This window comes from Streptomyces sp. NPDC001450 (assembly GCF_053597295.1).
The window spans coordinates 1-56,610 of sequence record NZ_JBSFHY010000028.1 but is presented as its reverse complement, the minus strand read 5'-3'; the positions used below and the strand labels follow the sequence as shown (position 1 = coordinate 56,610).

At 71.3% G+C, this 56,610-nt stretch carries 49 protein-coding genes and 3 pseudogenes (1 of these 52 only partly in view); 28 read left to right on the top strand and 24 right to left on the bottom strand.

Annotated elements, in window-relative coordinates; genetic code table 11:
• From ACWC5O_RS27955 to argH, 7 genes are all read right to left on the bottom strand, one after another.
• Positions 1–1,060 carry the 5' portion of a cation:proton antiporter gene (locus tag ACWC5O_RS27955; protein ID WP_450589956.1) on the bottom strand. It extends 236 nt beyond the left edge of the window, so 1,060 of the gene's 1,296 nt are visible here — the first part of the coding sequence; its start codon is at positions 1,058–1,060; the stop codon falls past the left edge of the window.
• 31 nt (positions 1,061–1,091) lie between these two features.
• Positions 1,092–1,856 (bottom strand): enoyl-CoA hydratase/isomerase family protein, encoded by a 765-nt coding sequence (locus tag ACWC5O_RS27950; RefSeq protein ID WP_450589957.1) that lies wholly within the window; start codon positions 1,854–1,856, stop codon positions 1,092–1,094.
• Positions 1,843–2,211 (bottom strand): hypothetical protein, encoded by a 369-nt coding sequence (locus tag ACWC5O_RS27945; protein ID WP_450589958.1) that lies wholly within the window; start codon positions 2,209–2,211, stop codon positions 1,843–1,845. The genes ACWC5O_RS27950 and ACWC5O_RS27945 overlap by 14 nt, the downstream gene beginning before the upstream one ends.
• A gap of 43 nt (positions 2,212–2,254) precedes the next feature.
• Entirely contained in the window at positions 2,255–3,103 is an 849-nt protein-coding gene (locus tag ACWC5O_RS27940; RefSeq protein WP_381779652.1) for an EamA family transporter, read from the bottom strand.
• 69 nt (positions 3,104–3,172) lie between these two features.
• Positions 3,173–4,120 (bottom strand): methionyl-tRNA formyltransferase, encoded by a 948-nt coding sequence (locus ACWC5O_RS27935; RefSeq protein ID WP_450589959.1) that lies wholly within the window; start codon positions 4,118–4,120, stop codon positions 3,173–3,175.
• A 23-nt stretch (positions 4,121–4,143) separates the two neighbouring features.
• The gene (locus ACWC5O_RS27930) at positions 4,144–5,316 is read right to left on the bottom strand and encodes an argininosuccinate synthase (protein ID WP_450589960.1); all 1,173 of its coding nucleotides are present in this window, start codon (positions 5,314–5,316) and stop codon (positions 4,144–4,146) included.
• A 44-nt stretch (positions 5,317–5,360) separates the two neighbouring features.
• The gene (argH, locus tag ACWC5O_RS27925) at positions 5,361–6,902 is read right to left on the bottom strand and encodes an argininosuccinate lyase (RefSeq protein WP_180360457.1); all 1,542 of its coding nucleotides are present in this window, start codon (positions 6,900–6,902) and stop codon (positions 5,361–5,363) included.
• Positions 6,903–7,353: 451 nt separating this feature from the next.
• On the opposite strand from argH, the gene ACWC5O_RS27920 reads away from it, so the two are divergent.
• The 14 genes from ACWC5O_RS27920 (at position 7,354) to ACWC5O_RS27855 (ending at position 25,469) form a co-directional block, all read left to right on the top strand.
• On the top strand, positions 7,354–7,518 hold the full coding sequence (locus ACWC5O_RS27920; protein ID WP_179851608.1) for a hypothetical protein: 165 nt from the start codon (positions 7,354–7,356) through the stop codon (positions 7,516–7,518).
• A gap of 155 nt (positions 7,519–7,673) precedes the next feature.
• On the top strand, positions 7,674–8,681 hold the full coding sequence (locus ACWC5O_RS27915) for a LuxR C-terminal-related transcriptional regulator (protein WP_450589997.1): 1,008 nt from the start codon (positions 7,674–7,676) through the stop codon (positions 8,679–8,681).
• Between the two features lie 508 nt (positions 8,682–9,189).
• Positions 9,190–10,446 carry a beta-ketoacyl-[acyl-carrier-protein] synthase family protein gene (locus ACWC5O_RS27910; protein WP_094218797.1) on the top strand — a complete coding sequence of 419 codons (1,257 nt, stop codon included), beginning with the start codon at positions 9,190–9,192 and terminating at the stop codon, positions 10,444–10,446.
• Between the two features lie 38 nt (positions 10,447–10,484).
• Positions 10,485–11,906 carry an NAD(P)/FAD-dependent oxidoreductase gene (locus tag ACWC5O_RS27905; protein WP_097253664.1) on the top strand — a complete coding sequence of 474 codons (1,422 nt, stop codon included), beginning with the start codon at positions 10,485–10,487 and terminating at the stop codon, positions 11,904–11,906.
• A gap of 154 nt (positions 11,907–12,060) precedes the next feature.
• Entirely contained in the window at positions 12,061–13,542 is a 1,482-nt protein-coding gene (locus ACWC5O_RS27900) for a class I adenylate-forming enzyme family protein (RefSeq protein WP_450589961.1), read from the top strand.
• Positions 13,539–14,684 carry a hypothetical protein gene (locus tag ACWC5O_RS27895; RefSeq protein WP_450589962.1) on the top strand — a complete coding sequence of 382 codons (1,146 nt, stop codon included), beginning with the start codon at positions 13,539–13,541 and terminating at the stop codon, positions 14,682–14,684. Before ACWC5O_RS27900 ends, ACWC5O_RS27895 begins: the two co-directional genes overlap by 4 nt.
• A 2-nt stretch (positions 14,685–14,686) precedes the next feature.
• Complete coding sequence (locus ACWC5O_RS27890; RefSeq protein ID WP_450589963.1) at positions 14,687–15,316, top strand: FMN-binding negative transcriptional regulator; 630 nt, start codon at positions 14,687–14,689, stop codon at positions 15,314–15,316.
• An 8-nt stretch (positions 15,317–15,324) separates the two neighbouring features.
• On the top strand, positions 15,325–18,363 hold the full coding sequence (locus tag ACWC5O_RS27885) for an AMP-binding protein (protein WP_450589964.1): 3,039 nt from the start codon (positions 15,325–15,327) through the stop codon (positions 18,361–18,363).
• Positions 18,353–19,552, top strand: coding sequence for an alanine racemase (locus ACWC5O_RS27880; protein ID WP_450589965.1), 1,200 nt, complete (start codon positions 18,353–18,355; stop codon positions 19,550–19,552). The genes ACWC5O_RS27885 and ACWC5O_RS27880 overlap by 11 nt, the downstream gene beginning before the upstream one ends.
• Positions 19,552–23,433 carry a non-ribosomal peptide synthetase gene (locus ACWC5O_RS27875; RefSeq protein WP_450589966.1) on the top strand — a complete coding sequence of 1,294 codons (3,882 nt, stop codon included), beginning with the start codon at positions 19,552–19,554 and terminating at the stop codon, positions 23,431–23,433. Before ACWC5O_RS27880 ends, ACWC5O_RS27875 begins: the two co-directional genes overlap by 1 nt.
• Positions 23,430–23,675, top strand: a complete 246-nt coding sequence (locus ACWC5O_RS27870) for an acyl carrier protein (protein ID WP_450589967.1) — start codon at positions 23,430–23,432, stop codon at positions 23,673–23,675. Before ACWC5O_RS27875 ends, ACWC5O_RS27870 begins: the two co-directional genes overlap by 4 nt.
• Before the next feature lie 38 nt (positions 23,676–23,713).
• The gene (locus ACWC5O_RS27865) at positions 23,714–24,553 is read left to right on the top strand and encodes a TauD/TfdA dioxygenase family protein (RefSeq protein ID WP_450589968.1); all 840 of its coding nucleotides are present in this window, start codon (positions 23,714–23,716) and stop codon (positions 24,551–24,553) included.
• Between the two features lie 47 nt (positions 24,554–24,600).
• On the top strand, positions 24,601–25,113 hold the full coding sequence (locus ACWC5O_RS27860; RefSeq protein WP_097253655.1) for a peroxiredoxin-like family protein: 513 nt from the start codon (positions 24,601–24,603) through the stop codon (positions 25,111–25,113).
• Positions 25,110–25,469 (top strand): rhodanese-like domain-containing protein, encoded by a 360-nt coding sequence (locus tag ACWC5O_RS27855; RefSeq protein ID WP_450589969.1) that lies wholly within the window; start codon positions 25,110–25,112, stop codon positions 25,467–25,469. The genes ACWC5O_RS27860 and ACWC5O_RS27855 overlap by 4 nt, the downstream gene beginning before the upstream one ends.
• A 50-nt stretch (positions 25,470–25,519) precedes the next feature.
• On the opposite strand, the gene argJ is transcribed toward ACWC5O_RS27855, so the two are convergent.
• Positions 25,520–26,674: a bifunctional glutamate N-acetyltransferase/amino-acid acetyltransferase ArgJ gene (gene argJ, locus ACWC5O_RS27850; RefSeq protein ID WP_450589970.1), complete on the bottom strand. Its 1,155-nt coding sequence runs from the start codon at positions 26,672–26,674 to the stop codon at positions 25,520–25,522.
• 120 nt (positions 26,675–26,794) lie between these two features.
• Here argJ and ACWC5O_RS27845 point away from each other — a divergent pair, with 120 nt between their 5' ends.
• From ACWC5O_RS27845 to ACWC5O_RS27830, 4 genes are all read left to right on the top strand, one after another.
• Complete coding sequence (locus ACWC5O_RS27845) at positions 26,795–27,574, top strand: enoyl-CoA hydratase/isomerase family protein (protein WP_450589971.1); 780 nt, start codon at positions 26,795–26,797, stop codon at positions 27,572–27,574.
• Positions 27,571–29,016 (top strand): asparagine synthase-related protein, encoded by a 1,446-nt coding sequence (locus tag ACWC5O_RS27840; protein WP_450589972.1) that lies wholly within the window; start codon positions 27,571–27,573, stop codon positions 29,014–29,016. Before ACWC5O_RS27845 ends, ACWC5O_RS27840 begins: the two co-directional genes overlap by 4 nt.
• Positions 29,017–29,048: 32 nt before the next feature.
• Positions 29,049–29,906 carry a catechol 1,2-dioxygenase gene (catA, locus tag ACWC5O_RS27835; protein ID WP_450589973.1) on the top strand — a complete coding sequence of 286 codons (858 nt, stop codon included), beginning with the start codon at positions 29,049–29,051 and terminating at the stop codon, positions 29,904–29,906.
• Between the two features lie 130 nt (positions 29,907–30,036).
• Positions 30,037–31,221: an FAD-dependent monooxygenase gene (locus ACWC5O_RS27830; protein WP_450589974.1), complete on the top strand. Its 1,185-nt coding sequence runs from the start codon at positions 30,037–30,039 to the stop codon at positions 31,219–31,221.
• Positions 31,222–31,573: 352 nt separating this feature from the next.
• Here the strand turns inward: ACWC5O_RS27830 and ACWC5O_RS27825 are convergent.
• Together ACWC5O_RS27825 and ACWC5O_RS27820 are read right to left on the bottom strand one after the other, a co-directional pair.
• Positions 31,574–32,200: pseudogene (locus ACWC5O_RS27825) on the bottom strand (FAD-dependent oxidoreductase); the annotation flags it as partial.
• Between the two features lie 39 nt (positions 32,201–32,239).
• Positions 32,240–32,513: pseudogene (locus tag ACWC5O_RS27820) on the bottom strand (flavodoxin family protein); the annotation flags it as partial.
• Here ACWC5O_RS27820 and ACWC5O_RS27815 point away from each other — a divergent pair.
• Complete coding sequence (locus ACWC5O_RS27815; protein ID WP_450589975.1) at positions 32,493–33,467, top strand: thiamine pyrophosphate-dependent enzyme; 975 nt, start codon at positions 32,493–32,495, stop codon at positions 33,465–33,467. The pseudogene ACWC5O_RS27820 and the gene ACWC5O_RS27815 sit on opposite strands and share 21 nt — an antisense overlap.
• 74 nt (positions 33,468–33,541) lie before the next feature.
• Here the strand turns inward: ACWC5O_RS27815 and ACWC5O_RS27810 are convergent, their stop codons facing one another.
• Positions 33,542–34,408 carry a potassium channel family protein gene (locus ACWC5O_RS27810; protein WP_450589976.1) on the bottom strand — a complete coding sequence of 289 codons (867 nt, stop codon included), beginning with the start codon at positions 34,406–34,408 and terminating at the stop codon, positions 33,542–33,544.
• Positions 34,409–35,183: 775 nt separating this feature from the next.
• On the opposite strand from ACWC5O_RS27810, the gene ACWC5O_RS27805 reads away from it, so the two are divergent.
• Positions 35,184–35,519, top strand: coding sequence for a helix-turn-helix domain-containing protein (locus tag ACWC5O_RS27805; RefSeq protein WP_450589977.1), 336 nt, complete (start codon positions 35,184–35,186; stop codon positions 35,517–35,519).
• A 57-nt stretch (positions 35,520–35,576) separates the two neighbouring features.
• Here ACWC5O_RS27805 and ACWC5O_RS27800 read toward each other — a convergent pair whose 3' ends face one another.
• The 8 genes from ACWC5O_RS27800 to ACWC5O_RS27765 form a co-directional block, all read right to left on the bottom strand.
• A complete protein-coding gene (locus ACWC5O_RS27800) occupies positions 35,577–36,374 on the bottom strand; it encodes a hypothetical protein (RefSeq protein WP_450589978.1) in 798 nt (265 codons plus the stop codon).
• A 335-nt stretch (positions 36,375–36,709) separates the two neighbouring features.
• Positions 36,710–38,095 carry a sensor histidine kinase gene (locus ACWC5O_RS27795; RefSeq protein WP_450589979.1) on the bottom strand — a complete coding sequence of 462 codons (1,386 nt, stop codon included), beginning with the start codon at positions 38,093–38,095 and terminating at the stop codon, positions 36,710–36,712.
• The gene (locus ACWC5O_RS27790) at positions 38,092–38,817 is read right to left on the bottom strand and encodes a response regulator transcription factor (RefSeq protein WP_450589980.1); all 726 of its coding nucleotides are present in this window, start codon (positions 38,815–38,817) and stop codon (positions 38,092–38,094) included. The genes ACWC5O_RS27795 and ACWC5O_RS27790 overlap by 4 nt, the downstream gene beginning before the upstream one ends.
• Positions 38,818–39,338: 521 nt before the next feature.
• On the bottom strand, positions 39,339–39,758 hold the full coding sequence (locus ACWC5O_RS27785; RefSeq protein WP_450589981.1) for a PepSY domain-containing protein: 420 nt from the start codon (positions 39,756–39,758) through the stop codon (positions 39,339–39,341).
• A 186-nt stretch (positions 39,759–39,944) separates the two neighbouring features.
• Positions 39,945–41,381 carry an MFS transporter gene (locus tag ACWC5O_RS27780; RefSeq protein ID WP_450589982.1) on the bottom strand — a complete coding sequence of 479 codons (1,437 nt, stop codon included), beginning with the start codon at positions 41,379–41,381 and terminating at the stop codon, positions 39,945–39,947.
• 6 nt (positions 41,382–41,387) lie between these two features.
• Complete coding sequence (locus ACWC5O_RS27775; RefSeq protein ID WP_450589983.1) at positions 41,388–42,584, bottom strand: type III PLP-dependent enzyme; 1,197 nt, start codon at positions 42,582–42,584, stop codon at positions 41,388–41,390.
• The gene (locus tag ACWC5O_RS27770) at positions 42,581–44,275 is read right to left on the bottom strand and encodes an IucA/IucC family protein (RefSeq protein ID WP_450589984.1); all 1,695 of its coding nucleotides are present in this window, start codon (positions 44,273–44,275) and stop codon (positions 42,581–42,583) included. The genes ACWC5O_RS27775 and ACWC5O_RS27770 overlap by 4 nt, the downstream gene beginning before the upstream one ends.
• A gap of 72 nt (positions 44,276–44,347) precedes the next feature.
• Positions 44,348–45,934 (bottom strand): IucA/IucC family protein, encoded by a 1,587-nt coding sequence (locus ACWC5O_RS27765; protein WP_450589985.1) that lies wholly within the window; start codon positions 45,932–45,934, stop codon positions 44,348–44,350.
• Between the two features lie 440 nt (positions 45,935–46,374).
• Between ACWC5O_RS27765 and ACWC5O_RS27760 the strand changes: the two genes are divergently transcribed.
• The 3 genes from ACWC5O_RS27760 to ACWC5O_RS27750 all read left to right on the top strand — a co-directional run bounded on the left by ACWC5O_RS27760 (position 46,375) and on the right by ACWC5O_RS27750 (position 49,506).
• Complete coding sequence (locus tag ACWC5O_RS27760) at positions 46,375–47,133, top strand: response regulator transcription factor (RefSeq protein ID WP_450589986.1); 759 nt, start codon at positions 46,375–46,377, stop codon at positions 47,131–47,133.
• Positions 47,130–48,620, top strand: a complete 1,491-nt coding sequence (locus tag ACWC5O_RS27755) for a sensor histidine kinase (protein ID WP_450589987.1) — start codon at positions 47,130–47,132, stop codon at positions 48,618–48,620. The genes ACWC5O_RS27760 and ACWC5O_RS27755 overlap by 4 nt, the downstream gene beginning before the upstream one ends.
• 139 nt (positions 48,621–48,759) lie before the next feature.
• Positions 48,760–49,506, top strand: a complete 747-nt coding sequence (locus tag ACWC5O_RS27750) for a response regulator transcription factor (RefSeq protein ID WP_450589998.1) — start codon at positions 48,760–48,762, stop codon at positions 49,504–49,506.
• Between the two features lie 177 nt (positions 49,507–49,683).
• Here ACWC5O_RS27750 and ACWC5O_RS27745 read toward each other — a convergent pair whose 3' ends face one another.
• On the bottom strand, positions 49,684–50,103 hold the full coding sequence (locus ACWC5O_RS27745; RefSeq protein WP_450589988.1) for an arsenate reductase ArsC: 420 nt from the start codon (positions 50,101–50,103) through the stop codon (positions 49,684–49,686).
• 47 nt (positions 50,104–50,150) lie between these two features.
• Entirely contained in the window at positions 50,151–50,327 is a 177-nt protein-coding gene (locus ACWC5O_RS27740) for a hypothetical protein (RefSeq protein WP_450589989.1), read from the bottom strand.
• Between the two features lie 102 nt (positions 50,328–50,429).
• On the opposite strand from ACWC5O_RS27740, the gene ACWC5O_RS27735 reads away from it, so the two are divergent.
• The 4 genes from ACWC5O_RS27735 (at position 50,430) to ACWC5O_RS27720 (ending at position 53,286) form a co-directional block, all read left to right on the top strand.
• Complete coding sequence (locus ACWC5O_RS27735) at positions 50,430–50,744, top strand: ArsR/SmtB family transcription factor (protein ID WP_450589990.1); 315 nt, start codon at positions 50,430–50,432, stop codon at positions 50,742–50,744.
• Positions 50,745–50,802: 58 nt separating this feature from the next.
• A complete protein-coding gene (locus ACWC5O_RS27730; protein WP_450589991.1) occupies positions 50,803–51,591 on the top strand; it encodes an aquaporin in 789 nt (262 codons plus the stop codon).
• Positions 51,588–52,643, top strand: a complete 1,056-nt coding sequence (locus ACWC5O_RS27725) for an ArsO family NAD(P)H-dependent flavin-containing monooxygenase (RefSeq protein ID WP_450589992.1) — start codon at positions 51,588–51,590, stop codon at positions 52,641–52,643. Before ACWC5O_RS27730 ends, ACWC5O_RS27725 begins: the two co-directional genes overlap by 4 nt.
• A gap of 100 nt (positions 52,644–52,743) precedes the next feature.
• A complete protein-coding gene (locus ACWC5O_RS27720) occupies positions 52,744–53,286 on the top strand; it encodes a DinB family protein (protein WP_450589993.1) in 543 nt (180 codons plus the stop codon).
• A 126-nt stretch (positions 53,287–53,412) separates the two neighbouring features.
• On the opposite strand, the gene ACWC5O_RS27715 is transcribed toward ACWC5O_RS27720, so the two are convergent.
• Complete coding sequence (locus tag ACWC5O_RS27715) at positions 53,413–53,787, bottom strand: ArsR/SmtB family transcription factor (RefSeq protein WP_450589999.1); 375 nt, start codon at positions 53,785–53,787, stop codon at positions 53,413–53,415.
• A 283-nt stretch (positions 53,788–54,070) separates the two neighbouring features.
• Between ACWC5O_RS27715 and ACWC5O_RS27710 the strand changes: the two genes are divergently transcribed.
• The gene (locus tag ACWC5O_RS27710; protein WP_450589994.1) at positions 54,071–55,483 is read left to right on the top strand and encodes an NAD(P)-binding domain-containing protein; all 1,413 of its coding nucleotides are present in this window, start codon (positions 54,071–54,073) and stop codon (positions 55,481–55,483) included.
• Between the two features lie 154 nt (positions 55,484–55,637).
• Here the strand turns inward: ACWC5O_RS27710 and ACWC5O_RS27705 are convergent, their stop codons facing one another.
• Positions 55,638–56,087 carry a MarR family winged helix-turn-helix transcriptional regulator gene (locus ACWC5O_RS27705; RefSeq protein ID WP_450589995.1) on the bottom strand — a complete coding sequence of 150 codons (450 nt, stop codon included), beginning with the start codon at positions 56,085–56,087 and terminating at the stop codon, positions 55,638–55,640.
• Positions 56,088–56,136: 49 nt separating this feature from the next.
• A pseudogene (locus tag ACWC5O_RS27700) lies at positions 56,137–56,504 on the bottom strand (hotdog fold thioesterase).
• Between the last annotated feature and the right edge of the window lie 106 nt (positions 56,505–56,610).

The window sequence follows — 56,610 nt, the reverse complement described above, 5'->3', positions numbered from 1 at the left end:
CGATAGCCAGGGCCTCCCGCCAGGGCCGGCCCATGGCCCGGGCCGCGCCCGTGCTTCCGCCCCATTTACCGACGACCGCGACGGCGAGGATCGCGAGGCCCCACAGCCACTGCACCGGATCACTGGCCAGCGATGACACGTCCGTGCGCAGGCCGGTGACAACGAAGAACAGGGGCAGCAGCACCGGCAGGGTGAAGGCACGCAGTTGCTCCGCGCAGCGTTCGACGGTCCGGGAGCCACGAGGTGTGATGACCCCGAAGATGAAAGCCCCGAACAGCGCATGGACACCGATCCGGTCGGTGATCAGCGCCGACAGGCACAGGCCGCTGAACAGTACGACCATGCCGATGCCGTCCGGGACCCGTCCCGCGCGGGAGGTCCAGCGGGCGAGCAGCGGGCGCCCGAGCCCGACCATGAGGGCGAGAAACCCGGCGGTGAGCAGAGCGGCGGTGACCGCCTCGGAGGGCGAGCCGCTGGTGCTCAGGGCGACGACCACGGTCAGTAGGCACCAGGCGGTGACGTCGTCGGTGGCCGCGCAGGCCATGGCGAGTGCGCCCAGTGGCGTCCTGTACAGGCCGCGGTCGGTGAGGATACGAGCGAGCACGGGGAACGCCGTGATGCTCATCGAGACGGCGATGAACAGGACGAAGTCCGCTCGGCCCACGCCATGGGGAGCGAAGGAGCCGTACATGCCGAGACCGAGCAGGGAGCCCAGGACAAGGGGCAGCGCGATGCTGGCCTGGCTCACCGTGATCGCTGTCCGGCTGTGCCCTCGCAGGGTGCCGAGGTCGAGTTCCAGGCCCACGAGGAACATGAAGGCGAGCAGGCCGAGGTTGCCGAGCAGACCGATGTACGGCAACACGGTGTCCGGGAACAGCCAGTGCAGACCGGCCGGCCAGATCCAGCCGAGCAGCGAAGGCCCGAGCACGATACCGGTGGCGATCTCGCCGACCACGGGAGGCTGGCCGAGCCTGCGCATCAGCCAGGACCCGGTCTGACAGGCCAGGATCACCGCCGGAACAGCGACCAGCACATCGGGCAGAGGATCCGCGGCGGGCAAGGCGGAACTCCTTCGGTAGGGATGGGGGAGGTCAGTCGTCGCCGAGGATCCGGCGCATGCGCCGTTGGGGCAGGCCGGTGGCGAAAGCAGCCCTGTGCGAGGAACGGGCGGTGCGTTGCACGTCGCGGAGCCCCAGGGCGTAGGACCGGTTGAGGTGGCGTTTGGTGACGCGGAACGCCGTGGCGTCGTACGCGGCGAAGCGTTCGGCGAGTTTCAGCGCGGTGGCGGCCAAGTCGATGTCGGGGACGACTCGTTGCAGCAGGCCGTCGCTCAGAGCGTCCTCGGACGACCACGGTTCGCCCGAGACCAGCATCTCCTGCATCAGCGACCGGCCGAGGGAACGCTCGAGGACGTACCCGGCGCAGATCCCGACGACGCCGAGCTCGAAGTGCGGCATGCGCAGGGAGCAGCTCTCGGACCCGACGCGGTAGTCGCAGGCGAGGGCGAGCAGCACGCCGACGCCCATGACATGGCCGTCCAGGGCCGCCACGATCGGCTTGGTGACCTCCAGCGCGGTGACGCACAGGTCGGTGATGTCGTCGCTCCACGCGTCGGCCTCGGCGCCGCCGACGAAGTGCCGCATCTCGTGGAAGTCGCCTCCCACGCTGAAGGAGTACTCCTCGTCGGCGCGCAGGACCACCGCCCGCACGGTCGGGTCCTCCTCCAACCGCAGGAGCAGGCCGCGCAGTTCGCGCATGCGCCCGCGGCTCAGGGCGTTCGCATGGTGCGGGCCCGAGAACACCACGACCGCCACCGGCCCGTGGCGTTCGCATCTGAAGGTCTCAGCGTCGGACACCGCTGCGGCGCTCCCAGTCCTCGACGATGACGTCGAGATCGCAGAGCGTGAACCCGGCGGCGGCCATCTCGCGTGTCTTCTGCTCACCGACGACGGCGCGCAGCGACGCCACCGGGTCCGTGCCGCCCCGCACCCGTTCCCAGACGTCGAGGGGCAGGCCGTGCAGGGCGGGGAGGGTGAACCGGACGCCCTTGAGCTGGTAGTGGAAGGGCCCGGGGAGCGTTTCGGTGCGCTCGGCGGCGAGCTGGTCGAGCGACAGGGCCGCGTCTTGCGCCGACGGTCCGCGCGAGGGGCGCGCGGCGTGTTCCGCGAAGGGCAGGACCCGGGGCGGCGCTATCGGGTCGCTGGCAGGCATGCGGTCTCCAGACAGGATTCGGGGGTGGGACGGTGTGGCCGGGTCAGCTCCAGGCGAGCAGCAGCACGCTTCCGAGGGCGAGGACGACACCGACGTGCTGGACCGTGCGGATGCGTTCCTTGAGCACGAACCGCGCCAGCAGCACCGTGCTGACCGGGTAGAGCGAGGAGAGCAGGCCGACAATGGCGAGGCTGCCCGCCTTGACCGCGATCAGGAACAGGATGCTCGACCCCATGTCGAGCACCCCGGACAGCAGCGCGAGCCGGGCCGGCGCGGCCGGCAGCCGCAGGGACGTACGACGGACCAGGCCCAGGATCAGCAGCAGCGTCAGCGAGGCGCAGCGGGCCCACACCAGCGGCCACAGGCTGGAGTCGCTCGGGGTGTGGGCCAGCAGCACGAAGAACAGCCCGAAGCCGGCGCCGGCCAGCAGGGCGAACCCCACGCTGCGGGCCGACTTGCGCCGGTCGGCCGAGCCGCCGGAGTCGTCGCCCGACAGGGACACCAGCAGGACCGAGGCAAGGGCGCACAGGACGCCGATCACGGCCAGGCCGGTGAGCCGGTCGCCCGACAGCACCCCGGCGATCACGGGCAGGGCGGCGGCCGCCGCCGCGGTCGTCGGAGCGACCAGGCTCATCACGCCGTTGGCCAGGGCGTGGTAGAGGAGGATGGCCCCCAGGCTGCCGCAGAGCCCGGCGAGGCCGCCCCAGACCGCCTCGGACCAACTGGTCCCTCCGCGGGAGAGGATCCCGGCGAACACCAGGGCCGTCAGCAGACCGGCGGTGTTCGACCAGCAGACGACCACCGCGGCGCGGGCGTGTTTGGTCGCGAGTCCGCCGACGAAGTCGGCGGAGCCGAGCACCATCGCGGACGCGAGGGCCAGGAACAGATTCACCGGGTACTCCTTGGGAGGGGCAGGAGGCGGTCCCCGGCGGGGACCGCCTCGGTAGGGGGCTGAGCCGCGTTACGGCCGGCTCGTCAGATATCCGCCCATGGTGCGGAAGAAGTCGACGCCGCGCAGCTCCCGCCCGTCGTCGGTGCGGACCCGCTCCACGACCAGGCCGTACTCCGAGCCGCGACGCGCGTCGGGGCCGCAGACGACGGCCACGCCTTCGCCCTCCGGGCGGAAGACCCGGCCGACGGTGCCGCCGAGGCGAAGCTGGGAGACCGAGGCGGACAGGATGCGGATGCGCTCGCCCTTGTAGTACGCGAACGCGTTGGGGTACGGGTCGACCTGGGCCCGGACGAGATTCGTGATGTCCCGCGCGGACCAGGTCCAGTCGACCCGGCTGTCCTCGATCGACCGCTTGTGGAAGAACGTGGCCTGCGCGGGGTCCTGCTTGGTCCACTCGGTGCGGCCGGAGGCGATGAGGTCGATGGCCTCCAGCGTGGCCGGGACGAACAGGTCGACCGTCTTGTGGAACAGGTCCGTGACGGTTTCCTTGTCCTCCACCGGCACCCGCTTCTGCACCACGATGTCGCCGAGGTCGAAGTCCTCGTTCATGAAGTGCACGGTCACGCCGACCTCGCGTTCACCGTTGATCAGCGCCCAGTTCAGCGGTGCGAAGCCGCCGTAGCGGGGCAGCAGCGCGTCATGGACGTTGATCGCGCCATAGGTGGCCAGGCCGTAGATGTGGGGGGCCACCCAGGTGCGCCAGTCCGAGGAGACGAGCAGATCGGGCCGCAACTCCTCCAGCAGCGAGGCGACTTCGTCGTCGTTGGCGTACTTGCGCTCCAGTACGGGTATGCCGTGCTGTTCGGCGAGCTGGACCACGGAGTCGTTCCAGATGGTCTCGTAGACATGGCCGCTGGTGGGGTGGGTGATGACCAGCGGAATCTCGTGTTCGGACTGCAGCAGGGCTTCGAGGACCCGGTGCCCCCAGGTCTGGTAGCCCATGAAGACGATGCGCATGCGGTTCGCCTCGTTCCTTCCGGTCACGGTCGTGTGAGGGGCAGGGACCACACGTAGGCGAAGCCCGCGCCCGCCTTGTGGTCGAAGGTGTCGCCGGCCTCGTAGGTGGCCAGTCGGCCGCTGTAGCGGGAGTTCTCGGAGCGACGGCCGAGCACCGTGCACGAGCCCTTGTACAGCTCCATCGTGATCTCGCCGGTCACCTGGGGCTGCACGCTGGCGACGAAGCCGTCGAGGGCGCGGCGCAGGTCGGAGAACCAGTAGCCGTAGTAGGCGAGTTCGGCGTAGCGCAGGGCGAGCGCCTGCTTGTGGTGGAGGGTCTCGCGGTCGAGGACGATCGCTTCCAGCTCCTCGTGCGCGGCCATCAGCACGGTGGCGGCGGGCGCCTCGTAGATGCCGCGCGTCTTGAAGCCGACGATGCGGCTCTCGACGATGTCGATGCGTCCCACGCCGTGCTTCGCCGCCCGGGAGTTGAGCCGGCGCACCAGCTCCACCAGCTCCAGCTTCTCCCCGTCGAGAGCGACCGGGACGCCGCCCTCGAAGCGGATCGTGACCTGCTCGGCCCGCTCGGGGGCGGACTTGGGGTCGGCGGTGAGCTGCCAGGCGTGCGGCGGGGGCGGCTGCTCGATGTCGTCCAGCTCACCGCACTCGATGCTGGTGCCCCAGATGTTGGTGTCGATGCTGTACGGGTTCTCCTTGGTGACGGAGACCTCGATGCCGTGCTCGCGTGCGTACGCCAGCTCCGACTCCCGGGTGGTCAGCTCCCAGTCGATGACCGGGGCGAGCACCTTCAGGCCGGAGTCGAGCGCGGTGACGCTGGTGTGGAAGCGCACCTGGTCGTTGCCCTTGCCGGTGGCACCGTGCGCCACGGCGTCGGCGCCTTCGGCGTGCGCGATCTCCACCATGCGCTGGGCGATCAGCGGCCGGGAGAGTGGCGCGGCCACCAGGTACTTGTTCTCGTAGCGGGCGTGCGCCTGCAGGGCGGGCAGGGCGAAGTCGCTCAGGAAGCGCTCGGCGAGCGGCTCCATGTAGACCTTCGAGGCCCCGGTGCGCAGGGCGCGTTCCTTGACGGCGTCGAGGGATTCGAGCTGGCCGATGTCCGCGCAGAAGGCGATGACCTCGGCGTCGTAGCGCTCTTTGAGCCAGTGCAGTGCCACGGAGGTGTCGAGGCCTCCGGAGTAGGCGAGCACGATCTTCATGGGTTCTCCGGGATGTCGTGTCGGCCGGGGGCGGCCCGGTGGGGTCAGCGCTGGTGCACGGCCGGCAGGTCGGCCGTGACGGTGTCGAGGACCTTGGCGAAGTCCGCTCCGTCGGCGATCTCGCGGGCCGCCCGGAGGGTGGCGGCGTGCGCGGTGTCGAGCTTGTCCCGGGTGCGCTCCAGCCACTCCCCGTGCCCCTGCACCGCCTGCCGCAGCTCGGCGCGGACGGCCTCGACGCTCTGCGGGGAGGTGCCGCCGGGGCTGGTGTAACTGGTCACCGCGGCGCGCGGCGCGAAGAGGCGGGCGAGGGTCTGCTCCTCGACGGGGTGGCCGAGTCCGGCGAGGATCTCGGCACCCGCGGCGGTGTCCCGCAGGGTCGCGCCGCGCTTGAGCAGGGCGCCGACGAGCGAGCCGGTGACGTGGTGCGCCTCACGGAAGGGCAGGCCGTGGTCGGAGACCAGGTAGTTGGCCAGCTCGGTCGCGGTGGAGAAGTTGTCCCAGCACAGGTCCTCGCCGCGCTCGCTGTTGAAGCGCAGCCCCCTGGTCTGGCCGGCGACGATACGCAGCGTGGACAGGTAGGTGTCGATGGCGTTCCACAGGTACGGCTTGTCGTCCTGGAGGTCGCAGCTGTAGCCGAGGGTGACGCCCTTGGCCATGGTGAGCAGCTGGACGAGGGTGCCGGCGGTGCGGCCCGCGCGGCCGCGGGTCAGCTCGGCGACGACCGGGTTCTTCTTCTGCGGCATGATCGAGCTGCCGGTGGCGTACGCGTCCGAGACCTCGACGAGGCTGTACTCGTGCCCGCTCCACAGCACGATCTCCTCGGCCATGCGGGAGAGGTTGTTGCCGCCGATCGCGAAGGCCGCCGCGCTCTCGATGAGGTAGTCGCGGGCGCTGGTGGCGTCCAGCGCGTGGCTGAGCACGCCCCGGAAGCCCAGCAGCCGGGCGCTGAGTTCCCGGTCCAGCGGGAAGGAGGTGCCGGCCAGCGCGCACGCGCCCAGCGCGGACTCGTCGGTACGGTCGAAGACGTCACGCAGCCGCCGTACGTCCCGCAGCAGCATGCTCGCGTGGGCGGTCTTCCAGAAGCCGACGGAGACCGGCTGGGCGGCCTGGCTGTGTGTGTAGCCGGGGAGGATGGCGAGCAGGTCCTCCTCCGGGAAGGACAGCAGGACGTCGATGAGCGCCAGGTTCGCGGCGACGGCGTCGAGCTGGACGCGGCGGAGGTACATGCGGGCATCGGTGGAGACCTGGTCGTTACGGGACCGGGCCGTGTGCATGTGACCGCCGACCTCGCGGCCGAGGTCCTCGATGACCATCTGCTCGATGTTGAAGTGGACGTCCTCGAGTTCGGGGCGCAGCCGCAGCTCGCCGCGCTCGTGCCGCTCCGACAGCCTCAGCAGCGCGCCGAGGATCGCCCGCGCGTTCTCGGCCGGGATGATCTCGCGGCGGCCGAGCATCAGCACATGGGCGATGTCCTGCCACAGGTCGGCGAAGACGAGCCGCACATCGACGTCTGTGGTGAGCGTGTAGTCCAGGACATCGGGGGTGATGTCCTCGTCGAACCGGCCGCCCCACAACTTGTCAGTCACTGTTGGTCCTTTGCGTACGGGAAAGTCCGGCCGTTCCAGGCAGCGCCGGAGGACAGGCCCCGTCCCGGGGCTCCTCGGTCGCACAGCGTCTCTGCCGACGGCTGACTCGATCCTCGGCGGGGTCACAACAGGCTGTCCACAGCGGGACACTGGCCGTGACATGCCGTGTCCGGCTCCGGACAGGGAAGGCGTCCGGGGCAGGCTCGCCACAAGATTCCTCGTGGAACGCGCCGCCGAATCGACAACTCCCCTTTCGGCGGCGGGACTTGTGGAGGATTTCCGGAACTTGCCCTTCCCCGGGGCCATTTCTGTGCGCCGCGTTACATGGCCGCAATGTGCCATGACCCTTCCTGGACGACGGACTTCTCTTTCCCGGCGCTACGCGAGGGGGGCAGCATCGGATCGCCACCGGAACGCCGTACCAGTGGCTCGAATTGACGAGGGGGATGTAATGCGTAACGAGAGCATTCAGGCCAAGGGGAGCTGTCTGGCCGCGCTCTTGATGGGGGCCGCGATGCTCGCGGTGCTGGCCGGCGCCGTCGAACGGCCGGCGGGAGGGGCCGAGGCGCCGGCCGTGGCGGCGGCCGCGGCACCGGACGATCTGGCCTGGGGCTGATCAGCCACCTGATGCCGACGCGGAGCGGGTCATCGCAGCAGCCGATGGCCCGCTCCGGCGTGTCCGGCGGAGCCGTGGCGACCCCGGAGCGATCTCACTGTTTGGATATGCCATAGTCGGCATGAATATGAAGGAGTGGATCGCGTGTGCGCCATATGCTGACCGACCAGGGCCATCGCCTTCTGCGGCTGCTGCTCAGCGACCCCTCGGTGGGTCCGCGTGCGGCGGGCGAGGCGCTGGATCTGTCCGAGGCTGAACTGGACCGCGCCCTTGACCAGTTGAGCCGGACCGGGCTGGTGCGCCGGCTGGGCGGCCGAGGTGAGGTGGTCACGCTCAGTCCGGATGCGGTCCTCGCCCGGATGGTGGCCCTGCAGGAGGAGGCGGCCGGCGAGTGCCTCGCCGAGCTGGAGCGTGCCCGGGCCACCCTTTCGGTGCTCAGCGCCTCGCTGATGCGGCTGCGCTCCGACGGCGAGCGGCCGTCCCTTGCCAGCCGGCTGGTCGGTCAGCGCGAGATCTCCGTCGCGTTGGAGGGAGCGGCCACTCAGGCCCGCACCGAGGTGCTGAGCATGCACCCGGGCTCCCCGCTGCCGCACACCATGCTGAAGGACAGCATGAAGCGCAACCGCGAGGTCATCGACCGCGGTGTCACCATGCGCTCCATCCACCTGAGCACGATGCTCAAGGTCCCGCACGGCCGAGCCCACCTGGAAGAACTCCAGGAGGCGGGCGCCCAGGTCCGGGTGGCGTCGGTGCTGCCGTTCCGGCTCATCGTGGTCGACCGGGTCGTGGCCTACGTACCGGCCGGAACGGCCGAGACCGACCCGGACGCGGACCCGGACGCCATCACGGCCCTGGAGGTCCGGGACCCCGACATGCTCGCTCTGTTCGTGTCGGTCTTCGAGTTCTGCTGGGTGCACGGCGCCACCGCGTCGGCGGCCGTCGCCCCGAACACGGACACCGCGGACGAGGACCTGGACAGCCGGGAGCTCTCCCTGGTGCGGATGCTCAGCCAGGGCATGAAGGACGACGCCATCGCCCGGTCGCTCGGGATCTCCTCGCGCACGCTGCGCCGCATCATGACCGACCTCATGCGCAAGCTCAAGGCGGACTCCCGCTTCCAGGCCGGCGCGCATGCCGCGGCCCGCGGCTGGCTCGACGTCTGACCGGACGCCCGCCCTCGTTCTCTCGGCGTCCCCCCTGTCTCCCACGCGCTTTCGCCACGTCCAGTCTGGCAGTCGGCGCCCCCTGTCGTGACCCAGGGGGCTGACCGCCCGGTGCCACGACCGCACTCGGCCAGCCCCGCACAGGGGCCGTCGAGGGGTCGGCCGGGATAGGTTTTCAGTCACCGAGGGTCAGAAACCTTCGCGCTCAACTGGCCATTTACCGACGGGACTTACCCGGGTCTCGATATGTGGAAAGATCTTGTGCGGCTGATTGGAACTGTGATGTGGTCACGTTCCGGCGAAGCAGTGTCACGAATTCCCACGCTCGCCGCGTTCCTGGACAGGTAATTCCGTCCAGGAGCCGCTAATTACCGTCCCTGCGATATCTGAGGCAGTTCTGTGCGACTGCCCGGCAGGCGAATCGAATTCTGCGCGATCCACGGCGTCGAACCGACGCGTATTCAGCGACCGCCCCTGCTCTGGGGAGCGGTTCAGGAGAGGACAGACGATGGACCGACGTGTGGTCATCACCGGTCTCGGGGCCGTAACCCCGGTCGGCGAGCGTGTCGACGAGATCTTCACCAACCTCATGAACGGCCACAGCGGGGTACGCGAGACCACCCGTTTCGACACCTCCCGCTGCCCGGTCAAGACCTCCGGCGAGGTCGTCGGATTCAACCCCGAGGACCACGGAATCTCCCCGCGGGACCAGCGCGTTCTGGACCGCTATCAGCAGTACGCGCTGGCCGCCTCCAACGCCGCGCTGCTCGACGCGGGCCTGGACCTGCCCCGCAACGAGATCGTCTCCCGCAAGAAGTCCGACCAGCGGTTCCAGCGGTACGGCGCCGCCATCGGCATGGCGTTCTCCAGCACCGAGGTGCTCCAGGACCAGTTCGCGAAGATGGCGGAGAAGGGCACGCGGGGCGTGTCGCCGCGGCTGTTCAACATGACCCTGCCCAACGCGGGCACCTCGCTGCTGTCCGTGCGGTACGGGCTGTGCGGGCCGCTGGTCACCGTCTCCGGCGCCTCGGCCTCGGGCTCCGACTCGGTCATCGCCGCGTACGACAAGATCCGGCACGGCCGCGCCGAGGTGATGCTCGCCGGTGGTGCCGAGTCCCCCGTCACCGAGATCATCGTCTCCGGCTTCGCGCAGAACCACACCGGGGCCGCCTCCGGCGCGTGCCGGCCCTTCGACCGCGACCGCGACGGCACGGTGCTCGGCGAGGGTGCGGCCGTGTTCGTCCTGGAGGAGCGCGAGCACGCCCTCGCCCGCAAGGCCCGTATCTACGGAGAACTCCTCGGCTACGGCCTGCGCGGCGACGCCTTCGACATGAGCGACATCCCGCCGAGCGACGCCCCCGGCATGACCGCGTGCCTGGAGGAGGCCCTCGCCGACGCCGGCATCACCCCGGAGCAGGTCGGCTACCTCAACGTGCACGGTACGGCGACCAAGTCCAACGACCCGGCCGAGGTCACCGCGATCCGCAAGGTGTTCGGCGGGCACGCCGACAACCTGCGGGTCAGCGGCATCAAGGGCGCCACGGGGCACATGCTCGGCGCGTCCGGCGCGATGGAGGCCATGACCGCGCTGCTCGCCTCCTGCCACGACCAGGTGCCGCCGACCTGGGGTCTGCGGGTGCCCGACGAGGGCTGCGAGCTCAACCACGTCATCGACAAGGGCGCGCACACGCCGGTCGACGTCGCCGTCTCGACCAGCGTCGGCATGGGCGGCAACAACTCCGCGCTCGTCTTCCGCGGCGCGTGAACCGTCCTCCCATCCGCACCCAGGACCGGAAGCAGGTCATGACCGTACCGAGCAACGTCCTCGTCGTGGGTGGCGGCCCGGCGGGGTCCGTCACCGCGACCCTTCTCGCGCAGGAGGGATTCGACGTCCGGCTGGTGGAGAGCCGGCAGTTCCCGCGCTACCACATCGGGGAGTCCCTCACCCCCTCCACCCGGCACGTGCTCCAACTGATCGGTGTCGCCGACAAGTTGGACGCCGGAGGGTTCCAGGTCAAACGCGGCGGCGCGTTCCGCTGGGGCGACGACAGCTGGGTCATCGACTGGAGCAAGCAGTTCGGCGACCATGTGAGCACCTGGCAGGTCGACCGGGCCGCCTTCGACGCGCTGCTGCTCGACAACGCACGCGAGAAGGGCGTCCGGGTCGAGCACGGGATCGCCGCGAAGTCCGTGGACTTCGACGAGGACGGCCGCCCCCGTGCCGTGCACTGTGTGCGCGAGGGCGAGGGACCCGTCACCCTCGACGGGTTCGACTTCCTCATCGACGCCTCCGGCCGCGCCGGACTGCTCAGCGCCCAGCACTTCCGCAACCGGCAGCAGCACCGGTTCTTCCGCAACGTGGCCCTGTGGAGCTACTGGGAGAACGCCCGGCTGCTGCCGGACAGCCCCGAAGGCGGGGTGAACGTGATCTCGTCGCCCAAGGGCTGGTACTGGGTCATCCCGCTGCACGGCGGCCGCACCAGCATCGGTCTGGTCACCCACAAGGACGTCTTCGCGCGGGACCGCCGTGCCCACGGCTCCCTGGACGACCTGTACCGGTCGGTGATCGCCGAGTCCGACATCGTCAGCGACCTGGTCGCGGACGCCACCTGCGTCGCCGAGGCGCGGGCGGAGACCGACTACTCGTATGTCGCCGACCGGTTCGCCGGCCCCGGCTACATGCTGATCGGCGACGCGGCGTGCTTCCTCGACCCGCTGTTGTCGACGGGCGTCCACCTCGCCCTGTACGGCGGCCTGGTGGGGGCGGCGGCGCTGGCCTCGGTGCGGCGGGGCGAACTGCCGGAGGCCGAGGGGCTCACCTTCTTCGAGGCCGCCTACCGCCGCGCCTACACCCGCGCCCTCGCCCTGGTGAGCAGCATGTACGAGACCTACCAGGGCAAGGACGACTTCTTCTGGACCGCCGACCGGCTGGTCCGGGAGGACGCCGGAGCCGAACGCGGGGCCCGGGACTCGGTCTCCTTCGGCGAGATCATCGCCGGCATGTCGGACATCCGCGAGGCGACCGACGCCCGTACGCGGGTGCTGACCGACCGCCTGGCGGACGAGGCGCTGCGCGTCCAGAAGGAGGCCACGGCGGGCGACCCGGACGTCGGCGAGCCGTCGTTCGACGTCCTGCGGACCGAGCCGCACCGCGACGACAGCCTGCTGGGCCTGCGCGTCGTGACCGAGCCCCGGCTCGGCCTGCGTCCCGCCGACCCGGTCTGATCACCCAGCCCGTGACACCTCGGCTCGGACCGGGGCCCGCCCCCGGTCCGAGCCGCCCAGCACACAGCAACCCGGCCCGGACCAGGCCCCGTTCACCCCGTCCGAGCCGCACGACGCGCGCCCCGGCGCGCCCTCAGCAGGGAGGAGGTCCACCATGACGGACGGCATCCACACCGCCCCGGACGGCGAGTTGTACCCGGCGTTCCGTGCGGTGGCGCTCGCCGCGCCCGGGGCCCGGGCGGTGGTCGGCTACGACGGCACCGAGTCGACGTACGCCGAGCTGCTCGCCGCCGTCGACGCCGCGGCCGGTGAGCTGGCCGCCCGGTCCGGCCCGCGCGATGTGCTGGGGCTGGCCGTCGACGACCCCTTCACCTTCCTGTCGCTCTACCTCGCCGCCGCCCGGCTCGGCATCGTCACCGTCCTGCTGGACAGCCGCCTGTCCGCATCGGAGCGCAGACACAACGCGGCCCGTTTCGACGTCAGTCTGCTGGCCGTGGACCAGCCGCCGTACCCCGGGCGGGGCGCGTTCGCCCTGCGGGCGGTCGAGGACTCCGAGCGGCACCGGGCCCGGGCGGCGACCGGCTACGCGCCCGGCGACTGGGTGGTGCACTGCACCTCCGGCTCCACCGGCGAGCCCAAGGGCATCGTCATGAGCCAGGCGGCCATCGGCGCCCGGGTCCGGCTGTGGGGCGGCGAGCTGGAGCTGACCCCGGACGACGTGGTCCTGTGTCCGCTGCCGCTGGCGCACTGCCACGGCATCGACGTCCTCACCCTGCCGGCCCTGCTCGCCGGGGCGACCGTGGTGTTCGCCCGGGGCGGCCGGCTGACCGGCCGGGGCCTGGCCCGGCAGATCGACCGGAACGGCGTCACGCTGATGAGCGGTCTGCCCGTCCTGTACCAACTGCTCACGCAGGCACGGCAACTGCCGCCGAACTGGGCGCGTTCGCTGCGGACGGTCATCTCCGGGAGCGCGCCCCTAGGCCTCGACACGCAGGAGAGGTTCCACGAGCGGTTCGGGGTGCCGCTGCGCCAGGTGTACGGCCTGTCCGAGATCGGCGTCATCTGCTTCGACCGGACGTACGTCGGCCACGGCTCCATCGGCACCCCCGTCGCCGGTGTGGAATGGCGGCTGGAGCCCGTGCCGGACGGCACCGGCCAGGAGCCCCTGCACGAGCTGTACGTCCGGGGCCCCGCGCTCGCCCGCGGCTACTACCTCGACCCCGAATCGAGCGCCGAGATGTTCGAGGACGGGTGGCTGCGCACCCGTGACCTCGTCCGCGCCGACCGCGACGGCTGGTACGTACGGGGCCGGTTGTCCGGCTTCATCAACGTCGCCGGGAACAAGGTCGGCCCCCTTCAGGTCGAGGCGGCGCTGCGCGGCTGCCCCGGGGTGCTGGACAGCGCCGTGGTCGGCGTCACGGACGCGGGACAGACCGAGCGGGTCGCCGCGCTGCTCGTCGCCGACGACGGGTTCGACCTGACCGAGGTACGGCGGCTGCTCGGCGAGCGGCTGCTGTCGTACCAGCTCCCCCAGCGGTACGAGATCACCTCGGCGATCCCGCGCACCCCCCTCGGAAAGACCGACTACGCCGCCGTGCGGCGGCTCATGCACGCTCAGGAGGGCAGCACCCAGTGACCGGTCGTGAGATCGAGGACGTCGTCGTCGCCGACGCCCGGGCAGGACTGGACGCGATGGCCGACGGGCTCTTCGCCGCCCTGTCCGCCCGCTCGGCCGAGCAGCACGAGCAGGACGCCGGGCCCGCGTTCGCGGCGCTGAAGCGGACCCGCGCCACGGCTCTGCTCGTGCCCCGGGAGTACGCGGGCACCGGAGCGTCGGCGGCGGACGCCGTACGCTTCCAGGTCGCGCTCGGCACCCTGGCCCCGGCCGTGGCCATCGCCACGACCATGCACCACTACAAGATCGCCGCGCTCGGCCGGGTGGCGCGCTCCGGCGACGAGCGGGCCGCGGCGATCGTGAAGGACCTCGGCACCGGCGCCGGGCTCCTCGCCTCGGGCGGCGCCGAGTCGACACCCGGCCGCGACCTGCGCACGCTCGGCAGCTGGGCGGTCCGCGACGGCGCCGACTGGCTCGTCACCGGCCTGAAACGGCCGTGCTCCCTGTCCACCAGCATGGACGTGCTGTCCCTGATGGCCGAGCTGCGCGCGGCCGACGGCACCCCCGAGGGATACGCGCAGGTCTTCGTCCCGGCCGGGGCCGAGAGCCTGGAGCGCGAACCGTTCTGGACCAGCCCGGTGTTCGGCGCCGCGGAGAGCCACGCCGTCCGCCTGTCCGGTGTGCGCGTACCGGACGACCGCGTCTTCCCGCTGCGCGGCGAGACCGGCCGGCGCTTCGCCACCGACTGCTACACCTGGTTCCAGCTGCTGATCAGCGCCTCCTACCTCGGCGTCGCCCGCTGCCTGGCGACCGCCACCCCGGCCGACCGGCGGGCGGGCTCCAGGCGGTGGACGGAAGCGTTCGACGGGCTGCGCCGACTGCAGGCGGAACTGCTCGACGCGGCCGACGCGATCGACACCGGCCGGCCGGCGGGCGACCAGCTCAACCTGGCCGTCCGCGCCCGCGACCGCGTCGAGGACGAGATCGGCGCGCTCGGCGGACTGCTGCTGCGCGCGGCCGGTGGCGGCACCTTCGCCCGTACGGGCTTCTTCACCCTGCTCGCCGGAGCCCTGCACGCCATCGCGTTCCACCCGCCGCAACGCGGAGCCCGCGAGGGCATCGGCCTGGAACCGCTGGACGCCGAGTCGAAGGACCGTCGCTGACCATGTACACCCGAGAACACTTCAGCCTGCCGCTGCCCGCCATGGTCGACTTCGTACGGGCGAAGTCCTTCGGGGTCCTCGCGACCCATCACGCCGGCACGGTGTACACCTCGCCGCTCCCCGTGGACCTGCGCGGCAGCGAGCAGAGCGGACTGTTCGTCGCCGGGCACGTCGCCCGCGCCAACGCGATGACGGCGGCCTTCGAGGCGGGCGCCCCGGCCACGATCACCGTGCTCGGCCCGGACACCTACTTGCCCGCCGAGTGGTTCGGCACCCGCAGCCGCATCCCCACCTGGCTGTACTGCGCGGTGGAGATCTCCGGCCGGCTGGAGGTCAGCGACGCGGCCCGCACCCGCGCCGACGTCACCGGCCTCATCGACCGGCTGCAGAAGGAGACCGTCGAGGGGTCGACCTGGTCCCTGGACGAGATGCCGGCACAGCTCACGGAGGGCTATCTCAAGAACATCGTCGGCTTCCGCCTGTACGACCTCCAGCTCGCCTCCTGCTTCCGGCTGAACCAGCGCAAGGACCACTCCGGCAAGCTGGCCGAGGTGCTCGCCGCGAGTGACGACGCCGCCCGGCAGGAACTCGCCCGGCTGGTCCTGCGGCCGCCGACCGCCCGGACCGAGTGAGCGCCGCCATGCAGACACCGGATGCCCTGAGCCGGCTGCTCGACCTCGGCCGGGCCGACCGCACGGCCGTCGAGTGGTGCGGGCACGAGCTGTCGTACGCCGGGCTCGGCGCGGCCGTCGACGACGTGGCCCGCCGCCTGACGGAGGCGGGCGCGGCACGGACCAACGTGCTGCTCCTCGGCCCGCTGACCCCCGCCTACGTCGTCGGGCTGCTGGCCGCGCTGCGCAGCGGTGCCGTCCCCGTGCCCGTGGACGCCGGGATGACGTCCGCCCAGTACGCGTGGGCCGAGCGCGTCTCCCGGCCGTCGGTCCTGCTGAGCAGCGACGTCTCCCCGGTGGCGCACTTCCGCGGTGCCACCGGCGCGGACGTCGGCGAGCTGGTCGTCGACGCGGCCACCGGCCGGGTCGTCCTCGACACCACGGGCCCGCGGCGCCCCGACAGCGCCTGGCGGTACCCCGGCGACGACGCCGCCTACCTCATTCCGACGTCCGGTTCGACGGGCGCCCCGAAGGCGATCGTCGGCAGCAGGACGGGCCTGAACGCGTTCCTGTCCTGGTTCGTCGAGGAGTTCGAGCTGGGTGAGGACGACACCTGCGCCGCCCTCACCCGCGTCAACTTCGACCCCTCGCTGCGCGAGCTGCTCGGCGTGCTCGTCGCCGGCGGCAGACTGAACCTGCCCCCCGTGGACGTCCAGCTGGACCTGGCCACGCTCGGCAGACACCTCGTCGAGAGCAGGCCGACACTCGCCTTCCTCGTCCCGTCCCTCGCCCGGCGCGTCGCGGACGTCCTGCGCACCGACTCCACGCGACTCGGCGCGCTGCGACTGGCCTTCTTCGCCGGGGAGGTGCTGCCCGCGCGCGTGGCGCAGCAGTGGAGCGGCCTCGCCCCCGGCACCGAGATCGTGAACCTGTACGGCATGACTGAGGGCACCCTCGCGCAGCTCTTCCGGCGCGCGGCGCGCCCCGAGGACGCGGCCGGGACCTGGGGGCTGCCCGTCGGACGGCCCCGCCCCGGGGTGACGGTGAAGCTCGCCGAGCCGGACGCCGACGGCCGGGGCGAGGTGCTCATCGCCTCCGCCGCGCCGGCCCTGGGCACCCTCACGGACGGCCCCGGCACGACCCCGCGCACCTTCCACGTCGAGCCGATGCCCCCCGTCCTGCGCACCGGCGACATCGGCTTCCGCGCCGACGGTGACCTGGTGATCGCCGGGCGTGCGGGCAACGACCTGAAGGTGTCCGGCCGCCGCGTCTCGTACCACCGCTTCGTCGCCGAGGCCGAGGAGCTGGCAGGGGTGGCCCAGTGTGTCGTGGTCGACCGGCAGGGCCCGCACGCCTTCGTCGCCGTACGGGATCTCGCGCCCGAGGACGAGGGCACGCTGCGGGAGCGGGTGCGCGCGGTGGCGGCGCGGCTGGAGCTGCCCGCGCCGGACGTCCATGTGCGCCGGGAACTTCCGTTGCTGCGCAGCGGGAAGGTCGACCGGATGGCGCTCGCGGCCTCCGTCTCCACCGAGGAGGCGTCCGGGCCGGGTACGCCGAGCCAGGAGGCGACCACGACGGACGTCCTGCTCGAACTATTCGATTCGCAGGGGGAGTTGAACGCATCGACCGCGTTCGTCGAGGCGGGCCTCGGCTCGCTCGACATGATCGCGTTCGTCGCCCGGGTCAACCGGCACTTCGGGCTGGCCCTCTCGGCCCAGGACTGCTTCGGCCACCGCGATGTGGCCTCCCTCGCCGCGGCGATCGAGCGGCTGGGCCGCACGGGGACACCCGCGCCGGCCGTACCCGAGGACGCCACGGACACCGTTTCCGGCGAGCCGGGCACCCACCCCCTCTCCACCCGGCAACTCGCCTACATGGCCACCTGTATGGCGGACGGCAACGCCAACTGGTGCAACCTCTCCCGCGAGGTCCGTGTCGAGGGGACGGTGACCCCGGCCGAGGTGCGTGCCGCGCTGGACGCGCTGGTGGCCCGGCACGACGTGCTGCGGCTCTCCCTCACCCCGGAGTGGACCGGGCAGGTCCACACCGAGCCCGCCGGGGTGCGCTGCCCGCTCACCGTCCACGAGGCCGGATCCCGCACGGTGCAGGAGGCCCGCTTCCAGGCGGTGACGCGGCTGATCGACCCGACGACGGCTCCGCCGCTGCGGGCCGCCCTGGTGCCGGGCGAGGGCACGACGTCCGTCGTCGTGGTCGCCCACCATCTGTTCCTGGACGGGCTGAGCATGGACCTGATCGCCCGCGAGCTGCGCGCGCTCCTGCTCGGTGCGCCTCTCGGCGACGCCCCACCGCCGGACGGCTTCCGCACCTACTGCGCGGCGACGCGCCGCCCCACGGAGCCGACGCCGGACGCGGAGTACTGGCGGGAGGCCCTGAAGGGCGCCGGGCAGACCGAACTGCCCGAGGCGGCCGGCGCCGGCGCGCGCGACGGACTCCTGCTCTCCCGGCCCTTCGGCGTACGGGCGGTACGGGCCGCCCACCGGCTCGCGGCGGCGACCGGGGTCTCGGTCTTCGCGGTCGTCCTCGCCGCCTTCGACCAGGCTGTCTCCCGGATCTTCGGCCTCGGCGCACTGAACGTCGTCGTCCCCGTCCAGTCCCGCGACGGCATGCCGGACACGGCGGCCGGCATGTTCATGAGCCAGCTCGTGCTGCGCGGCGGCGGACCGGCCCCGGTCGAGGACAAGGCCAGGGCGTACGCCGGCCGGTTGGCGGCCGGTACGGCGCACAGCGCGTGGGAGTTCGACCAGCGGGCCGCGGAGCACGGACTCGACGGCACCGACCGCTTCCCGTTCTCCACGGTGCTGTTCAACCAGCACCCCAAGGAGCGCGGCCTGCGGGCCCGCGACCTCGGCTCCTGGGAGCCGCGCCCGCTGGGCCGCTCGCTGCGCTACCAGCTCCAGGGCGAACTGCAGATGTCGGCGGCGGAGATGGCGCTGACCTACTACTACCGACGGGGGATCGCGATGCACGGAACCGACGTCATCGACCGGCTCCACGCCTGCGTCATCGAAGCGCTGTGTCAGGCAGGAGGGACCCGCTGTGCGCACTGAGGAACGTTCCGTCCCGGCCGGGTTCTGGATGCCCACCGAGCGCGAGGCCCGGCTCCTGGTGCACCGCGCCGGCGGAACCCCGGCGTTCGTCTACAGCCGTGCCGCCCTGCGCGCCGCCGTCGACCGGGTCCGGGCCGCCTCGGTGTCCGGCGCGGACCTCTACTACTCGCTGAAGGCCAACCCGCACCCCGGCGTCGTCACCGCCCTGGCGTCCCTCGTGGACGGCTTCGACGTGTGCTCCACGGCCGAACTGGAGACCGCGCTGAACGCCGGTGTGCCGGCCGCGAAGGTGCTGTTCACCGGCCCGGCGAAGACACGGTCCGAGGCGGCCGCCGCGCTGGCCGCCGGGGTCGCGGTGACCGTCGAGTCCCCGGGCCAGGCCCGCCTGTTCGCCGAGGTGGCGGACGAACTCGGCGTCGGCGGGCGAGCCGTCGTACGCCTGAACACGCCGTATCCGGGCCGCACCCCGGGCAGCGCGCCGTCCCCCAACCAGTTCGGGGTGGCGGCGGAGGATCTCGCCGAGGTCGTGGACGTCCTGCGGGGCTCCGCCCTGTCGGTCGACGGCCTGCACCTGTTCTTCGGCTCGCAGTACGCCGACGCGAGTGTCATCGGCGCGGCCCGGCGGGCGGCCCTGGAGCGGGCCCGGGACGTCGAGGAGCGGTTCGGGCTGAAGCTCGGGCTCGTCTCCGTCGGCGGCGGCATCGCCCTGCCGTGGTGCGCCGCCGACCCGGACGTGGACTGGGCGGGGCTGGAGGCGGCGAGCGACGAGCCGCAGGCGTGGGGAGACGACGGCGACCGGACCGTCGTCTGCGAGTACGGCCGCGCCATCGCCGGCCCGGCCGGGGTGCTGCTCACCACCGTGCTGGACGTGAAGACCGTCGGCGACCGGCGCTATGTGGTCGTCGACGCCGGCCTGAACCACCTGTTCGTCGCCGGCCGGCTGGTGGCCGGCGGCGACCGGGGCGAGCCCCTGGTCCGGGCGGTGGGCCCGGGGCGCCCGGGTGCTCCGGACCGCGCGTACGTGACCGGGCCGCTGTGCTCGCAGCTGGACGTGCTCGCCGAGGACGTGCCGCTGCCTCAGGTGGCCGCCGGCGACACGCTGATGTTCCTCGCCGTGGGCGCCTACGGGCCGACGTTCAGTCCCAGCGGCTTCCTCAGCCGCGACAAGGCCGGGGAGATCGTTCACTGATGACCGAGACCGCAACCGAGGCAGTGACGGACGTCCTGCCGCCCGACGCGCTGAGCCCGATCCAGCGCGCCTACCTGGTCGGCGAGCAGGCGGGCATGGAACTCTCCGGGCCCGCCCGGTACTACGTGGGCTGCGACCTGGACCCGGCGTGCGTCCCCGGGCTCGGGGACCGGCTGCGCCGGCTGGTGCGCGCCAACCCCGTCCTGCGCGTCGCCCTGGCCGACGACCTGTCGATGCCGGTCCTGCCCGAGACGGCCGCGGACGAGACCGAAGTCGAGATCCGCCGGGTCGCCGACACCGACTTCGACGCCGTCGACACCGCCGTGCGCGAGGCCTGCACCGCGGACACGTTCGCCTTCGCCGGCGGGCCGCGCCTGCGCGTCGTCGCCGTGTGCTCGGAGCAGCGGGCGCGCCTGCACCTCGTCTACGCCCTGTGGCTGATGGACGCGGCGTCGCTGGACGTCTTCCTCGCCGCACTGGTGTCGGACCGGGCGGTCACGGGCACGGCCCCGGCCCCGGCCGGCGTCTCTCGCGCGGCGTGCGGCCGGGACCGCTCCGCGCGGGACCGGCAGTTCTGGACCGAGCGGGCCGCCGCCCTGCCCGACCCGGCGGAACTGCCGCTGCGCCCCGAGTGGCGGCGCGCGGGCCCGGACGTCACGCACCGCATGCTGACCGTCGACGCGGCCACCGCGCGCGCCCTCGCCGGGACGGCACGCGAGCACGGTCTGACGCCCGCGATGGTCTACCTCGCCGTCTACGGCGTGCTCCTGGGCCGTCTCGGCGGCGGTGTCCCGCACACCCTGACCGTGCTGTACTCCCGGCGCGCCGGACAGCGGCCGGCCCTGGACGCCCTCGGCAACCACGGCACCACCATGCCGCTGGAGATCCCGGCGACCACCGGGCAGGGCTTCGCCGGGATCGCGGGGACCGTGCAGCGCCGCTACCTGACCCAAGCGCTGCACGGATCCCTCAGCGGCGCCGAGATCGCCCGGCTGGCGGACCCCGGCGGCGACCCGCGCCGGCTGCCGTACCCGTTCGCCTTCACGGCGCTGGCGGCCGACGGGCGCCGCGAGGCGGACCTCGGGTTCCGGCGGCGCTGGGACGAGGTGCAGCTGAGGGTGCCCCAGGTGCTGCTCGACCACCAGGTGGTCATGGACGCCGACGGCAGCGTCCGGCTGGGCTTCGACTGGCGGACGGACGCCTTCGACGCCGGCTTCGTCGAGGACTTCGTCGGCCAGTACGCCGACCTCGTCGGGGAACTCGCCGAGTCCCGCGACCACTGGGCGCGCCTGCCGTACCGCACCCCGGCCCCGGCCCCGGCCCGGTCCCTCGCCTCCGCCGCGGGGGAGACCCTGCACGACCGGGTGATGCGCCGCGCCGCCGAAACACCCGACGCTCCGGCCGTGCACGACGAGCAGGGCACCCTCGGCTACGCGGAGCTGGCCGCACACGCGGCGGCGGTGGCGGACGCCCTGCGCGCGGCGGGCGCCCGCCCCGGGGACAAGGTCGCCGTGCATCTGCCGCGCGGGCGCGGCCAGGTGATCGCCGTCCTCGGCAGCCTGCTCGCCGGCTGCGTCTACATCCCGCTGGATTACGGCGTCCCCGACGGCCGTCTCGACAGCATCGCGCGACGCGGCGAGGTCCGCTTCGCGTTCACCGACGGCCGGCCGGAGGCGGACCAGGGCTGGGTGCGCCGCGGGGTACGGCCCCTGCGCCTGCCGGAGCCGGACGACGTGCCCTGCGGGCCGCCCGTCCACCGCCCGGCCCCGGACGCGACGCCGACGGCGTACATCATCTTCACCTCCGGCTCGACCGGTGAACCGAAGGGCGTGGTGATCTCGCACGCCGCGGCCCTCACCACGATCGACGCGGTCAACGACGAACTCGGCGTCGCCGCCGGGGACCGCGTGCTGTCGGTTTCGTCGATCGGCTTCGACCTGTCCGTGTACGACATGTTCGGGCCGCTGCTGCGCGGCGGCGCCGTCGTGATGCTCTCCGAGCGGTCCGCGCGCAACCCCGCCGCCTGGGCCGACCTCATCGGCCGGCACGGCGTGACCATCTGGAACTCGGCCCCCGCGCTGGCGTCCCTGCTGGCCGAGGAGGGGACCGCCGTCCCGACGGTGCGGACCTTCATGCTCAGCGGCGACTGGATCCCGCTGACACTTCCCGCCGCCCTGCGGCGCCTTGCGCCCGCCGTGCAGGTGATGAGCCTGGGTGGGGCGACCGAGGGCGCGATCTGGTCCATCCGGCACCCGGTCACGGACGCCGACTGCGCGGGCCGTTCCATCCCGTACGGCACGGCCCTGCCGGGCCAGGACATCCATGTGCTCGACGCGGAACGGCGGCTGTGTCCGGACTGGCACATAGGGGAGATCTGCATCGGTGGCGCGGGCGTGGCCGACGGCTACGTCAACGACCCGGAGAAGACGGCGGCGGCGTTCGTCGACGACCCCGTGTTCGGGCGGATCTACCGCACCGGCGACCGGGGCCGCCGGCACCCGGACGGCGTGGTGGAGTTCCTGGGCCGCACCGACACCCAGGTCAAACTCAACGGACACCGGGTGGAGCTGGGCGAGGTGGAACACCTCCTGGACCGCTTGCCGGGCATCCGGGGCAGTGCCGCGTGTGTTCGTGGGGAAGGCCGCCGCAAGAGCCTCGTCGCGTATGTCACCCTCACCGAGGACCCGCCGGGGACCTGGCAGCGGGACGCGTACGCCGCGCTCGGCAAGGCCCTGCCGTACTACATGGTCCCGGACGCCGTGGTCGCCCTCGACGAGATCCCCCTGACCGGCAACGGCAAGGTGGACCGGCGCCGGCTCCAGTCGCTGCCCCTGCCCGACGACGAGCGCGCGGACGCGGAGCCGGCGGTCCGCGCGGGCGACCCGCTGGGCCAGGAGATCGCCGGGTGCTGGCGGGAGGTGCTGGGCGAACCCCCGGGCCGACGAGGCTTCTTCGAGGCCGGAGGCAGTTCGTACGACGCGATCCGGCTGCTCTCCCTGGTGCGCGGCCGGCTCGGACACGAGGTGTCGTTCGGCGACTTCATGGCGGACCCCACGGTCGCGGGCCTGGCCTCGCTGTGCCGCCGGGTGCGGGGCGAACGCGGCTCCGGTATCTGGACGTACCGCCCGCGCGCCGCCGTGCGTCCACGGCTGCGGCTGGTGCTCTTCCCGCCGGTGGGCGGTGGTGTGTCCTGCTACGCGGGGCTGATCCGGGAGCTGTCGGGCGACATCGACGTCCATGTGGCCGGGTTCGACGCTCCGGTGGCCCGGTCCGGCTCGGCGGGCTCGCTGACCGGGCTCGCCCGGGGCTGTCTGCGGGAGCTGCCCGCCGAGGTGCTGTCCGGTGCCGAGCCGCTGGTCTTCGCCGGGTGGTCCTTCGGGGGCGCGCTGGCCTTCGAAGCGGCACGGATCTGCGGGGTGCCCGTGGCCCGGGTCGTGGTGGTCGACACCCCGGTCTCCGCCGTGTCCCGTGCCCACGGTGACCCCGGGGACGGTGCCCTGCTCGCGGGGTTCCTCAGGGACATCCGGGAGACCAGCGGGGCGGACGTCGACCGGGCCGACGTGGCCACGGATCCGACGTTGCGCACCCGGTTCGAGGTGTACCGGCAGAACATCGCGGCGCTGGCCGCCTGGAGTCCGCAAGCGGCCGCCCTGCCCGTCGTGGAGTTCCGGGCCGGTGAGCAGCCGGCCGAGCGGGACGCCGGCGCCTGGGGCCGGGTGGCGCGGAGCGCCGGTACGGCGGTGCTGACCGGCGGGCACTTCGACGTGTTCCGGCCGGACAACGCCCGTCACGTCAGGGACGCCATCGACGCCGTCGACGGGATCGAAGGCATCGAAGGCATCGAGGAATTCGACGGGATCGAAAGGGCCGAAAGCCGATGACCAGAACCGATGTACCGGTCGCCGTCCGCGAGGAATTCGCCTCCCGGGGGCACCCGCTGTCCCCGTCGCAGGACGCCGTGGATCTGATCAGCCTCGGCGTCAACTCGGTGACGCTGATCCAGGTCCTGTCCGCGCTGGAGGACGCCTTCGGGATCGATTTCGACATGGAACGCCTGTTCTCCGCGCCCGTGACGGTGGCCCGGCTGGAGACGGAGATAGTGCGCGGCACCGCGCCCGCGTAACGGCACACGCAGAAAAGCACTTTGGGAGGGGATTCGGCATGTCCGACATCGAGAACACCGAGAACGACGACTATCAGCGGCTGACTCCGTCCGGCATGGGCGCGGTCATTCCCTGGAGTCCCGGCCGGCCCGTCGAGGCACTGGCCCAGGAGACCAAGCGGGCCGCGCTGGGCAACGGGTGCGCCCTGGTCCGCGGACTCGGCCTGGACGAGGCGGACTTCAAGCTGCTGGTCCGCTCGCTCGGGGACACCGTCGACCACAAGTTCGGCGAGGGCGGCGCCGACCTGCTCAAGCTCAACGCCTCGCACGACGAGGGGAAGGTCGTCACCGGGCGCGGCCCGCTGCCCGTCCACACCGACGGGCTGCTGGTCGGCGAGCGCGTCGACCTGATCATCCTGTACGCCGCCGAGTTCTCCGACGCGCCGGGCTCCGGCGAGACCTACATCAGCGACCAGCTCACCGCCTGGGCGGAAATGCCCGAGCACCTGCGCCGGGTCCTCGACGAGTACGAGATCGAGTACCTGGTCACCGAGCGCGGGTACTTCCCGACGGTCCCCGAGGACTGGTACGCCATCCCGGTGACCCGGGACTACGGCCGGGTGAAGTCCCTGAACCTGGCGACGGCCTTTCCCCCCGACGTCACCCCGCGCTCCTGGGAGGTCAGGGTCAAGGGGATGGACCCCGAGCTGTCCGACCGGTTCTTCACCGAGCTGGACGCCTTCCTGCGCTCCGAGCGGTACGCGTACACGCACCGCTGGCAGGTCGGGGACCTGCTGATCATCGACAACCAGCGGACCCTGCACGGCCGTACGGCCATCGGCCCGGGCGGCACCCGAGTGCTGTTCCGGGGCCAGCTGACCCTGCCCGACGCGGCCTGAGCCCCGTCCCGCCCGTCCGATCGTCCTCGCCGTCACTGGAGCCTCACATGCCCATACCCCGTCAGCCCGTCCCCGCCCTCGACGTCCCGCTGGTCGGCGGCGGCCGCTGGGTCCTCGCCGACCAGCGGCCCGACCGCTTCAGCCTGGTGGTCTTCTACCGGGGTGTGCACTGCCCGATGTGCCGTGCTCACGTCACCGAACTCGACGGACTGATCGACGAGTTCGCCGCCGTCGGAGTGGACCGCGTCCTCGCGGTCAGCGGAGACGACGAGGGCCGCGCCCGGCGCGCTGTCGAGGAGTGGGGAATCAGCCGGGTGCCGATCGGTTACGGCCTGTCCCTCGCGTCCATGCGGGAGTGGGGCCTGTACGTGTCCAAGGCCATCAAGGAGGGCCAGCCGAACGAGTTCAGTGAGCCAGGCCTGTTCCTCGTCCGCCCGGACGGCACCCTCTACGCGGCCGTGCAGACCACGATGCCGTTCCTGCGGCCGCATCTGGACGAGGTCGTGGAGACGGTCCGCTGGATCAACGAGAACGACTACCCCGCGCGGGGCGAGTTGTGAGCGACGACCGGCACGGGGCGGCCCCGGCCGACGGGGCCGCCATCACACCACGGCACCTGAAGCGACTGCTCGACCAAGGGGCCCCGATCGACCTCGTCGACATCCGGGAGCCCCAAGAGTGGGAGATCGTGCGCATCCCCGGTGCGCGCCTGGTCCCGATGCGGGAATGGCTGGACGGTTCGGCCCTGTCGACCTTGTGCCAGGGCCGTACACCGGTCTTCTACTGCCGGACCGGCCGACGCACGCTCGAGGTCCTGGCCGTGGCGCGGGAGGCCGGGTTCGCCGACGCCGTACACCTGGAAGGGGGCGTCGTGGCATGGGTGAACGAGATCGATCCCCGGCTCCCGGTGTACTGAGCGCGGCCCTGCGGCACGGTCCGGGCGGACCGTGCCGCGCCGCGGCCGGCTCAGGTGGTGTAGTCGGCGTTGAGCTTCACATAGCCTTCGGTGAGGTCGCAGCCGTAGACCGTGAACGCGCCCTCGCCAATGCCGAGGTCCACCCGGATGACCACCTCGTCGCCGGTGAGATACCGCGCCGCCCGCTCCAGCAGCGCGTCACTCGGCTCCTCCGGGTGCATGGGGAGATCGCCGAACCAGATGCGGACGCGGTGCGGCTGGATGTCGGTCTCGTCGTCGAGCTTGCCGATGGCCATCGCGACCCGGCCCCAGTTGGGGTCGGCGCCGTGCACGGCCGTCTTCACCAGGGGGGAGTTGACCACGCTCTTGCCGACCCGCTTGGCCTGGGCGTCGTCGCGGGCCCCGGTGACCTGGACCTCGATGAGCTTGCTGGCGCCCTCGCCGTCCGAGGCGATGTCGCGTACGAGGCGCAGCGCGACGGTGTACAGCGCCTCCTCGAACTCGGCGAGGTCGACGGGTCCGGCCAGGCCGTTGGCGAAGAGCGCGGCCGTGTCGCTGGTGGAGGTGTCGGTGTCGATGCTCAGGGCGTTGAACGTCCGGTCCATCACACGCCGGAACAGGGTGTCGAGTTCGGCGGCCGGGATGTCGGCATCGGTGAAGAAGAACGTCAGCAGGGTTGCCATGTTCGGCTCGATCATGCCGACGCCCTTGGCGATACCGGCGAGGACGGCGTCGCCGACCCGCACGCTGAAGTGCTTCGGGCGGGTGTCGGTCGTCATGATGGCCGCGGCGGCTGTCGCGTAGTCCGCCTCCGGGAACGGCCAGGACAGCGCGTCGAGTCCGGCCCGGATGCTCTCCATGGGGTAGGGGCGGCCGATCACACCGGTCGAACCGATGACCAGCTCCTCGGGGTCGATGCCGACGATCTCGGCGACCCTGCGGCGCACTTCGGCGGCGTTGTCCGCGCCCGCCTTGCCGGTGGCCACGTTGGCGTTCCGGGAGAGCACGACCATGCCGCGGCTCTGCTGCCGGTGCGCCACCTCGCGGCTGATGACGACGCTCGGTCCCGCGAAACGCGAACGCGTGAACACGGCGGCGGAGCGGGCGGGAACGTCGGAGACGACGACCGCGAAGTCGTCCTCGATGTCCTTGAGCCCCATGTTCCTGGTCACGCTGCGAAAGCCCTTCGGGCCCGTGATCGCCATGTCTCACATTCCTTTTCGATGAATGAACATTCCGATCACCGTACATTCAATCAACTCCTCGTGCACCAGGGCACCGAACCGACCGCATAAATATTCCAACTGTTTGCTGAGGGAGGGTCCGTGTCGACGATCGACATCGAGACAGCGACCATGAAGTGCGAGGTACTTTCCGAGGGCATCGCCCTGGTGGAGTTCTCGCAGGCACACGAACAGAACCCGTTCAGCAGGGCGCGCATGCGCGAGCTGACCAGGGTGATGACCGACCTCGACGGCGACGACCGGATCCGCTGCGTCGTCCTGTACGGCGGCGCGGGCCGGTCCTTCGGGGCCGGCGGCGACTTCCACGAGGTCTCGGAGTTCTCCGGCGGCGACGAGGTCGACGCCTGGATCGATGACATCACCGACCTGTACGGCACCATCGCCGGCATCTCGAAACCCGTCGTCGCCGCCATCGACGGCTTCGCGATCGGCGTCGGACTGCAGATCGCCCTCTGTTGCGACCTCCGCGTCGGCAGCCGTACCTCGACGCTGGTGATGCCCGAGTTCCGGGTCGGCATCGCCTGCAACTTCGGCGGCTACATGCTGGAGACGGTGGTGGGCCGCAGCGTCATGCAGGAGATGCTCTACACCTGCGCCGAGTGGCCCGCCGACCGCGCCCTCACGGACGGCCTCCTCCAGGAGGTCACCGCCCCGGAGGACCTGCTGGACAGCGCGCTCGGCCACGCCCGGCGCATCGCCTCGTACACCGCCGCCGCCGTGCAGTCGACCCGCGCCCGGGTCAACGGCCCCTTCGTGGAGGGCCTGCGCCGGGTCCGCGACGAGGGCAAGCGGTCCCACCGCACCGCCTTCTCGGCGGGCGAGGCCCAGCAGCGCATGCGCCGGATCATCGGAAAGGCGTGACCGTGACCTCCCTCGTCGACCTGCCTCCGGTCAGCAAGTGGTGCGTGGTCACCAACGCGCCCGTCCCGGAACTGGCCCGCCTGTCCCAGAGCGCCGACCTCGGCGACCTGAACGTGTACTACCGGGGGCCCGCCGGCGCCGTGCTCCCCGACAACCCCCCGTTCACCCTCGACGTGCGCACCCTGACCGCGTCCGCGGAGGACCCCGGCCACACCGCCGCCACCGTCCTGCGCGTCGAGGCGGACACCGTCACCCTGCACATCTCCGCATTCAACGAGGACCCGGTCTACTACGCCGTCAACCGCCTGCGCGGCCTGTTCGCCTACTTCACGGACCTGCTGCTCGCGCCCCTCGTGCTGCCCGCCCTCGACCTGCCCGTCGCATCCACCGAGGGCGCCCCCGGCCACGAGCGCGCCACCCTCCTGCTCGGCGTGAACCGGCTGCGCCACGGCATCCACACCCGCACCCGCCGCACCGGCGGCGCCTGGCTGATGGAGGCCCGCGACGAGCACGACCCGCTCGCCTCGTTCCGCGCCCCGCTCCGCGACGACCCGCTCGCCGCCGGCGAGGCCCAGATCGAGGCGCTGACCGAGGAGATCCGCCGGATCGCCGCGGCCACCCCCGAGGGCACCGGCTACGCCACCCTCCTGTCGGGCGGCATCGACTCCGGCACGGTGACCTACCTCGCCGCCCGGGCCGGCCTGCCCGTCACCCCGTACAGCGTGGCCACCCCCTGGGGCGACGAACTCGCCGACGCGACCGAACTCTGCGCCGAGTTGGGCATCGCGCTCGAACCCGTCCATCTGACCGAGGACGAGATCATCGCCTCCATACCGGAGGCCGTCCGCTGGCTGGGCGTCACCGACCCCGAGGTCGTCGAAGTCGCCCTGACCGCCACGTCCGTGCAGCGGCTCGGCGCCGTCGCCCCCGAGAAGGTGCTGCTCACCGGCTACGGCAGCGATCTGATCAACGCCGGCCTCTACCGCCCCTTCGACCACCGCGACGACCTGATCGACCAGTGCCTCACGGCCGTCGACCGCACCCGGCGCAGCAACGAACTGTCCAACCGCATGCCGCTCGCCTACGGCACCACCACCCACCACCCCTTCTGGGCCTGGCCGGTGATGCGGGTGGCCCTGGAGACCGCGCCGGAGTGCAAGGTGCGCGAGGGCCGCGAGAAGTACCACCTGCGTACGGCGATGGGCACACGGCTGCCCGAGCCGATCGCCTGGCGCAAGAAGATCGCCGTGCACCACGGCGGCGGACTCCAGCAGGGCGTGATCCGTCGCCTGGAGAAGGAGACGGGCCCCGTCGACCGTGAACGCCTTTACCGGGCCTGTTTCACCGAACTCCTCGACCGGGCCGCGCAGGGCGAACTGGAGCCCGCCGACCCCTGGGCCCTCCTGGAGGGCGCGGTACGCCGCGTCCGCCGCCCGCACTGACCACGACAGCACCCGTAGAACCGAGGGAACCGATGACCGAGCAACTGACAGCACCGACCGCCACCGCGGCCTCCTCCGGTGCGGCCGCCACCGAGCAGTTCCGCGCCCGCCGACGCGACCATGCGCCGGTCGCCGACACGGCGAGGGTCAGCACCCTCGCCGGCGAACTGATCGGTGCCGCACGCGACATCATCCGCCGCCACAAGGTGACGTACGCCGAGTTCGACGCGCTGAAGGCGTGGCTCATCCAGGTGGGCGAGGACGGCGAGTGGCCGCTGTTCCTCGACGTCTGGATCGAGCAGACCATCGAGCAGGTGGCCAACGAGAACCGGGACGGCACCAAGGGCAGCCCGGAGGGCCCGTACTTCGTGCCGGACGCCCCGCGCCTGCCGGCCGACAGCGCGCTTCCCATGCGGGAGAGCGAAGGGGGCGTCCCGCTGGTCTTCCAGGGCCGGGTCACCTCGACCGACGGAACGCCCCTGCCCGGCGCGACCATCGAGATGTGGCAGGCCGACGACGACGGCGTGTACTCCCAGTTCGCGCCCGGCCTGCCCGAATGGAACCTCCGCGGCACGGTGGTGACCGACGACGACGGCGCCTTCAAGGTGCGCACCGTCGAGCCGTCTCCGTACGAGATTCCCACCGACGGCTCCTGCGGCAGGCTCATCGCCGCGGCGGGCTGGCACGCGTGGCGCCCTGCCCACCTGCACGTGCGGGTGTCCGCCGAGGGACACCACGTCCTGACCACACAGCTGTACTTCAAGGGCGGCCCGCACATCGAGGACGACATCGCGTCGGCGGTCAAGCCGGAACTGATCCTGGACCCCACGCCCGTCGGGGACGGCAGCAGCCGTGAAGTGACCTACGGCCTGGTCCTCGACCCGGCCTGACGACCGACGACAGCCGAGCACGGGATCACACCGCCGACCGGAGGGCGACCGGTCCGGTCCGGCGCACCAGGGCGTGCGCCCGGCCGGACCGGACCGCCGTGGGTCGGCCACGAGAAGCGGGGACTACGAAGTGAGGCGACGCGTTCGCACTCAGGTGGGCATCATCGGTGCGGGACCGGCGGGCCTGGTCACCGCCGCCGTACTGGGCCAGGCGGGCATCGACCACGTGGTGCTGGAGCGGCAGACCCGTGAGCACATCGAACAACGCGCCCGCGCGGGCCTGTTGGAACATCGCACGGTGGAATACCTCCGGAGCCGGGGACTGGCCGGCCGCCTCGTGGCGGAGGGCCGCCGGGCCGGCTGGTCGGACTTCCAGCTGACCGGCAGCCGTATGCGCCTGGACTACGAGGCACTCACCGGCGGGCTGCGGCACTGGGTGTACCCGCAGCACCTTCTGGTGCGGGACCTGTGCGACGAACTGGCGGCCGCCGGACGGGCGCCGCTGTTCTCGCACCCCGTCCGGGAGGTGAACGGCCTGACCGGACCGACGCCGCGCATCGTCTGCGACGACGTGGAGATCGACTGCGATTTCGTCATCGGGTGCGACGGCTACCGGGGCATCGCGCGCACGCTCATGCCCAGCGGGCCGGACTCCCCCCAGGACGCCGCCGTACGGTATCCGTACGAGACTCTGACCATGCTCGCCGAGGTGGACGTCCCGGCAGAAGGGGTTCTCTACGCGATCACGGAGGACGGGTTCGCGGGAATGATGCCGCGCACCCCGCAGATCAGCCGCTTCCACCTGCAGATCCCGCACGGGGACACTCCCGGGGACTGGCCGGCTTCCCGCATCAGGGAACGACTGGCCCGCCGCCTGGCCGACAGTGGCACCGGCGCGCCGGACATCGGCGCCATCACCGAAGTACGCACCCTGCTGATGCGCAGCCACATCGCCGGATCGCTGCGCCACGGCCGGCTGCTGCTGGCCGGGGACGCGGCCCACATCCTGACACCGTTCGGCGGCAAGGGGGCCAACCTGGCGATCGCCGACGTCGCGGACCTGACCCGGGCCCTGATCGTGCACTACCGGCACGGTGACGACCACGAGCTGGACACCTACAGCGACCGGCGCATGCGCGAGATCTGGCAGGTCCAGGAGTTCTCCCACCACCTTCTGCAGCTGGTCATGCTGCCGCCTGGCACCCCCGCTGAGCGTCGCTTCGCACTCGGCCTGAAACGCATCGCCGTCGAACGCATCACCCAAGGGCACGAGGCCACGGCATTTGCCCACCACTATGTGGGGTCCGGGGTGTAGCCGACGGGCTGGCCAACGGCTGGACGGCAGCACTTGGAGTCTCATGCGAAGAGCGCGCGGCAGGACACTGAGCGCGCTTCTGCAGTAGGCGCCCGAGCTGGTGGCCCGGGCCGCCTGCGGAGGTGACGCCGGACCTCGTTGAGCGGTACCGGCACGTCCGCAGGGATACCGGGGTGTTCGTTCAGGAAGCGACACGGCCCGACGTACGGCTGGACATCCTCGACACCTCGCCGATCCGCCGCCACCCCTGAACCGCTGTTTCGGCCTCTGGCCTGGGCCGCGGGAAAACTGAGGGCACGGCGTGGGAAACGATCTTTCCGATGAGGCGGCTGACGACCAGCGCTCCACAGGACGTGATGCCCAGCCGCTCGCAGGCCTGGCGCAGGTGGCTGCGGGCTCCGGCGGAGAGCCGGGCGCCCAGCTCGCCGCGGGCGACCAGCGTCACCGACAGGCCGGGCCGGGATTCCGCGATCTCGGTGGCGGTCTCGATGCCGGTCAGCCCGTCGCCGACGACCAGCACCCTTCCGCCTTCGTCCCGCCTGCCCAGGCTGTCCAGGCGCTCGCGCAGGCGCAGCGCGGAGGGCCGGCCGGTGACGTCGAAGGCGTGCTCGGCCACGCCGGGGACGCCGTGGCCGGCGGCGTGGCTGCCGAGCGCGTAGAGAAGCGTGTCGTAGCCGAGCTCGCCGCCGCCGTCGGCGTCGGCCACGGCGACGGCCTGGCGCTCGGGGTCGACGGCGGTGACGCGGGCCAGGCGCAGCCGTATCCCCGTGCCCACGAAGACGTCGGCGAGCTGTGGAGCCTCGATCTCCTGGCCGGCCGCGAGCTGGTGCAGCCGCAGCCGCAGCCGCAGCCGCAGCCGCAGCCGCTGGACGAAGTCCGGCTCGGCGTTGACCACGGTGATCTCGGTGTCCGCCGGGGACAGCCGACGGGCCAGGGTCCCGGCCACGTAGGCCCCGGCATAGCCGGCGCCGAGGACGATTTTCGGCGATTCCCTTACGTCTCGGCCTGCTTGGCCGTCCTACCGGTGCTCAGGGTTTTCGTAGTCGCGGCGGCAGCCGGCGTCCCAGGCGGTGCGCTGGTTGCCGTAGGCGGGGATGCCACCGAGGTCTTTCAACGCCCGGGCCAGGTGCAGCAGGTTCCAGGTCATGAAGGTGGTGTTGCGGTTGGTGAAGTCGTTCTCCGGGCCGCCCGATCCGGGGTCGAGGTAGGAGGGGCCGGGGCCCGCCTCGCCGATCCAACCGGCGTCCGCCTGGGGCGGGATGGTATCCCAGGTGCTGCAGGCTGTAGAGCACGCCTTTCACGGCAAGGGTGTCTTCCCCGACGACCACCCGGGCGCTCTCGGCGCGGTCGGATTCATGCGGCACGACTACAGCAACTTCGGCTTCGACACGGCCGACGTGCTGATCTGCGTGGGCTACGAGATCCAGGAGTTCGACCCGGTCAAGATCAACCCGAACGGCGACAAGCGGATCGTCCACGTGCACCGCTTCCCTGCCGAGGTGGACGCCCACTACCCGGTCGCGGTGGGCGTCGAGGGCGACCCCTCACAAGCGCTGGACGCACTCGCGGCAGCACTGCCCGACGGACTCACCTACGACTTCGGGAGCAACGAGAAGATCCGGACGCTGCTCGACGAAGAGCTCCAGTACGGGCGCGACAGCGAGGCATTCCCGCTGGTGCCGCAGCGCGCTGTGGCCGACGTGCGTACCGCGCTGGACCGCCACGACATCGTCCTCGCCGACACCGGCGCCGGGAAAATGTGGATGTCCCGCCTCTACCCCACCTACGAACCGGACACGTGCCTGGTCTCCAACGGTCTGTCGACCATGGGGTTCGCCCTGCCGGGCGCGATCGCCGCGAAGCTGGCACGGCCGGACCGGCGCGTGCTGGCGATGATGGGCGACGGCTCGTTCCTGATGAACTCCCAGGAACTGGAGACCGCCGTCCGCGAACACATCCCGCTGGTCGTCCTGGTCCTGGTCGACGAGGAATACGGCCTGATCACCTGGAAGATGGAACTCGAGATCGGCCGCCACAGCCACACCCGGTTCACCAACCCGGACCTGGTCGCCTACGCCGAAAGCTTCGGCGCCCGTGGTTACGCGATCGAAGCCGCCGACCAACTCCTGCCCGTGCTGCGCCGCGCCCTCGACGACGACACGGTCTCCGTGATCGCCTGCCCCGTCGACTACTCCGAGAACCTGCGTCTGACCGACCGACTCGGCAGTCTCCACGGCCCGTTCTGACCTCAGCACAGGGCCGGCCGACCGCCGGCAACGACACATACGAGCCCCGGGCCGGCTCGCCGTCCCGGGCTCGCTCAGGGGCTCCCGTGGTCGCGGGCGTAGGCGGCCAGGATCCGCTGCCGCGTGCCTCCGGTGTGCAGGAAGCGCTGGTCGAGCACAGTGGCGAGGTCGTCGAGAGCGGCGGCGAGCACGGCCGCGGCGCTCCGGGCGTCCGGGCGCTCTGTTCGCCTTGCCCGCTCGGCGAGGTCGGCTGCGTACCCGAGGGTCAACGCCAGCGAGATGTCACCGGGTCCGTCGTGGAAGTAGTAGGACTCGGGGTACTGGAGGAAGTCCACGCAGGTACGTGCGATGTCGGCAGCGAGTTGGCCGAGGGCAGCGGCCCCCACGTCGGAGGCCGGTTGCCCGGCCGTCGGATCGGCGCGGCGCAGCTGGGAGATGCGCAGTGCAAGCGCCCGTCGCCGGGCCAGAGCCGGATAGATGCCGAGGATCCAGGAGACGGTGGCGGTCAACAACGCGAAGCCGACCAGCGCCTCCAGCGGTGCGACGATGCGCAGCCAGTCGGCGGAGGGCGCGATGTCGCCGAGGCCGAGCGTGGCGACGGTCACCAGTGAGAGGTACAGGGCGTCCACCGGCCCGGAGTGCTCGGACGGCTCCAGCGTGCCGGAGTAGGAGAACGCTTCCGGCATGTGCGGCCAGTACACCAGGGCCCAGCCCACGGCCACGGCGCAGGCCCACGTGGCCACCACGGTCACCATGCCGACAGGCCCGGCCAGCCCAGCGGTCCTGCTGCTCTCGCGGCCCCGGGTGGACAGCCGCCACAACAGCGACATGACGACCCTGCTCAGGCCCCCGTGCCGGGTGGGGTGCCACAGGGTGTGGAACACGTCCCGCAGAATGATCAGCACCACCGCCACGCCGATGAACGTGACCAGCCATTCCATGGAACCTCCCGGGCTCACCCGCCTCGGGTCCAGCATGCGGCGATCCCCACCCGGAGACGACCATTCGCCACGCCCCGACCACCGCGCTGGTCGGCACGCTGCCCGCCCGGTGGGCTCTCTTCGCTCCCCCAGTCACCCGCATGCGGGTTCAAGCAGTGGCCGCTCCGTCCCTTCGGAGCGCCCACCGGGCCGAGTAGGCGGAGGATCAGGCCTCGGTGCCGGCCTTGCCGCGGCGCACCACGAAACGGCGCCTGCGCCGACGGCGACCGCGGCACCAGCCCGAGCGATGGCCGGGAGTGCGGAGCGGGAACCGGTCTGCGCGGGGGCGTCCTGCGGCTTGGCGTCACCCGGCAGTGACATGCGGGGTGTTCCGGCGCTTCATCGGCATCGTCACAGCTGGCCCGACCCTGGCCGCAATCTCCGGGTGCACGGTGCACGGTGCACGGTGCACGGTGCACGGTGCACGGCGCCCGTGGACGCGGTCGCCGGCCGGTCTCTTCCTACAGCTCCCTGCGGCTCTTCTGACTTGCTCAGAGCGGGGGCGACGGATCGCCGGTTGGAGTTACCGCACACCCCCATTGGGGTGATGTTGAACCAGTCACGGTTCGGATGCCGCGCGAAGCTCATAGTCGCAGGTCACAGGCACACTGACGGAGCGATGTGCGCCGTCGTGCCGGGGGATTTTGCGGGAACCGAGTGTTTAGCTAGACCTAAAGGTGGCATCCTTGAGACAGCGGCAACATCCGCTGCCGTTACATGAGTTGGGGGTCATGCCATGAGCTTCTTCGCTCGCAGTGAGAGTAACGCCGAGTTAGCCGGCGCTCAGTTGGCGCGACAGGCAACAGCTTCTCTCGCGGGCTTGTTGTCAGGGCTGGGAAAGACACGTTCGGACCTTGCCAAGGCCATGGGTGTCAGCCCTGGTCGAGTCAGTCAGATCATGTCGGGTGACGCAAATCTGACGGTGCGTACGTTGGCTGCGGCAGCGGAAGCGCTGGGTGCCGACGTCGAGATCAGGTTTTCTCCCCGCCGCCCAGACACCGCAGAGGGGCCATCTGTGAGCAGCGGAGAGTCATCGCCCTTGCGTGGAAGTGGCATCCCTACGCATCGATGAGCCTGTCCGGCTGCCGACCAGGGACTTGCGGGCTTCTGGTGAGGTCGGCTGCCGCCACTAGGGGCGGTTGCGGCGGAGGCTGAACCGTCGCCGTTGCTGAGGCAGCGCAGAACTGTGGAAGGCATCGTTGGACAGTGCCTTGGTACGCAGTGCCTCGAGGTCGGCGTGTTCCGTCCGGCGGCCGTGCACGTAGGCGTACAGCAACAGGTCTCCGCAGCGGTTGCTGGCTTCACCGAAAGCACTGCGGCACTGATAGACCTCTTCGTCGGTCGGCTCCCGCATCCAGGCGATGTGGATTTCACGGCGGGCCTCATCTGTCTTCGTCTGCACCTCAAGCGCGTTGATCATGGCCTTGTCGGCTGCGTCGAAGAGGTTGGTGACCGCTTTGGCGAGCGGGGGATGCCGGTCCACCAGGTAGTTCTTGAGTTCGTGTACGAACACACGGAGCTGCGTCGACTTCTCGAAGCCGTCCATGAACCGGTCACACCAGCGGCGAGCGTCCAGCTGCATGCGGTACTCGAGTCGTTCCCTGAACCAGGCAATGCCCAGTGTCATGAACTTGACGTAGGGCTGAGTCGTATCGTCCTGTCTCTTGCGCGGCATGGTCGTGACCCCGGTGGCCAGGCCCGCGGCGATCGGAGGCAGCTTCGCCAGGTGCGGAAGCGCCAGCCCGGCGGCGATCCCGACTGCGCCTGTCAGAGCGAGAACCAGGAGCGTCAGGCCGGCGGATCTCCAGCTGCCCAGCAGCCGGCCCTTGCCGGCGGAATGGCGGGCTAAGCCGATCCACGCAAGGCCGGCGCTGAGGGCGGCCGGTAACGCGTAACCGGCGAGCCAGCTGTGGTGGTACCAGGTCATGAACGGCCCCAAGTCGTGCATGGACAGGTAGGACCGTCGCAGGCGAGCAGAGGGCGAGCCGGGCTCCCCCTCGGCGTGTGCGCCCAGCCCCCTCGCTGCAGGCCTACAGCGAGGGGGCTGCCGCGAGTACCGCAGATGATGTCATCTGGCGTTGCCTTGCGGCATTACTTTGAGCAACAAGTGGCCACCGGCTGCGGTGATCCAGCCACTTCGTGCCTCGTAACGGGCCGGGGCCCGTTTCTCTGTCCCGGTACAACTCCTCGCCTTCATGGACGGCCACTTCTGCAACGGCTTCATGCCGTTCGTCGTCCATCGGGTGCTGCTGGGGATTGCCGTCATCGGCCTGTTCGTGATGGGCATCCTCGCCCCAGGTGCGCGCCGGTCACCGGGCGCAGCCGCACCGCTGCGTCCAGGCCGGTGCCCGGGGCCGGGCGCAGGCCTATGTCGCCGCCCGAGGCGTGGACGAGGTGGCGGACTATGGGCAGACCCAGGCCGGTGCCGTCGTGGTGGGAGTCGGAGGCGCGCCAGAAGCGGTCGAAGGCGCGGACGCGGTCGCTCTCGGGCATGCCGGGGCCCTGGTCGATGACATGGAGCTCGGCGTCGGGCGTGCGGTGGAGGGTGATGGTCGTGCCGGGCGGGGAGACGCGCAGTGCGTTGGCGACCAGGTTGTCGATGATCTGGTCCAGCGCCCCGGGGATCGCCCAGACCCGGCCGGCGGGGCGGCCGGTGACGGAGAGGACTACGTACTGTTCGGCGGCCAGTGACTCCCACATCGCGACGCGGTCGGCGATGACGGTGTCCAGGTCGACCGGTTCCGGGGTGGTGGCGCTGTTCTCCAGGCGGGCCAGGGCGAGCAGGCCCTGCACCATGCGGCCGAGGCGTTCGACCTCGCCGACGGCCTCCTCCAGGCTGCCGTGGGCGCGCGGGTCGAGGTAGGGCTCGAAGTTCTCCAGGCGCAGGCGCAGTGCGGTCAGCGGGGTTTTCAGCTGGTGGGAGGCCTCGGAGGCGAACGCCTGCTGGGCCTCGAGCAGGTGTTGCAGGCGGGTGGCCGTGTGGGTGAAGGAGGCGGCGAGGGTGCGTAGTTCGGGAGGGCCGGAGGTGGTGTCCGGTGGGTTGGTGAGCCGGCCGTCGGCCAGCTGGGCGGTGGCCGCTTCCAGGGTGCGCAGGGGGCGGGTGATCCAGCGGGCGAGGGTGAAGGCGGCCAGGGCGACGGCGGCGAGGATGCAGGCTCCGGCCAGGGCGAGGGCGCCCCAGATGCGGTGGACACGGGCGTTGACCTCGGCCATGGGGTAGGTCACGCGCAGGGTGCCCCGGATCGTCGTACCGGAGGAGCCCGGCATGGTGGCCGAGAGCATGTCGTCTCCGGCGGTCACGGTCGGCTGGTTGCGCAGGGCGCGGGCGATGTCCGGCTGGGCGGCGATGCTGATTCCCGTACGGCCGGACGGGTCGGAGTCGGCCAGGACGAGGCCTCGCCGGTCGGTGACGACGACACGGCCGCCGGTGCGGGTGGCGTAGTCGCCGACGACGTCGGGCAGGGCGTCGAAGTTGCCCTTCTCGATGTTCTCCTCGGTGACCTCGGCGAGCATGGAGGCGTCGCGTTCGACGCTCTGGGAGGCGCGGGAGGTCTCTCCGCGGGCGTAGATCAAGCCGAGTGGCAGCTCCAGTCCGGCCAGTACGAGGATCGCCAGGGCGAGGTAGCTGAGCAGCAGGCGTCGGGTCATCCGGCCGCCCTGGGTTCCGCGTCGTGGCCGGGGACGGTGAGGCGGAAGCCGACACCGCGAGCCGTGGTGATCCAGGCCGGGTCGCCGAGCTTGCGGCGCAGCGCGGCGACGTGGGCGTCGAGGGTCTTGGTGGGGCCGAAGAAGTGGGGGTCCCACACCGTGTCCATGATCTGCTGCCGTGAGTGGACCGTTCCGGGGTCCTCGGCGAGGTAGGCCAGCAGGTCGAACTCACGGGGTGTGAGCGGTACTTCGGCTCCGCTCAGGTGGACCTGGCGGGTGCGGCGGTTGAGCTCCAGGGAGCCGAGCAGCTGCGGTCCGGGAGCCTCGGGCGCTGCCTGGTGCATGGGTGCGGGGAAGGGCAGGGCGCCGCTGGTGCGGCGGGTGACCGCTCGGATCCGGGCCACCAACTCCCTTACACCGAAGGGCTTGGCGAGGTAGTCGTCGGCTCCGAGTTCGAGGCCGACGATGCGGTCGGCCTCCTCGCCCCGGGCGGTGATCATGATGATCGGTACGGCGGAGCGGGCGCGCAGGCTGCGGCAGACGTCGAGGCCGTCCATGTCGGGCAGGCCGAGGTCGAGCAGGACCAGGTCCGGGGAGCCGTCGGTGCCGGCGAGTCCGGCGGCACCGGTGCGGACATGGTCCACGGTGAATCCGTACCGGCCGAGCCCTTCGGTGAGCGGGCCGGCGATTCGGTCGTCGTCTTCGATGAGCAGGAGCCGCATGGCGCAAGGCTCGCACAGCTGTGCCAGGGGAGTTGGGCTGTTCATGGGAAGCCGCCTGGGACCTGGGAGGTGTACGGGACGGTGAGCGGGCGCGGGGGCGGCCCGGCCGGTCGGCACGGGAGAGCGGGACCGGCCGGCGGCGGGAGCGGGGTGGAGACGAGGCCGACCGTGGGGAGTCAGCCGTCGGCGTGGTCTGCGTCCTCGCGTCCCTGCTCCTCCTCCCCGTGGTCGTCGTCACCGCGGGCACTGGTGACGGGCGGCAGAGCGGTCCGCGCAGGCGGGGTGGCCTCGTTCACCCCGGCACCGGACGGTCGAGCGGGGAGCGTCGCGTCCGGCGGGAGGGACGGTGAGCCGGGTGACCTGGGCGCCGAGATCTGGGCGGCGCTTCCGGGGTTCGGGGTGGGGGTGACCGTGTCGCCGCCCCAGGATCACCGTCACCTCGGCGTCCGACAGTGGCGCGGTGGCGTTCTCGTGCTCGCTCGGCACCTGTTTCTCCCCTCCGGCCGGTCGACCCGCGCGTCTCAGCCGTCGTTCTCCGTCTTCTCGGTGCCTTCCTGCTTGGTGCCGGTGACCTTGAAGGACTTGTCCAGGTAGACCTCGACCGATGTGCCGTCCTCCTTCTTCACTTCCACCGCGTACATACCGGGCTTCTCCGCGTCCTCCTCGGACTTGATCACCGTGCCCGGGTGGACGGCGATGGCCGCCGCCTCCGCCTTCTGCTTGATGTCGCCGGTCAGCGGCGGTTCCTTCTTGTCGTCGGTGTCGCCGGCAGCCTCGCCCGCTGCATCGGCGCCTCCTGTGCCCTGGGCTGTCTGCTGGGTGTCCGGCTTCGAACTGCCGGAACCGGAACCGGATTCGGAACCGCCACCGCATGCGGCGAGGGCGAACATCAGCACGGCGGCGGGAGCGGCGAGAAGGGCACGGCGGGGCAGAGCACGCATGAACTTGTCTCCGGATTTCGGGGATTCGGGGATGCGGTGATCCAGGGAGCCGGACCACCGGGGGACGACAACGACCCTAGGAAGACGCTGTCGAGAGCCGGCCCAGCAGACGGAGAGCGGAAGCACAGCAGATGTCCAAAGTTCCGCCACCGATGCCAGAAGGTGCGCCGCTGAATCCGTCTCGCATCAGGCCGCCGGCCGGCGTGCCGCGGGCTGTGGGGCGGAGTCGGGGTGGAAGCGGCCGTCGATGGCTATCGGCGGCGGTGACGCGACCGCGGTGAGCGGGGTGCTCTCACGCGTGGTGCGTGAGCGTGCGGTGATCACGGCCGACAGGCCGATGGCGGCCACGGCGGAGATCGCGCCGCCGAGGACGAGGCTGAAGCGGGCGCCGAGGGAGTCGGAGACGAGGCCGACCAGAGGGGCGCCGACCGGGGTGCCGCCGAGCAGGACGAGCAGATAGACGGAGACGACGCGGCCGCGCATGCTCGGGTCGGCGTTCAGCTGGGTCATGGCGTTGGCCGTGGTCATCACGGTCACCGAGGCCAGCCCGGTGGGCAGGAGTACGAGCAGGAAGGTGGCGTAACCGGGCATGAGACCGGCCAGGGCCTCCAGGGCTCCGAAGACGACCGTGGCGGTGACCAGGCGGCGGGCGGTGGGAGGTTTTCGCTTGCCGGCTCCTCTGAGCGCGCCGACGAGGCTGCCGATGGCGTAGGCAGCGGACAGGTAACCGTAGGCGGCGGAACCTGAGTTGAAGACCGTTATGGCGATCAGGGAGATGGTGACCTGGAAGTTGAAGCCGAAAGTGCCGACGAAGGCGATGACCGTGATCGGCAGCAGCAGTTCGGGGGTGGCCCGGATGGTTCGGAAGACGTCTGACAGGCGCGTGTCTCCGTGGTTCTTCTTCTTGGGCGCGTGGAGTTCGTCGGCGCGGATGGCGATCAGGCCGTAGAGGACGGCGAGGTACGAGGCCGCGTTGACCAGGAAGACGGGTCCGGTACCCGCGGCGGCGACCGCCAGGCCCGCCACGGCCGGGCCGATCGCGCGGGCGACATTGAACTGCGCGGAGTTCAGGCCAACGGCGTTGGCCAGGCGCTCCTTGCCGACGAGTTCGGAGACGAAGGCGTTGCGGGCCGGGCTGTCCAGCGCCGTGGCCGTGCCCAGCAGGAAGGCGAGCAGGTACACGGCCCACAGGTTCACCGCGCCGGTGACCGTCAGTACGCCCAGCACGAGCGACTGCACTCCCATGGCGGACTGCGTGACGATCAGCAGGCGGCGTTTGGCGAACCGGTCGGCGAAGACGCCCCCGGAGAGACCGAAGAGGGTCTGCGGCAGGAACTGCAGGGCGGTGAGTACGCCGACGGCGCTGCCGCTGTTGCCGGTGAGCTGGAGGACCAGCAGGTCCTGGGCGGCGCGCTGCATCCAGGTGCCGATGTTGGAGACGAGCTGCCCGATCAGGTAGCGGCGGAAGTTGCGGGCCCCGAGCGTGGCGAGTGCTTCGCTCGGGGCCCGTCGCCTTCCGCCCCTGCGGATCCTGCGGTGCCGGCCGCCCACGTTGAGGGCGGCAAGTCGGGCGCGGAGGGTCTGCGTCCTGTCGCTGCTGCGGACACGGCGGTGCTTGCTCATGGCCTTCTACGAGAGGGGTCCGGCGGGGACGGGAGCGTGGTCGAGGTGATGGAACTGCGGCGCGGGGTGCATCAGGAACTCGTGGTGGGAGATGTTCCAGGCGTACGCACCGGCCAGGGCGAAGGCGATCCTGTCGCCGACGCGCAGCCGTCCTACGTGCACGCTGCGGGCCAAGACGTCCTTGGGCGTGCACAACTGCCCGACCAGCGTGACGAGTTCGTCCGCTGTTTCGGGGCGCTTCCAGGGCCGGTCCCAGGTGTCGACGGGGATCGTGGTGAACGGCTGGTTGTGCTGTTTGGTGGCCGGCGTGCGCAGGTGATGAGTGCCGCCGCGCAGGACGGCGAAGGCGCGGCCGTGGCTGTGTTTGATGTCGAGGACTTCGGTGACGTACCAGCCGCAGTACACGGTGACCGAGCGGCCCGGTTCGATGCGCAGGGTCAGGCCGGGATGGCCCTCCAGCAGGCGGCGCAGGCCGGCGCCGAAGGCCGCCCAGTCGAAGCGCCGGTCGGGACTGGCGTAGTCGACCCCCATGCCACCGCCGAGGTTGACCTCGGTCAGCTCCACGCCGTGCTGGTCCGCCCACTCCTTCGCCCAGGTCAGGACCTGGCCGGCGAGGTCGAGGTGTGCGGCGGCGTCGAGGCCGCTGGCGAGGTGGACGTGGATGCCGCGCAGCCGGATGCGGGGATCGTCGGCGATGAGGGCGAGGCAACGGTCGAGGTGGCCGGGGTCCAGGCCGAAGGGGCTGGGCAGGCCGCCCATGGCCAAGGCCACCGGGCCGAGGGCGATCGGGAGGTTCACCCGGAGCAGGACGTCCATGGTGCGCCCACCGAGCATGCCGGTGAGCAGGTGGAGCTCTTGTTCGCTCTCGATGTGCAGGCGGTCCACTCCGGCCTGGAGGGCCTGTTCGAGTTCGCCGGGTGTCTTGCCGGGGCCGCCGAAGGCGATCGGCGCACCTGGACAGGTGACATGGACGTGGTGGAGTTCGCCGCCGGAGGCGACCTCGAAGCCGTCGACGTGGTCGCGCAGGACGTCCAGGAGCCGGGGGTCCGAGTTGGCCTTGGCCGCGTAGAAGAACTCGGCACGCTCGGGCAGGGCGGCACGGACGGCGGCCACGTGCTCGCGCAGGTCCCGCAGGTCGTAGACGTAGGCGGGGAGGTCTTCCGCGCCCAGCTCGGCGACGTACTGGAGAAGTTGCTGCCTCACCGGGTCACCTCGCGGGGGAAGCCCTCGCCCAGCGGGCTGGGCAGCGGGACGTAGCCGGCGTGCCGGTCGGCCTGCCGGGACCAGCGCAGCAGCAGGTTGGCCTTGGCGGGCAGCGGTACGCCCGAGAGCAGGGCGCGCAGCCGGGGCGGCTCACCCGCACTGCGGGAGTAGGCATCGAGGTGGTCGCGGACCAGGCCCCACAGGGCGGGTTCCAGGGCGGGGTCGGTGTCGGCGAGGGCGGCGAGGACTTCGGCGGTGTGGTTGACCAGGAGGCAGTAGGCCACCCGGTTCCAGCCGCGCTCGGCGTCGTACGTCATTGGAGTGCGCACGTCCTCGGGCAGGGCGGCGAGGAACCGGCGGTGGGGTTCGGGGACGAGCTTGGTTCCCTCCAGGTCGCGGAAGATCATCTGGGCGGGGGTGCCGTTGCCGCTCACTCCGACGACGACGTTCTGGAGGTGGGGTTCGAGGACGATGCCGTGCTCGAAGTAGGCGGTCAGGACGGGGGGCAGCAGCAGGCCGAGATAGGCGTCCCACCAGGCGAGCGCATCGCCGTCGCCGCGGGCCAGGAGGCGGGAGACGTGGGCCGAGCTGGTGGGGTGCTCGTCGGCGATCGCGGCGGCCAGCAGTGGGGTCACGCCGGGAAGCAGGTGTTCGCGCAGGCCGGTGCGGACGATGACGCCGAAGCCCTCCACGAGGGAGAGGTCGTCGTCGAGGGCGAGGGTGCGGTAACCCGGCTCGGCGAGCAACGAGCTTCCGGCATGAGCCCGGCTGATGTCGGCGAAGACGGGGCCCAGGAGCCGGTTGAGGGCTACGGCGCCCGCCAGCTCGTAGGCCGCGTTCTTGCGGACACAGTTGGTCAGGCGGACGTCGAGGCTGAACTTCAGGAACGTGTCGGCGTCCGGCTGGTACAAGGTCCGCACCGAGGCGGTGGGGGCGAAGTCCGGGCCCACGACGCCCGTGTCGACGATCGAGCCTGCGGCCAGGGCCTCGCGCAGGGCGGGGTGGTCGCCGAGCATCCGGTACTGCCACGGGTGCACCGGCAGGGTCACGTAATCCCTTCGCCCGTAGGGATGAAGCGCGTCGAGCCTGCTCAGGTCACCTTCCTCGCGCACCAGACGCCGGTGGACGGCGAGGTAGCGCAGAGGGAACCGGGTGCCTGTCTCGGGGCCGTAGTCCAGCCAGTCCTCAGGGTCGCCGGTGCGCGACTTGGGCGAGGGGTGGAAACGGTGACCGAAGACCAGGGACTGCTCGGACTCCAGGTACGGGTCCTTGGGCAGGGCCGCCGTGGCACGCTGCTCCAGGACGGTGTGGATGGTGTTCCGGCTGTCGGTGACCTGGGCCAGGAACTCGTCGTTGGCGACGCCGGTACGCAGTTCCAGTTCGTCCTGGATGTATTTGGCGAGCTCCCGCCACCCGACCGGAGACCAGTCCCCGCCGTCGTACCGCTTGAGCGGGCCGTCGAAGCGGTGCGCGCCGATCAGAGACATACGGCGCAGGGGGACGCGGAGCAGTACGTCGCGGCGGGGCAGCCACAACCGCAGGTGGTCCTGGTCGACCGTGACCTGGCGCTCGGGCGCGGAGACCTCGCGGATCAGGCAGTTGAGCAGGGTGTGGGCGGTGACGGCGTCGGCGACCTGGGCGGGACTGTCGGTTGCGGCGAGAACGGCGCCGGTGGTGCTGGGGACGGTCATGCGGAAGTACTCCAGTCGGTGCAGGAAGATGTGCGGGGAGGCCGGCCGGGCCCGGCGGTCGGAGACGGGCTGTCAGCGGTGGCGGGCCAGGGGGTTGGGGACGGGAGTCCACTGGGCGACACCGGAGGCTTCGGCCAGGCGCATCGCGATGGTCGCCTTCAGCGGCACCGTGTCGCCGAAGAACACCTCGCGGTCTCCGCCCGCACCGGGAAGGTCGGCGTAGACGCGGCGGCCGACGGCGGCCACCGCTGCCCACAGCTGCTCGGGGTCGGCGCCGCGCGTCCGTGACAAGACGGAGACCAGCTCGCTGAAGACGCCACTGAGCAGGCCGCCGAACAGCTTGGTGCGCAGCGCCGTCTCGTCGTTCCCGGCTCGGGTGCCGGCCAGCGGCGGAAGCGAGAAGCCGTGGCGGGCGAGCCGCTCCGGGTGGATGCGCACGCCGTCCAGGTCGCGGTAGAGCACCCGCACCGGGCGTCCGTCGCGCAGCGCGACGAGCGTGTTCTGGCCGTGGGCTTCCAGGGCCACGCCCATGGACAAAAGCGTCAGCGCGGGCGGCAGGACGAGTCCGGCGAACTCCGCCAGCCAGGTGACCGGGTCGCCGCTCACCATGCGGGCCCCGGTGGCATGGACGGCGGTGAGCGGGACGGCGATCTCCTCCGGGCCGAGGTGCCGTTCGGCGGCCTCACGGATCATCGCCGCCAGGCTCGCCGAGGGCTTGCCGTCCACGCGGACGGCGCCGCCGGCGAGTTCGCGCAGGATGCGCAGGCTCTCGCCGTGGCCGGCCTTGTCGACGACGGCGGTGACCAGCTCGGACAGGGGGGATCCGTCGGCCACCTCGGCCGGGGAGATGGTGCGCCGGTAGTTGGTGACCTGCACGTCCAGCGCCGTCTTGATGTGGCAGCCGGGCAGGGCGTCGAGGGGGGACATGGTCCGCATCGACAGCAGCGGGCGGGCGGCGATCGTACGGTCGACGACCGCAAGGCCGGGCTGGTGGGCGAGCACGTGGTCGCGCTGCCAGGGGTGTATCGGCATCAGGACGGTGTCGCCGTCGCGCAGCTCTTGCGGCCAGTCACCGATGGCCTGCCAGCGGTCGGCCGGTACGGCGACGAGCGCCAGCTCGATGACGGGGTGGTGCTCGGGTGCGTAGGCGAGCACCTCGGCGACGGACAGTCCGGTGCGCGTGCGGCAGCAGGGGTGCTGCGGGTGGCCGTCGACCACGGCCTGTTCGGCGTCGGCGGAGTCCCGTACCTCGTGCGGCTCGTGGTTCGCCGCGCGGGCCAGGGCCAGGTTGGCGATGCTGTTGTCGAGCTCGGCGCCCAGACGTGACGCAGCCGCCGTCTGGGCGCCGAGGACGGAGAGGAGCCGGGTCGGCTCGTCGATCGGGCCGTCGGGGCCCTGCACGGTGAAGTCGGCGGGGACCGGGGCGAATCGTTCGGCCGCGGAGGCTGGGCCCGTGAGCCGCCCGCCGCCCGTGAGGCGGATGACGAGGGTGTCTGCGTCGTGGTCGAGGTCGGCGATACCCGGGAGGCGTTCGCGGGTGAATGCGCCCCAGAGCCGGCCGAGCACCGTGGCACGCGCACCGGACAGCGCGGCTCTGAAGGGCTCGACCAGATCGGGGCGTACGCGGCGCAGTTCGTCGATCGTGCTGCTGTACGGCATGTTTCACCGTCCCGTGGCATAGGAAAGCAAGGGGGAGGCTGCGGAGGCGGAAAGAAAGCGCGAATGCGAGCGCCGTCCGCGATCAGCTGCCGGCAACGTTACGGGATCGTTAGTTAACCGATCGCCAGAGAAAAGGAAGGCTGGTACCAGAATCGATCCAGCATTCCGTCCGCTCCGCCGTGCCGAAAAATGGAACTGTCGGCGGACAATTGGCCGCATGTCCCGTGTTGCCCGCCTCGGCGAACGGAGCGGCTGCGCCGGGCTGCTGCCCGGCCGGGAAGCGGTTGCTGGGTGCCGAGGCCCGCGCTGTACTTTCTTAACAGTCTGCTTGCCTGACGCTGTCATTTCACTGACGTTTTGCTGTAGCAAGGCCCATAGGGTCAATGACAGACAGGAGACAGTTAAGGAATACGGTTGTTCAGGTTCGCCGAAAGTAATTCATGCGCCTCTTACTGATCGAGGACGACGATCGGGTCGCCAGCCCGCTGATGGAGGGCTTGAGCCGTTTCGGGTTCACCGTCGAGCACGCCCGTACCGGCGCCGAGGGACTCGCCGCGGCGGAAGCGGAGATGGTGCTGCTGGATCTGGGACTGCCCGACATGGACGGCATCGATGTCTGCCGGACGCTCCGCATGCGCTCCCAGGTGCCCATCATCATGATCAGCGCGAGAAGCGACGAGGTCGACCGGGTTCTCGGTCTGGAGTTGGGGGCCGACGACTACCTCTCCAAACCGTTCGGAGTCCGGGAACTGGTCGCGCGGATCCGCGCCGTCTTCCGGCGTGCCGGACCCGCTGCAGCCGAGCCGGCTTCGGCCGGCCCGGCTGCGGGAGGCGACCCACCGGATGCGGTGGCCAAGGCCCAGCAGATCGGCCCACTGGCCATCGACCGGCGGGGCCGCCAGGTCCACCTGCACCGGACCTCCGTCGCCCTCGCGCCCAAGGAGTTCGACCTGCTCGCCTACCTCGCCGACGATCCCGGCGCAGTCCGCACGCGCCAGCAGATCCTGGACACCGTGTGGGAACCGAACTACTTCGGCCCCACCAAGACCCTGGACGTCCACGTCGCCGCACTTCGCCGCAAACTCGGTGATCCCGCCTGGATCGACAACATCCGCGGCGTAGGATTCCGGCTCACGCCACCCGCCGACGCGGCAGCCACCAGGCAGGTCGAAGAGAACGTCCGAGGAGGTGACCGGTGACCCGCCGCCTCCTGCTCAGCTATCTCAGTCTCACGCTGCTGGTACTGCTGTGCCTGGAGGTGCCGTTCGGTTACGTCTACGCCCGCGGGGAGATGTCCCGGTTCACCGGCAACGGGCGGCAGGCCGCGGTCATGCTCGCAGAGGTGCTGGAGGAGAAGGTCGAACGGCGGAGCGCCACCGACGTCCCCGAACAGGTGGCGAGCTTCGCCCGGCGCACCCACAGCCATGTCGTGGTGGTGGACAGCAAAGGAAGGCTGCTCATCGACTCACGCAACATGGTGGCCACCGGTACGGACCTGTCCGCGCAGCCGGACATCGCAACCGCTCTGGCCAACCGGTCCAGTTCGGGCACCCGGCAGGATCCGGCCCTGGGTGAAGACGTCTTCTTCGCCACTGTGCCGGGCGCCTCGGGCAGCACGGTCCGATGCGTCGTACAGGCGTCCTTTCCCCTCACCGCGGTGACGTCCAAGGTTCATGACGCCTGGCTGGCACTGGCGGCCGTGGGACTGGGGGTGCTGGCGGCCGTCGCGCTGATAGCCCTCGCGCTGGCCCGCTGGATCACCCGCCCGGTGCGGGCTCTGGAGCACGCCACGACGCAGCTCGCCGACGGCACCCTGAAGGACCTGCCCGCCACCGACCTCGGGCCCCCCGAGCTGCGGCGCCTGGCCTCCAGCTTCGTCCGCACCGCGACCCGGCTGCAGCATCTGCTCAAAGCCCAGCACGCCTTCGCCTCGGAGGCGTCCCACCAGCTGAAGACCCCACTGACCGCGCTGCGGCTGCGGCTGGAGAACTTCGAGCCCTATCTCGACCCACGGGCACAACCCAGCCTCGACGAGGCGGTGGGCGAGGTGGAGCGGCTCGGTCGCATGGTGCACGGTCTGCTTGCCCTGGCCCGGTTGGAGAACGCGGCGACCACACCGGAGGCCACCGACCTGGACTCCGTCATCGCCGACCGCGCGGCCGTGTGGGCGGCCTTCGCCGGCGAGCATTACGTGGACATAGTCGTGGCCGGGCCGAGGACCGGCCGGGTGTGGGCCATCCCCGACGCCCTGGAGCAGATCATCGACAACCTGCTCTCCAACGCGCTGCGGGTCTCGCCACCCGGAACCACGATCACCTTGGCCACCGCCTGGGCGAGCGGTGTGCCCGCAACCGTCGAACTGCACGTGATCGACCAGGGTCCGGGCATGACCGAGGAACAGCAGCGACGCGCCTTCGACCGCTTCTGGCGGGCGAACGACGCCGACCATGAAGGCACCGGGCTCGGCCTGCCCATCGTGCAGCAGCTGGCCCGTGCCTCCGGCGGCGAGGTGACCTTGCGGGCCGCTTCCGGCGGGGGGCTCGATGCCGTTGTCCGCCTCAGGACCGCCGGCGCACACCGCACCGCCCATCCGCGGCGTCACCGGTCGGCGATGTGGGGAAGACAGGACGGGGTGCCACCCGTCCCCACCGGACACCCGCTTGCCGTATTCGACTGGCAACAGTGAACGCCGGGCCACCGTAGGCCTGCTCCGATATTTCCACGCACCACGAACAATCACGGACACACCCATGACGACGAACACCGATCCCGCGTGTACCGCAGGGGGCGAGCAGGTCCTCCCGGCCGACCCCACACCGGAGAGCATGCGACTCCTCCTCGTCGAGGACGACGACCGGATCGCCGGCCCCATCATGGAAGGGCTGGACCGCTACGGCTTCGCTGTCGACCACGTGAAATCCGGGGCCTGCGCTCTGTCGGCCTCCACCGCCGACCTCGTCCTTCTGGACCTCGGGCTGCCCGACATGGACGGCATCGACGTCTGCCGGGCCCTGCGCGCCCGCTCCGCTGTCCCCATCATCATGATCACCGCACGCAGCGAGGAGGCGGACCGCGTCGTCGGCCTGGAAGTCGGAGCGGACGACTACCTGTCCAAGCCTTTCGGTGTACGCGAGTTGGTGGCCCGTATCCGAGCCGTCACCCGCCGCACGCATCCCGACAGACACGCCCCACCGCACACCGGCACCGCCACGACCGGAGTGCCCCGTCAAGGCTCCCCGCGTGCGCAACTCCCCGAGGGGCGTGGCGACCAGCACCTCGGCCCGCTGACCATCAACCGGCGGACCAGGGGCGTCAGCATCAACAGCCGCCCACTCACCCTCACTCCGAAGGAATTCGATCTGCTGGCCCAACTGGCCGGCGATCCCGGCGCCGTGCACTCCCGCCAGCAGATCCTCGACGCGGTGTGGGACCCGAACTACTTCGGCCCTACTCGCACACTCGACGTGCACGTATCGGCGCTGCGCCGCAAGCTGGGCGACCCGGCCTGGATCGCCACCGTCCGCGGCATCGGCTTCCGGCTCACCGTCCCCGGCGACAGCGCATACGCCTGAACGGCATCGCACAGGCTGTGGCAGTCCGGGCGGAACAGGCCCTCCGGTGAATCGAGGCCGACGCCGAGCCCGAGCCCCATGAGGGTCCTACAGCCCCGGCGAAGCTCCTCGGTGGGCTGCCCGCCGGCCCAGCCGACTGGGTCGAGCGCGACCGGGTCCCGGTGCCGGTCACCGGGGTCACGCCTCCTGCTTGGCGTCGATCTCGGCGATCAGGGCCTCGATGCGGGCCTTGATCTCGTCGCGGATGGGCCGGACGGCCTCGACACCCTTGCCGGCCGGGTCTTCCAGGGCCCAGTCCAGGTACTTCTTGCCGGGGAAGATCGGGCAGGCGTCGCCGCAGCCCATGGTGATGACGTAGTCGGACGCCTGGACTGCCTCAGTGGTCAGGATCTTCGGCTTGGCCTCGGAAATGTCGATTCCGGCCTCCTCCATCGCCTCTACCGCGGCCGGGTTGACCTGGTCGCCCGGGATGGAGCCGGCGGAGCGGACCTCGATCCGGTCGCCCGCGAGGTGGGAGAGGAATCCGGCGGCCATCTGCGAGCGCCCGGCGTTGTGGACGCAGACGAACAGCACGGAGGCGAGCGGGCTGGAGGACATGGGTTCTTCCTTCGTCAGTGGATCAAAAAGCCAAGGGGGAGTCGGTTTCAGGTGCTCGGCGGCGAGGCGAGCAGTTCGGCGATGTGGGCGTCGATCTCGTCGCGCATCCTCCGGACGGCCGAGACCGGGGCGCCCTCGGGATCGGTGACGAGCCGGTCCAGGTGGCGGCGGCCCGGCAGCACGGGGCGGGTGTCGGGCAGGACAGGGGGTGGGGATGCGGTCATGCGAACCCCCTTCGGGGCATGGGTCCTCACGGGTACGGGGATGCGAGCCCAAGGATCAGCCCAGGCTGGTATCAGTCCCGGCTGATGTGACAGTATCAGTCCATGCTGACGTCAGTCGACACTGATCTGTTGCGGGTTCTCGCGGACCCGCTCCGCCTCCAGATCGTCACCCTGCTCGCCCAGGAGACGCTCTGCACCACGCACCTGATCGAGGAGACGGGGGCCAAGCAGACCAACCTCTCCAACCACCTCAAGGTGCTGCGCGAGGCCGGGGTCGTGGAGACGGAGCCATGCGGCCGCTTCACCTACTACCGGCTCAAGCCGGACGTCATCGCCTCGCTCGCCGGTCAGTTCGCCGGCCTTGCGGAGACCGCGCGAGCCACCGCCGAGAACAACACCAAGCGGTCCTGCCCTTGAATCCGGCGCCCGTTCATCGCCGCGTCCCGTCACCATCCGCACGCACCGAGGAGACCTGTTGAGCGCCACCGAGGCCGCCGAGCACGACAGAGCCGGCCAGTCCGTCACGGCTCCAGCCGCCGGGCCGCAGCCCGCCCAGGGTGCCACCCCGCGCCAGAACCCACTCCTGCTCGCCAAGGCAGCGGCCGAACTGGTCGGCACGGCGGCACTCGTCGCGATCGTGGTCGGCTCCGGCATCCAGGCCACCGAACTGACCAAGGACGTCGGCCTCCAGCTGCTGGCCAACTCCACGGCCACCGTCTTCGGCCTCGGCGTCCTGATCGCCCTGCTCGGCCCAGTCTCCGGCGCGCACTTCAACCCGGCCGTCACCCTGGCCGAGTGGTGGACCGCCCGGCGGGGCGGCGCCGGCGTGAGCCTGCGCGAGCTGGCCGTCTACGTCCCCGCGCAGATCGTCGGTGCGATCGCTGGCGCCGTCCTGGCCGATGCCATGTTCGGTGAGCCGCTGGTGAAGTGGTCCACGCACGACCGCTCCGCCGGACACCTTCTTCTCGGCGAGGTGGTCGCGACGGCCGGCCTGATCCTGCTGATCTTCGGCCTGGCCCGCACCGACCGCCTGCGCTTCGCGCCTGTCGCGGTCGCCTCCTACATCGGCGCCGCGTACTGGTTCACCTCGTCCACGTCCTTCGCCAACCCGGCGGTGACCATCGGCCGCGCCTTCACCGACACCTTCGCCGGCATCGCACCCGGCTCGGTCGCGGGCTTCATCACCATGCAGCTGATCGGCGCCGTGGTGGGGCTGGCGCTCGTGGCTCTCATCTTCCAGGCCGGGCGGGAAGCCACCGAGTGACGCGCACGCCCCAGGTGGTGGTGATCGGCGGCGGCCAGTCCGGGCTGGCCGCCGGGTACCACCTGCGCCGACTCGGCGTCGACTTCGTCATCCTCGACGCCCGGACCACAGCCGGTGGTGCCTGGCAGCACACCTGGGACTCCCTGCGCCTGTTCTCACCGCCCGCGTACTCCTCGCTGCCCGGCCGCCTCATGCCTGCGCAGGCCGGTGCCACCTACCCCGACGCGCAGCACGTGGTGGAGTACCTCGCCGACTACGAAAAGCGCTACGAGTTGCCTGTCGAGCGGCCGGTACGCGTTCTCGGTGTCCACCGTGACGGCCCCTTCCTGCGTGTGGAGACCGACTCCGGGATCTGGCGCGCCCGTGCCGTGGTCAGTGCGTCCGGCACATGGCGGCGCCCCTTCGTGCCCGCGGTCCGAGGACGTGACGTCTTCGGCGGCCGCCAGCTGCACACGGCCGAATACCGCAGCCCGCAGGACTTCGCCGGCCGGCGTGTGATCGTGGTGGGCGGCGGCAACTCCGGAGCCCAGATCGCCGCCGACCTCGCCCACGACACCGAGTTGACCTGGGCCACCCGGCGTCCGCCGCGCTTCCTGGCCGACGACATCGACGGGCGGGCTCTGTTCGACGCGGCCACCGCCCGGCGCCGCGCACTCGACGAAGGACGCACGGACACCGGGGGCGTCGCCTCCCTTGGTGACATCGTCGCCGTAGCGCCCGTCCGTGAAGCACGCGACCGAGGCCTGCTCAGGGCGAGCCCGATGTTCACCCGCCTCGTCCCCGGCGGCGTCGAACGGGCCGACGGAACCCGTGCCGAGGCCGACGCGATCATCTGGTGCACCGGCTTCCGGCCTGCCCTCGCCCACCTCGCCCCGCTCCAACTGCGGGGCCGACGCGGCCACATCGCCACCGTGGGCACGCGCGCGGCGGACGAGCCGCGCCTGCACCTGCTCGGCTACGGCGACTGGACCGGACCCGCCTCCGCCACCCTCATAGGAGTGGGCCGAACCGCGCGTGAGGCGGCTCGTGCGATCGCCGGCCTGCTTCAGTAGCGCCTGCTTCTGGCTCAGGAGCCGGAGAGCGAGGAACATCGTGCCCCCGGGTGTTTGACCGTAGCCGAATCCGAGAAGCGAGCGGGGCGAGGTGGCAGCCATGGATGAGCGATGCCGGCTGGACCGGCAGTCCGTCCACGCCGAGTTGGAACGCGTCCGGGCCGACTTCCATCGCTTCCTCACGGAGGCGAGCGCCGCCGATCTGAGCCGTCCGACGGATGGGACACGGTGGACCAACGAGCAGCTGCTGTTCCACATGCTCTTCGGCTACATGCTCGTCCGCGTGCTCCTGCCTCTGGCGGGAGTCTTCGACAAGCTGCCGCGCGCCGTCGGCAGGGCCTTCGCCGGTGTGCTGGACGCTGCGGCCCGACCGTTCCACGTCATCAACTACGTCAGCTCCGTGCTCGGCTCGCTCTACTACAACCGCCGCCGTATGGGAGCGAAGATGGACCGCACCCTCGCTTCCCTGCACCGGCGTCTGAACCGCGAGAGCGCAGCCTCCCTCGGGCACGGCATGCGCTATCCGCCCCGCTGGGACCCTTTCTTCCGCGACTGGATGACGCGCGCGGATCTGTATCGCTACCCCACCCGGCACTACGACTTCCACCGCGCCCAGCTCACGCTGGGCCCTGCGCACGACTGATCCAGTCCGGTCGGCGTCGGCCAATCACTGCTCATCGGATGGCCAGAACCTCATCGGCGCGCGCGGCGGCCGTCGGCGCGACGGTCACACAGGCCGAGCAGACGTGGCGGTGTACCCGGCCGCTGATCAGGCCGCGGCCGGCCCCATCGTCAGCAGCTTGCCCATCGCGGCGAGTACCGACGGTTCGACCCGGTAGTACACCCAGGTGCCGCGCCGCTCGGAGGACAGCAGACCGGCTTCCTTGAGCTTCTTCAGGTGGTGGGAGACGGTCGGCTGGGAGACTCCGACGTCGGAGATGTCGCACACGCACGCCTCGCCGCCCTCATGGGAAGCCACGGCGGAGAACAGGCGCAGCCGCACCGGGTCGCCCAGCGCCTTGAACATCCGCGCGGCCGTCTCGGCCTCCTCCGCGGTGAACGGGCGCTCGGTGAGCGGCGGGCAGCACGGCGCCACGCCCTGGCCGTCGGGTTCGAGCAGCGGCAGCAGCTTGGCATTCGACATACGTCTATGTTGACACATGTCGAACCAGGCGCGGGAGGGTCGGTCTCCGGCGAGCGCGCCCGCCAGGCGGCGGGCCGCCCGCGTGGCGTCCCCGCCGACGCCGCGCAGGGAATGCGACGACAGGCTGCGCTGCCACTCCACCCCGCCACCGATCGCGGCAACCTCGATCCGCTCCATGGGCGGACTCCTGAATTCGACGAATGTCTATGTTGACGTATATCGATACAGGTGCCATGCTGGCGGCGCAAGCCATCGACAGATGTCGAAACAAGAGGAGTCGATCGTGAACGCCGCTGCCACCACCGACTTGCCCGTCGTCGTGATCGGAGCCGGTCCCGCGGGCCTGGCCGCAGCCGCTCATCTCGTCGAACGCGGCATCGAGCCGCTGGTCCTGGAAGCGGGCCCGGTCGCCGGGGCGGCCGTGCGCGAGTGGTCGCACGTGCGGCTCTTCTCCACCTGGGGCGAGGTCGTCGACCCGGCCGCAGAAAAGCTCCTGGCCCCGACCGGCTGGACGCGCCCCGACCCCGCCACCTACCCGTCCGGCGGGGACTGGGCCGAGCTCTACCTCCAGCCCCTCGCCGACGTCCTCGGTGATCGTGTCCGCACGGGCGCCCGGGTCACCGGCGTCTCCCGGGCGGGACGCGACCGGATCGTGGATGCCGACCGTGAGCGGCAGCCGTTCGTCGTCCACATCGACTACGCCGACGGCCGCGAGGAGCGTCTGTTCGCCAGGTCGGTCATCGACGCATCCGGAACCTGGACCACCCCCAGCCCCGCAGGCGGCAGCGGCCTGCCCGCGCTCGGCGAGCGTGCGGCCGCCGACCGCATCACCTACCGCGTACCCGACCTCGAGGACCCGGCTGTCCGGGCCCGGTTCGCGGGCCGGCGAACGGCGGTCATCGGCACCGGTGCCTCGGCCTTCACCGCTCTCGCCTACCTCGCCCATCTGGCCAAGGACGAGGACGGGGCCGGCACGAAGGCGGTCTGGATTCTGCGCCGCGGCATCTCCGGATCCACCTTCGGCGGCGGGGCTGCCGACCAGCTTCCCGCGCGCGGCGCTCTCGGGCTCGCGGCGAAGGCCGCTGTCGACGAGGGGCACGCGGACGCGGTCACCGGGTTCCGCACGGAGGCGGTCGAGCGTGATGGCGACGGCCGCCTGGTCCTGGTCGCCGAGGACGGCCGCCGACTGGACGGGGTGGACGAGGTCATCGTGCTGACCGGCTTCCGCCCGGACCTGTCCTTCCTGTCCGAGATCCGCCTCGGCCTGGACGAGCGCCTCCAGGCGCCGCTGACGCTCGCGCCGCTGATCGACCCCAACCAGCACTCCTGCGGCACCGTCCACCCGCACGGCCACCGCGAGCTGTCCCATCCCGAGCAGGGGATCTACCTGGTTGGCATGAAGTCCTACGGCCGTGCTCCGACCTTCCTCGCGATGACCGGCTACGAGCAGGTCCGCTCCGTGGCCGCCGCCGTCGCCGGCGATCTGGAGGCCGCCGACAAGGTCGAACTCACCCTCCCCGAGACCGGGGTCTGCGGCGGCGCCGGCCTGTTCGACGCACCTGAGTCCGACCGGACCGGCGGCGGATGCTGCACCCCCGCACCGCAGTTGATCCAGGTCAGCGCCCCGGCCTCCGTACCGGCCGGCGCCGCGGCGGCTGCCGATGAGCCGCCTGCGGGCGGCTGCTGCGGATCGTGACCAGCCTCAGCACCCCTGCCAGAGACTGCCGGTCGCGGCAAGGCAGTCCCACCTGCGGCCCATGGCCTGGAGCAGACAGGTCGTCGGAGCCCCCGCCTGTGCTGCGGGGGAGACGCAAAGCGATACGGCACGGGCCCCAGGACCCGTGCCGTGTTCACCCGAGCTCGGCCAGTGTGGCGATCGCGCGCTCCAGATACTCCTCGAAGCGGGCGCGTTCCTCAGGCTCGAAGGCGGCGTTGAGCGCCCCCTCCACCTGAAGGGCCGCCTTGTCGGCCTTCTTCGCCACGGCCCTCCCGGATCGTGTGATGCGGTTGACGACCACCTTCTGATGCAACTGGGAGGGTTCGCGGGCGATGAGCCCGGTCTTCTCGAGGTTCGCCAGCACGGTGGCCACCGTCTGCGGGGTGACGAGGCACTCGCGCGCCAGCTGCGCCGCCGACATGCCGTCGGAGACGGAGAGCAGCAGCAGGATCGAGTACTGCGGCACGGTCAGGTCGAACTCCCGCAGTGCCTGGGTCTTGCGGGAGATCAGGGCCTGCTCGGCTCGCTTGATGGTGTGGCCGAGTCGGCCTGCGGCCAGTTGTTCCGCTGTAGTTTGCGCCATATCAATATTCTCGTATATGGCAGAACTCGAAATAAAGCGTCCGGGGTATCTACTTCCCCCGTCTGCGGCGTGCCGGAGGGATGGCGCAGGTCCGCCGGTCGCGCTCGTCGGTGATGACGATCTCGTACGTCGCCGAGGACGTCCCCAGGTGCAGCGGCGTGCAGGTGGCGGTGACCAGCCCCGAGCGCACCCCGCGTGGTGGGTACATGGCAACTCCTCCCCGACGATCGTGCGGTCCGTGCCGGCGTACATCCAGGCCGCGATCGAACCCACCGTCTCCGCGAGCACCGCGTTGGCGCCGCCGTGCAGCAGCCCGATCGGCTGCCGGTTGCCCTCCACCGGCATGGTGGCGACCACGAGGTCGGGCGGGCAGACGGTCAGCTCGATGCCGAGCCGCTCCACCAGCTGCTGTCCGATCTAGCGCCCCGGCAGGCAACGTTCGCCCCGTCGCGACGCCCGGCACGCACTCTCGCCGCACCGGCCGAAAGCCCAAGTACGTCCAGTACGAGGGCTTCCGGCCGGC

What these genes read in the sequence shown, in the direction of transcription:
- ACWC5O_RS27945 (WP_450589958.1), bottom strand. Translation starts at nt 2,211, where the DNA reads ATGCCTGCCAGCGACCCGATAGCGCCGCCCCGGGTCCTGCCCTTCGCG.
- ACWC5O_RS27935 (WP_450589959.1), bottom strand. Translation starts at nt 4,120, where the DNA reads ATGCGCATCGTCTTCATGGGCTACCAGACCTGGGGGCACCGGGTCCTC.
- ACWC5O_RS27930 (WP_450589960.1), bottom strand. Translation starts at nt 5,316, where the DNA reads ATGAAGATCGTGCTCGCCTACTCCGGAGGCCTCGACACCTCCGTGGCA.
- ACWC5O_RS27920 (WP_179851608.1), top strand. Translation starts at nt 7,354, where the DNA reads ATGCGTAACGAGAGCATTCAGGCCAAGGGGAGCTGTCTGGCCGCGCTC.
- ACWC5O_RS27915 (WP_450589997.1), top strand. Translation starts at nt 7,674, where the DNA reads ATGCTGACCGACCAGGGCCATCGCCTTCTGCGGCTGCTGCTCAGCGAC.
- ACWC5O_RS27910 (WP_094218797.1), top strand. Translation starts at nt 9,190, where the DNA reads ATGGACCGACGTGTGGTCATCACCGGTCTCGGGGCCGTAACCCCGGTC.
- ACWC5O_RS27905 (WP_097253664.1), top strand. Translation starts at nt 10,485, where the DNA reads ATGACCGTACCGAGCAACGTCCTCGTCGTGGGTGGCGGCCCGGCGGGG.
- ACWC5O_RS27900 (WP_450589961.1), top strand. Translation starts at nt 12,061, where the DNA reads ATGACGGACGGCATCCACACCGCCCCGGACGGCGAGTTGTACCCGGCG.
- ACWC5O_RS27890 (WP_450589963.1), top strand. Translation starts at nt 14,687, where the DNA reads ATGTACACCCGAGAACACTTCAGCCTGCCGCTGCCCGCCATGGTCGAC.
- ACWC5O_RS27885 (WP_450589964.1), top strand. Translation starts at nt 15,325, where the DNA reads ATGCAGACACCGGATGCCCTGAGCCGGCTGCTCGACCTCGGCCGGGCC.
- ACWC5O_RS27875 (WP_450589966.1), top strand. Translation starts at nt 19,552, where the DNA reads ATGACCGAGACCGCAACCGAGGCAGTGACGGACGTCCTGCCGCCCGAC.
- ACWC5O_RS27870 (WP_450589967.1), top strand. Translation starts at nt 23,430, where the DNA reads ATGACCAGAACCGATGTACCGGTCGCCGTCCGCGAGGAATTCGCCTCC.
- ACWC5O_RS27865 (WP_450589968.1), top strand. Translation starts at nt 23,714, where the DNA reads ATGTCCGACATCGAGAACACCGAGAACGACGACTATCAGCGGCTGACT.
- ACWC5O_RS27860 (WP_097253655.1), top strand. Translation starts at nt 24,601, where the DNA reads ATGCCCATACCCCGTCAGCCCGTCCCCGCCCTCGACGTCCCGCTGGTC.
- argJ (WP_450589970.1), bottom strand. Translation starts at nt 26,674, where the DNA reads ATGGCGATCACGGGCCCGAAGGGCTTTCGCAGCGTGACCAGGAACATG.
- catA (WP_450589973.1), top strand. Translation starts at nt 29,049, where the DNA reads ATGACCGAGCAACTGACAGCACCGACCGCCACCGCGGCCTCCTCCGGT.
- ACWC5O_RS27810 (WP_450589976.1), bottom strand. Translation starts at nt 34,408, where the DNA reads ATGGAATGGCTGGTCACGTTCATCGGCGTGGCGGTGGTGCTGATCATT.
- ACWC5O_RS27805 (WP_450589977.1), top strand. Translation starts at nt 35,184, where the DNA reads ATGAGCTTCTTCGCTCGCAGTGAGAGTAACGCCGAGTTAGCCGGCGCT.
- ACWC5O_RS27800 (WP_450589978.1), bottom strand. Translation starts at nt 36,374, where the DNA reads ATGACCTGGTACCACCACAGCTGGCTCGCCGGTTACGCGTTACCGGCC.
- ACWC5O_RS27795 (WP_450589979.1), bottom strand. Translation starts at nt 38,095, where the DNA reads ATGACCCGACGCCTGCTGCTCAGCTACCTCGCCCTGGCGATCCTCGTA.
- ACWC5O_RS27790 (WP_450589980.1), bottom strand. Translation starts at nt 38,817, where the DNA reads ATGCGGCTCCTGCTCATCGAAGACGACGACCGAATCGCCGGCCCGCTC.
- ACWC5O_RS27785 (WP_450589981.1), bottom strand. Translation starts at nt 39,758, where the DNA reads ATGCGTGCTCTGCCCCGCCGTGCCCTTCTCGCCGCTCCCGCCGCCGTG.
- ACWC5O_RS27780 (WP_450589982.1), bottom strand. Translation starts at nt 41,381, where the DNA reads ATGAGCAAGCACCGCCGTGTCCGCAGCAGCGACAGGACGCAGACCCTC.
- ACWC5O_RS27770 (WP_450589984.1), bottom strand. Translation starts at nt 44,275, where the DNA reads ATGACCGTCCCCAGCACCACCGGCGCCGTTCTCGCCGCAACCGACAGT.
- ACWC5O_RS27765 (WP_450589985.1), bottom strand. Translation starts at nt 45,934, where the DNA reads ATGCCGTACAGCAGCACGATCGACGAACTGCGCCGCGTACGCCCCGAT.
- ACWC5O_RS27760 (WP_450589986.1), top strand. Translation starts at nt 46,375, where the DNA reads ATGCGCCTCTTACTGATCGAGGACGACGATCGGGTCGCCAGCCCGCTG.
- ACWC5O_RS27750 (WP_450589998.1), top strand. Translation starts at nt 48,760, where the DNA reads ATGCGACTCCTCCTCGTCGAGGACGACGACCGGATCGCCGGCCCCATC.
- ACWC5O_RS27745 (WP_450589988.1), bottom strand. Translation starts at nt 50,103, where the DNA reads ATGTCCTCCAGCCCGCTCGCCTCCGTGCTGTTCGTCTGCGTCCACAAC.
- ACWC5O_RS27740 (WP_450589989.1), bottom strand. Translation starts at nt 50,327, where the DNA reads ATGACCGCATCCCCACCCCCTGTCCTGCCCGACACCCGCCCCGTGCTG.
- ACWC5O_RS27735 (WP_450589990.1), top strand. Translation starts at nt 50,430, where the DNA reads ATGCTGACGTCAGTCGACACTGATCTGTTGCGGGTTCTCGCGGACCCG.
- ACWC5O_RS27720 (WP_450589993.1), top strand. Translation starts at nt 52,744, where the DNA reads ATGGATGAGCGATGCCGGCTGGACCGGCAGTCCGTCCACGCCGAGTTG.
- ACWC5O_RS27715 (WP_450589999.1), bottom strand. Translation starts at nt 53,787, where the DNA reads ATGTCGAATGCCAAGCTGCTGCCGCTGCTCGAACCCGACGGCCAGGGC.
- ACWC5O_RS27705 (WP_450589995.1), bottom strand. Translation starts at nt 56,087, where the DNA reads ATGGCGCAAACTACAGCGGAACAACTGGCCGCAGGCCGACTCGGCCAC.